The sequence below is a fragment of the Acinetobacter bereziniae genome, assembly GCF_016576965.1.
In the GTDB taxonomy this organism is placed as follows: domain Bacteria; phylum Pseudomonadota; class Gammaproteobacteria; order Pseudomonadales; family Moraxellaceae; genus Acinetobacter; species Acinetobacter bereziniae.
Map to the genome: position 1 here is coordinate 4,555,684 of NZ_CP066119.1, position 57,671 is coordinate 4,613,354.

Here is a 57,671-nt window from a genome sequence, read left to right on the forward strand (position 1 = left end):
TCGGCTACGCCAAACTCAACCTTAATCAATACCAGCCCAATTTAGCGCGTATGGGTGCTGAATTACAGAAAATTTATTTACTCAAAGATGTCATTGGAAAACATATAGCCGCACATTTAATGCAATATATGATTGAGATTGCAAATCAACATCATCAAGCCTATATCTTCTTAGAAGTGTTAAAAACCAATGCGCGTGCAAAAAAATTCTATCAAAAATTTGCCTTTACAGAACAATTAAGTCTCGACTTTAAAACTGATTTATATGATATTGGCATGGATTTAATGCAGCTCGAATTAAACTCAAGATGACCCCAAAATACCTGATCAGTGCATGTCTTGTCGGTGAAAATGTCCGTTATGATGCTCAAAACTGTTTACACGATAAACTTAAACAGTTGCTCGACAATCAACAAGCTGTTGTGATTTGCCCTGAAGTTTCAGGTGGTTTAAGTACACCTCGACCATCTGCTGAAATTGTGGGTGGTGATGGTTATGCTGTTTTATTGGGGCAAGCTAAAGTACAAGATGCCAATGGTGACGATGTTTCTTCAGCATTTATTCAGGGTGCAGAAAAAACACTTAAACTTGCACAACAACATCAAGTTACACACATTGTTTTAAAAGCCAATAGCCCTTCTTGCGGTTCAAATATGATTTATGATGGTTCATTCTCTGGGCAAAAAGTGCAAGGCAAAGGTGTCACGACTGCCCTCTTGGAACAACATGGATTTGTTGTACTGACTGAAGATGAGTTTTTAAAACAACTCGATAGTGAATAAATCACTGTAAATAAAAAAACTAAAATTCAGCGCTCTAAATGAGCGCTAAAGTTGTACGGTATTAGGGTTTATTTTCCGACATTTTATCCGCTTTCGCTGCCCAGTATGTGGCTAAGATTGGACCCGAAATATTATGCCATAAACTGAAAATTGCGCTGGGAACAGCAGTCACAGGAGACGCAGCAAAATGAAGCGCAGCCAAGGTTACCCCTAAGCCTGAGTTTTGCATACCCACCTCAATCGCTACAGCTTTGGAATCTGGGTAAGACAAATTGAATAAACGACTTGCCCAATAGCCCAGTAAAAAACCTAGTCCGTTATGTAGAATAACCACACCAAGAATCAGCAAACCTGATTGCAAAATAGATGCCTTACTGGCAGCAATAATTGCTGCGACGATGACGACAATCGCAATTACAGAGACCAATGGCATCACTTGGATATACTGTTCAGTCTTTTGTTTGAACACACTTCTTAAGATCACACCCAAGATGATGGGGAAAATCACCACTTTAAGAATATCTATAAACATTGAACCTGCATCAATCGGAATCCATTGGCTTGCCAAAACATAGAAAATAGCAGGTGTTAAAATAGGCGCTAAAAATGTTGAAACAGAAGTACATGTGACAGATAAAGCGGTATTGCCTTTTGCCATATAAGTAATCACATTGGAAGCAGTCCCTCCTGGGCAACATCCAACGAGGATTACCCCTACAGCGATTTCCGGCGGTAAATTAAAAATCTTACAGAGAAAGAATGCTACGCTTGGCATCACCACAAAATGAGCCACCACACCGATCACCACTGCTTTTGGATTGGACAATACATTTTTAAACTCATCGACTGTCATGGTCATTCCCATCCCTAGCATAATGATGCCAAGAACCCATGGAATATAAGCTTTCATCCATACAAATGCATCGGGAAAGCATAATGCGATGAATGCAAATACAACGACCCAAAGTGCAAAAGTTTTTTGCACAAACTGACTAAAGCGTAAAATTGCTGACATTGTCCCTACCCAAATAGGTTTAAAATCAAGGCTTATCTTAAAGCATGTCGTTTAAATCAGTATCACTTTTCTCAAATGCTCAAATTTATGCAGTCATTTATGATTGAGGGTAATCAAGAATATCTTTTGAAACCATACGCTTTACGCCAGCAGCCAGCATTTCTTGCCATGCATGTTGTAATGAGCCATGTAGATCAATTGCTTTGGTTGCATCAGAAATCACAAAGGTCTTAAACCCTAATCTAGCCGCATCCATTGCAGTCCACGCGACGCAAAAGTCTGTCGCAATGCCAACAATATATACAGTGTCGATCTGACGTTCTCGCAAATACCCTGTCAAACCTGTTGTGGTTTTATGATCTGCTTCCATAAAAGCTGAGTAACTGTCAATGTGCGAATGAAAACCTTTACGAATAATCAATTGCGCAGTAGGAATATTTAAATCAGGATGGAATTCAGCATCCTCTGTGTCTTGCACACAATGAGAGGGCCACAGCACTTGTGGACCATAGTCCAGTTGAATGACATCATAAGCTTTATGTTGAGGGTGTTGTTCAACAAAAGAAATATGGTTTGCAGGATGCCAGTCTTGTGTCAGTACAATATTGTCAAAATGATCTGCCAATTGATTGATGGTCGGTATGATTCTTTCTGCTTGGGCAACCGCTAGGTTTCCCCCTGAAGTAAAACCATTTTGCACATCGACAACAATTAAGACGCTACGCTCAGTTTGCAACATTTCCCTATCCTTATACTGGCTAAATCTCAGCTATTCTAATGATCAATATGACACGCGTTGATGACCTAACATACAATAAAAAAGCTCACTTTTGCGAGCTTCTTATCAAAATCAAGGATTCAGTTTTGCAGCTTGATCAAATGATCTCAAAGTGGTGAAGTATTTACACCATCATTGCATCTATCACCACAGCAAACTCAGCTTCAAAGTATGTCCAGTGTATTAATAATCTGATAAGACAATTTCAATACTCGATAATAAACTCTCAATAACCCAACAACCGAATACAAAACAGTCTATAGAATGTCTTAGGGTTTTATTTTTGAAACTTAGGCTGGTATAAATTTCATGCAAGTATATATGCAAAAAATCACCTGTATTTTCGGCATAAAAAATTTAAAAATAAAATTTATTCAACTTAAATGTGAGTGAATTGTTGCTTTTTTTAAAGAATTTCCAAGCTTTGACTAAAGCATATTGTTCTGTCTCGCTGAATCAGTCATAATTTGGGTAAGCATTATGCAATCTTTCGAATGATTGCTTTTCGCTCAAATCAAAATACTGCAACCATCCCAATCCTTGTTTACTCAAACGCATGCGGATGGAAAAATAGGATATTTTTTTAAAATGACTCAGCAAGCACAGACCATTCAAGGCTCAATTGTCGCAATCGTCACCCCTATGTTTGAAGATGGCAGCGTAGATTGGAAGGGTCTCGAGAAGCTCGTTGAGTGGCACATAGAACAAGGCACTAATAGTATTGTTGCTGTCGGTACAACTGGTGAAGCATCTACTCTTAGCATGGCAGAACACACAGAAGTAATTAAAGAAATTATCCGTGTAGCCAATAAACGTATTCCAATTATTGCCGGTACTGGTGCAAACTCGACACACGAAGCGATCGAACTCACCAAAGAAGCTAAACAGCTCGGCGCAGATGCCGCACTTTTAGTGACCCCTTATTATAACAAGCCAACACAAGAAGGCTTATTCCAACATTATAAAGCAGTTGCAGAAGCTGTTGATTTACCGATCATTCTTTACAATGTTCCAGGTCGTACAGGCGTTGATTTACATAATGATACTGCCATTCGTTTAGCAGATATTCCTCAAATCGTTGGAATTAAAGATGCAACAGGCGATGTACCACGTGGTAAACAATTGATTGATGGTTTACAAGGTAAAAACATGTTGGTGTATTCTGGTGATGATGCGACAGCAAATGAACTGATGCAGTTAGGCGCAAAAGGCAATATCTCTGTGACTGCCAATATTGCTCCTAAAATCATGAGTGAACTTTGTGCGGCTGCACTTGCTGGTGATGCAAGTACTGCAAAAGTTAAAGATGACCAAGTTGCAAAATTAAACAATATTCTATTTTGCGAATCGAACCCAATTCCAGTGAAATGGGCACTTCATGAAATGGAATTAATTGGTACAGGTATTCGCTTACCATTAACTCCACTTGCAGAAAAATACCGTGCGCCTCTGCGTGAAGAACTCAAAGCAGTAGGTCTCATTTAATAAGAGCTTAGTATTATGCAATTACGTTTAGGTTTAACTCTTGCCATTTCAGCTTTAAGTTTGGCGGGTTGTAGTTCCCTTGGAATCAATAATGGTTCTTTAGATTATAAAAATACGACCACAGTAGAGCCGCTTAAGTACCCTGAAGGTTCAACAGTTAGACCTGCAACGCCTATGTATCCAGCTCCTATTGTTGACCCGCTGGCGCTTCAGCATGCACCTAAATTTGAAAATAAAAAAGGCAATCGTTATGACGTGCCTCGCCCAGAAGTTGCTCAAGTCAACACATCAACAGATGGAAGTGCAACAAGCACCGAAACTGTGGGCAGACCTCAAATTTTAACTGACGGAAATGGCAATCCATTGATCAAAATTGATGGAAATTCTGCTACAATTTGGCAGTACACACTTGCAACCCTCAGTAGTCTAAATTATAAGCTAATCGGTCAAAGCAAAAATGCCAATGAGGCAACTGTGAAAATCGATAATTCAACTTATATACTCAGACTTAGCTCAGTAGGTTCAAGCAACACACTTGCTGTGTTTAACGCAGACAATAGTTTTGCAGATAAAGAAAAAGCTGCAGGATTATTGACCCAGATTTACCAAAACTGGCCAGCCTAGTCGTTCTAGGCAATTTTTTTTTGCAAAAGGTTCCCCCATGTTAAAACAAACCTTGCTCTATACTGGTAAAGCGAAATCTGTTTATGAAACAGATAGCGCGGATCATCTAATTCTAGTTTTCCGTGATGATGCATCTGCATTCAATGGCGAAAAAATAGAGCAACTAGATCGTAAAGGTAAGGTGAACAACCGTTTTAATGCCTTTATCATGGAAAAATTGGCAGCGGCGGGTATCGAAACTCATTTTGAAAAACTTCTTTCTCCAACTGAAGTTTTGGTTAAAAAATTGCAAATGATTCCTGTAGAGTGCGTCATGCGTAACTATGCAGCAGGTTCATTATGCCGTCGTCTAGGTGTTGAAGAAGGTTTAGAACTTGTTCCACCAACTTTTGAATTGTTCTTTAAAGATGACGCTTTAGGCGACCCTATGGTCAATGAGTCTCAAGCGATTGCTTTAGGTTGGGCAAATGCGGAACAGCTTGCTCAAATGAAAGAATTGACTCAAAAAGTGAATGTGGTACTTAAAGACTTATTTGCTCAAGGCAACATGCTTCTTGTTGATTTCAAACTTGAATTTGGTGTGTTCCATGACCGTATTGTTTTAGGTGATGAGTTCTCTCCAGACGGTTGCCGTCTATGGGATAAAGACACTAAGAAAAAACTCGATAAAGACCGTTTCCGCCAAGGCTTAGGTGGTGTGGTTGAAGCTTATGAAGAAGTTGCTGCACGTATTGGTGTTGATCTTTCAGATCTTTAAGATCAATAATGTCGCAATAAAAAAGCTGAGTTGTTGAACTCAGCTTTTTTATTGCGCTTTAAATGTGTTTAAACTGCTATTTTTTGCAACAGATAATCATATAAATTTTCACCTGATTTTTGTTTAAAGCGATTTTTAAAGAGTGGTACCAAAAACTCAGGATTGATCTGAGCGAAGCTACTCTCCTCAAAGTCCTCATCAAATGAATCAGCATACTGAATAATCACCATGATTTCTTCGCCCTGCTTATTTTTTAATTTTCCTGCATCTCTTAAATCTTGTAATGCTTGGATGATGGTATTTTGATAATGCTCTCTCAAAGCAATATATTGTTCATCAGTACATTGTTTACCCAATGCTTCATAGAGTGCCATGATCGCATCATGTGTATGATTATTGGCAGTACTTGAATATTGCCATTCTGAAATCCACCATGCTTCGTACACATCTTCAAAAGATTTAAGGTTTTCTATGGTGCATCCCACATAAAAGAAACCACATAAATCTTCAACCATTCCCAAACCAAGGGCGCATAGATGCTGATCTTGTGTTAATTGTTGAATTTCAGCCAAAGCCTCTTGAATATCTTGATAAATAACTGAATATAAATGATCTTCTCTCATGGTCCTGTTCTTATGCGCTAAAGTTTAAGACCAGAGTTTACTATCAATGCTCAAATTTTGTATATCTGCTTTGGTTGAATCAAGACTGACTTTAATAAAGTCGCTCCAAAAATTAAGTATTGATCAATTGTATGAGGTTTTATCTCTATACAATCAAACTAAGCTTAGACCAAGCTTGCAATATTCAAAATAAAGTGTGCTATTGCTATCTTTTAAAAACACATCAATTCATTGCTCAGGTATTGGATAAGTTTCATGACTTATTCGGTATAAAGTGCTTTGCCAATTACCTAAAAACATCACTTTATAAGAAACGCTGTTGCGACGTTTAAAGCAAATTATTTTGTGCTTGACCTTCACATGATTGTAAAGATTAGGATGACTAAACATTAAGCAACTCTAAATTATCTAGAGTCCTGAGACCGTTCATGGAGTAATCAACAACTTCCATCATTACGGTAAATATCAATCTCCATAAAATTTCTGTTCTAAAAATTGTGATAGATACAGTGATTTTTAATATGCAAAATTTTATCTAAAACTTAAAGGGAACTTCAATGAGTAATAATAACCCCAAAAACCATTCTCAACGCCATGATATGAATGGATCAAATCTGCCGAATCAAGCTTCTATCAATGCCTATATGATCGTGAACCACCGTATGCATACACAAATGCAAATTGATTTCACTGGAAATGCAGATATGGATTTCATGAAAGGGATGATTCCGCATCATCAGGGTGCCATTGATATGGCAAAAGTTGTTCTACAATATGGCGCTGATGCCAAATTACGGCGCTTAGCTGAAAATATTGTTATCGACCAAGAGCTAGAAATCGAAGTCATGCAAAGATGGTTAGAAAACAATGCTCAGCTTTCTGAACTTAACCATGTTCAAGCTGCTATAGATGCTTTTCGTCAAACAAATGACAAGATGCATGCGGATATGATGATTTCATTTTCGGGAGATGCAGATATTGATTTTATGCGCGGTATGATTCCTCACCACCAAGGTGCAATTGATATGGCGAAAATAGAATTGCAATACGGTCATTATCCTGAAGTGCGCAAACTTGCTGAGAATGTAGTTCTTGCACAAGAGGCTGAAATTAATATGATGCTCAACTGGCTCAGTCATCATCAGTAAAAATATCACGTTTCTGCTTATCATTTTTCTGCTCACTCTAGTGAAAATAAGATGGCTAAGCACCTTATTTGCAAGCTATAGGTTTATTTCAGGATGTTATGTATGCCAAAAATTAAAGTACTTCCCCATGAGAAAATTTGCCCAGATGGTGCAACCTTAGAAGTGGAAAGTGGAAGTAATTTATGCCAAAGCTTATTAGATCACGGCATACCCATCGAACATGCATGTGATTTATCTGGCGCATGTACAACCTGTCATGTAGTGATAAAGCAAGGCTTTAATCAATTAACTGAAATGGATGATATCGAAGCAGATTTATTAGATCGTGCATGGGGGCTTACCCCTGAATCCAGACTCTCTTGTCAGGTAAAAGTTCCAGAAGAACCATTAGAAATAGAAATACCCAAGTACACCATAAACTATGTTTCTGAAAAGCATTAAGAGAAAGTTCAAGTATTAAAGCTTGACCTTACAATTATGGTAAGGTTTATATTGGTTTTAAATCTTCTTCAAACAGGTGAGATATGGAATTTTATATTGAAAATATGACCTGTGGCGGTTGTGCACGTGGTGTCACCAAAGCAGTCCAATCTGTAGATGCAAATGCAAAAGTCATTGCTGATCCACCAAATCGCAGTGTTCAAGTTGAAACATCAGCAACACAGCAACAAGTTGCGGATGCCTTAACCGAAGCAGGGTTTCCACCACGTTAAAGGGTGCAAAATTCTTTTTACTGGAGGCTGTCATGATGACAGCCTTTTTTACACCTCTACAGTCCCACGCTAAAACAAGCTCCAGTGATCAATCTACACGACTGATAAAATTGGCTTTAGCCATGAATAGAAAGCTTTAAATAACAAGACTCTTTGCAGATTTTGTTCTATTGATATTTTTAAAAGTTGTTTTCTAAATCTTGCCAAGCTCACTATGATCACTACAAATAGTTACAAAAAGAGCTTCAAAATAGAGTTATGCGTAAATTATCAAAACAATATTCATTCAGTCTCACAGCAAGTTTGATCTTAGCCTTACTGTACCCACAAGCACATGCTGAAGAACAACTGAATACATCTCCCGAAGTTAAAACATTAGATACGATTGTGGTGACTGGGACACGCTCATTAAAGCGTTCTAAGACTGATTCTCTACAACCGATTGACGTGATTAGTGCACAGGAACTTACTGAACGAACAGGTTCCAGTGAGCTAGGCACAGCACTGAGTAAAATTATTCCTTCCATTAATTTTCCCCGCCCGACTGTCGTTGATGGGACGGAACTGGTTCGTCCTGTACAACTGAAAGGACTCTCCCCAGATCAAGTCTTGGTTTTGGTGAATGGTAAACGTCGCCATACTGGCGCTTTTATTAACTTGGGCGGAACAATTGGTCGTGGTTCAGCACCCACCGACTTAAATGCAATACCTGTTTCCGCAATTAGCCGTATTGAAGTCCTCAGAGAAGGTGCTTCTGCACGTTATGGTTCAGATGCAATTGCAGGTGTCGTCAATATCATCTTAAAGTCTGACCCTAGGACGGGTGAAGCGGGTATACGCTACGGTATTTATGATAAAGGTGATGGTGAGCAAAAGCAGTCCTATGTTTCAGGCGGAACTCGACTTGGCGATTATGGTTATGCCATTTTTTCAGGTGAATGGCAGGACAATCAAGCAACCAATCGTGCTGGCTTAGACTTACGTGACCCAAATGCAACCACATATGGGCAAAGGACATTTCGATTTGGTGACCCAAAATCAGACGAAGTAAAAGCTGCTTTCAATGCTGGCTTTGACCTTAGTGATACCGTCGAATTATATGGTTTCTCTACCTATAGCCATCGAAATGCTGAAACTGCTGGATTTTATCGTTTAAGCAATGCCTCAAACAATGTTCCAGCATTGTTCCCGAATGGCTACTTACCTCTGATCCGAGGTCAATTAGACGACTTTAGTGCTGTTGCAGGTCTACGAGGAGAAGCCGCGGATTGGCGTTATGATGTTTCTGCAAATTATGGTTTGAACCAATATGATGTAAATACCCGAACCATTAATGTTGATCTCTACAAAGACACAGGGGCAACACCCAATTCATTTCATAATGGCAAGCTGAAAAATAGCCAGTCTATTTTTAATATTGATCTTTCTAAAGAATATGACATATCTGCATTTGCAAGCCCTTTGAATATTGCATTTGGTGCCCAGTATTTAAACCAACAATATCAAATTAAAGCAGGAGATCCAGGTTCTTATTATAAAAGCGGATCTTCGGGTTTATCTGGTTTTCGTCAAGCTGATGCAGGCAAATGGACGCGAGACAGTTATGCAGGATATCTAGATTTAGAAACGGATATTACCCAAAAGCTTTCTGCTTCTAGCGCATATCGTTATGAGAAATATGATGATTTTGGGGATACCAATAATGCTTCACTGTCCTTACGTTATAAACTTTTACCGCAAGTTGCTGTACGTGGTTCAGTTTCTACAGGGTTTCGAGCGCCAAGTCTAGCACAACAGTATTTTACCCAAACTTCCTCTCAACTGGTCAATGGGCAATTCGTTGAAGCAGGTACATTCCCAAGCTCATCTCAAGTTGCGCAATTACTCGGTGCTGAGGATTTAAAAGCTGAAAAATCCAAAAACTACAGTCTTGGCTTTGTGTTTACCCCAACTTCAAATCTGTATGTGACTTTAGATGCCTATCAAATCGATATTGATGATCGTATTAGCTTGTCTTCGAATATCAATGCCAGCAGCCCTGCTGTACGTGATTATCTGATCTCAAAAGGCATCACCAATACCAACTTTAGCAGTGTACGTTTCTTCAATAATGCCAGTGATACACGTACACGTGGCGTGGATTTGGTTGCAAACTATCAATGGCAGAATCTACCTTATGGAGAGTTAACCACATCTTTAGCTTATAACTTTAATCGCAATGAAGTCACCAATGTAGATAAAAATCCTGACATTTTAAATGCATTGGGTGTCAATTTGACACGCTTAGACCGTCGTGAACAATATGGTTTACTGGCAGGCAGTACACCTGAACATAAATTCAGTTTAGCCAATGATTATAAAATTGGAAATTTTGGTATTAACACCAATATCACGCGTTATGGCAGCTTCAAAACTTTCAGTAACTCTGGTTCAGCCAGCGATCAGAAATTCTCTGCAAAATGGCTTTTAGACTTAGCCCTCAGCTATCAATTGAAAGCTTGGAAATTTACCCTTGGCGGTGACAACATTACCAATGTTTATCCAGATAAAGATGTTTATGACATCAACAAACCAACGGGTGGAAGCCTACAGTACAGTCAGTTCTCACCTTTTGGCTTTAATGGCGCATTCTATTACGGCAAAATTAATTATAAGTGGTAAGGTCTAAAGCTTGTTAAAGCGCATCAAACCGAGTTAAACAACTCGGTTTGATGCTTATTGTCTTAGTGATAACCATCGAAATCTAGATATGCTATAGGTAAGTATCATTAAGTCTGGATGATTGATGAACTTTTTTTGACAAACTTATATACTCAAAACAACACATATGCGGATTTAATCCAACATGATAAAAACAATTTATGCGTGCGTTCTATTCTTGACCATTTTAGCCCCTGCCCACGCACAACAATTAAGTTGCCAACAGGACTACCCTAAAATCATTGCACCTGACCTACAACGTTTAGGACAAGATTTAAAGAATAATGATTATAGTTTTATGCAACAAAAAACCCATCCTTCACTGATCAATTATGTCGGTGGTCCTGAAAACTACCAAAAGTTGCTCAAATATGCCCAAAATATGTTTGCAGAATCCAAACTAGAAATTCAAAAGGTTGAGTCCAATCCACCTCTCTACAGCTATATCGTCGACCAAGAAGAAATTTGTTTTGTGCCAAAAACCATCACGATGAAAGTGGCAGGCAAAACAGTCAAGGCATCGCCTTCTTTTATGGTCGCGATCCGCTCACAGCATTCACATCAATGGACTTACTTAGACGGTTCAGGACTACAGAAAAATCCTAAAATGCTTTTTATTCTTTTTCCCAATTTCCCTAAAAATGTCAAAGTACCTTTTTAAACTCATACAGCCCGATAAGTTATTTCACCACCACCTTGATAGGTACTGAAAAGATTTGATAGTCATTTTGTGGGTCAATCTGATATTTGTAGCCCGCCAAAACATAAGCTATTCCTTGTTCAACAAAACGCAACTGCCCATTTTTTAGCTCATGCTTTGGAGAACCAGCTAAAACCACAAAATTGTTGACTTGCAATTTGGCTTTTTCTCCGTCTTGTTGAGTCGTTTGAGCATCAATTAAAACAGCTTGTCCTACTCTGGCTTTAATATTTTTCGGTGCTTGTATATCCACGATATATTTAGAATAAAGCTGTGCTGAATTGGTGGTGATCCCATTGGTTCCTGCCACATACAACTTGTTAAATGTGTCATCACTCAAAGCCCAAGGCCAGAAACTGATGCCACGATGTTTTGAGGCTTCTAAAATATTGATCAAATCAGACCGATAAGCAGGGTTATAACTAGAGTTATACTTTTGGACATCGCTATTGATTTGTTTAGTATTGACCAAATTGTTACGACTGTTTGGCATATTCCCTACTAACAAACCTCGAGGAATCTCAGTCATTTGAGTTTGTGCACGTACAATTTGATCGGTATTAAATGATGTCGTGACCACTTGGCTTTCCATTTGATACTTTTTAATCTCATCCTGCATTTTTGCCACCAACGCTGGATTGGCACTTTTCATTTCAATCATCAGTACAACATTTGGATGCTGTTTTAAAAAGTTAAAATACTCTGCAAGGGTCGGTATTTTATAAGCTTTATGCTTAGATTGTAATTGTTGAACCTGCGCAAGATTCATCTCTTCAATTTTTCCAGTTGAACGCGTTGTACGATCAACGGTTGCATCATGCATCACCACAAGATGCTGATCTTTAGTCAAATAAATATCATTTTCAACAATGTCTGCACCCAAAGCGACTGCATGTTTGGCACTTTCTAAAGTATTTTCATCCTCTAAGCTGGGTACACCCCGATGCCCAATAATAAAAGGTTTACGCAATAAAGTATTTTTTGGAAATTGTTTTAATATACTGGAAAAAACCGTACTTTGCGTGGTGATCACCCCATTTACACCTGTGGTCAACACGCGCGCTACATCCTGAGCTTCAACAGCAGATGTATCCACCCAAACTGTCATCAGATGACGTTGAATAAAACTGATCGATGCTTTCTCTCTCAGGCTTTGAGGAACCACGACAATTCGTGCATAAGCTTGATTGCTGCGACGGATAATTTCAACCAGATCTTGATGACGATCTTGAAGATTTTCTCGACTTAAATCCAATGCTGTTCGAACCATCGGTATAATTTGATGTGCAGATTTAAGCAGGTCATCACTTTTTGATAACACCGTAATATCACTAATATCCTGAGATTTAGACAGTAATTTTAATGCTTCAATACTTTTAGGGTCTTTAATCTCTAGCACAGGAATAGTTTTACGCTGAGGATTGGATAAATAATGTTGTAAGGTTTCGACCACTTGCCCAGTTTGATCTAGTAAATTTAACTTTGTATCTAATTGATAATATTTTTGATTACTTGAATTTAATGCACTATTTGGGTGTTTTATTTTTTGAATAATGGTGGGTGCTAAAGCTACATGAGTTTGAATTTCTTGTACTTGCGTAACTTTATTATGGGTAAGCTCAGGTAAGGCAGTGAGCTGTTCAGACACTTGAATATTTTTAATTTTTAAAACAATACCTGAAGCGGAAAAACCAATGCCGCCTTTTGTAGATTCTTGGTCAAGTTCTACATCCTGCATTAACTGATGGTTTAAATAGTGTTGAACCCGTTGTCCTGAGACCACTACACTGGCGGTATACCATTGATTCGCTTTAATGTTTTCATAAAACCCTTTAGTTTGATTAACTTCCCATTGTGCATTGGCTTTATGACGACCAAATTCAGTGCCATTTTTCGCTGTAGTATCTGCCCTTAAGGTAAATTGATAGTAACTACTTGGCACCACACCCTGCGTTTCTGTGACATCATAAATCACGCTTCCCCAACGAGAAGCATTTAATGGTTGATCTAAAGTAAAATTAAAATTTATTTTATAATTTTTATATTTTTCAAATCCTTGAGGTAACAAAATTGTGGTTGGGCTCATTGCATTTGCCCGTCCATCAATATTTAATACGCCATTTTCGATATAAATATGACCTGGATTATTTCCTGGAATACGCCAACCTTGAGGAATTGTATCTTCCTGAGCGAAGTTCAATTGATACAACATTCTAGATTTTGGAGGAGTAATTTTAGGCTGAGTTTTTGCCGAAATTTTTGTTGTCAATTCAGCATAACTGAGCATAGGTAAAGTAATTAAAACAGCACAAGACAAAATAGAAAGTTTCATAAAATTTCTAGCGCATTTAAAACGTATTTTGAGCAAGTTACATTTTAAAGGCATCAGCCTAATTTAAATTTTGCCGATATTTTAAACCTTTATCTGTCATAGATCAGCTACTTTAAAGCCAACATGAAAATTATTGTTGCTGCTGTTCCTGCTGCCAACGGCGTTGTTGTAAGCGCTCCCCTTCAACCTCCCTTTTATTTCGTGCAGACTCGTATAATTTTGTCCCTTTTAACTCAGGTGGCAAATAGTCTTGTAGCACAAAATGTTCTGGATAATTGTGCGGATAGAGATAATCTACCCCATAGCCCTGTTGCTTCATCAATTTGGTTGGTGCATTACGTAAATGTAGAGGTACAGGTAGATTCGAGGTTTTCTCAGCCAACTCTAGTGCCTTATTGATGGCTAAGTAGGTACTGTTACTTTTGGCACTGGTTGCCAAATAAACGGCACATTGCCCTAAAATAATTCTGCATTCAGGCATCCCAATGGCTTGAACCGAGCGGAAACACTCTCCTGCCAACAACAATGCATTAGGATTTGAATTGCCAATATCTTCTGAGGCAGCAATCAGCATACGTCGAGCGATAAAAACTGGATCTTCTCCACCTTTTAGCATTCGTGCCATCCAATATAACGCTGCATCTGGATCACTCCCACGAATCGACTTAATAAACGCAGACACAAGATCATAATGTTGTTCACCTGACTTGTCATAGCGTGCGATATTTTGTTGGGCAACTTTAACGACGATCGCATTTGTCACAATATTTTCAATATCTGACTCAAAAGTGCTGGCAATGAGATCAATTAAATTCAATGCTTTACGTGCATCACCTGCGGCGAATTGAATTAAGGCATCAAACTCTTCAATCTGAATATGACGCTCTTGTAAAAACTTATCCTGTTGAATCGCCCGAAGAATCAGTTCTTGAATTGCTTCATTACTGAGCGCATTCAGCGTATATACCTGACAACGTGATAGTAATGCACTGTTGACTTCAAAAGAGGGATTCTCTGTTGTTGCCCCAATCAAGGTAATTTTACCTTTTTCAACAGCATTCAAAAGTGCGTCTTGTTGTGACTTATTGAAACGATGAATTTCATCAATAAATACCACTGGTGTTAGTAAATCACCACTTTCAGCAATCACTTCGCGCAGTTCTTTCACACCTGTGTTTAATGCAGATAAACTGACAAATGGACGATCCACAGCTTGTGCCAATAATAATGCAATTGTGGTTTTTCCAACACCAGGTGGTCCCCAGAAAATAATCGAAGGCAAATGCCCTTGATCAATCATTTGACGTAATGGGGCGTCAGCGCCAAGCAAATGATCTTGTCCAATAATTTCAGACAAATCACGTGGACGTAAACGTTCTGGAAGTGGAATTTGAGTGTCTGACATACTGCTTTTTTAATTGATGAATGCTGAGCTTAGTCTACTATGGAAAGCATTCAATATTGTACTTTCAATTTTAAAATAATCGATTCTGTAAAATATCCATCAGTGAAGCCTGAAACACTTCACCATGACTGAGATGTGGATACAATAAAAGCTTGGTATTTGCACCTTTGCTGGCTAAGTCTAGAACCAATTTTCGATTGTTTTGGTTCATGTCCCGATCAGCATTCGGGCTGATTTTCGCTGTGCTAGATGGAACAAGATCACCTTCCATCACCAATAGCTTTTGATCTTTAACTGATTCAGGTTTTACCTGCTCAACTGCTTTCAATAATCGGGAATCTGCCCAAGTTAAAGATGGGCTTGCTGCAAAATAATGCGAAAATTTCTGCTCATGTTGCTGGCGATTCAATAATGTATCTAATACAAATAAGCCCCCATAAGAATGTCCCCACAATGCAGTGCGCTGAGCATCCAATTTCACCTGCGAGTAAACCCAAGGCATGATTTTTTCAAAAATCATTTGTCTAAATTGCGGACTTCCTCCTGACATGCGCTCAGGATTTCGGGGATCAACTGATATTTTTCCAGACTCATCTGCTGGCGTATAGTCCACGGAACGTGAAGCAGATTCAAACGGCAACTGAGTTTGATAGCCAATCGCCACTAAAACGGGGCTATCTTGTTCTGATAATTGCTTTAATAATGCTTCATCTAAACGCGCCATGACTGAATTACCATCCAGCATAAAAATAGCGGGACGGGGCTGATTTTTATTGATCTGTTTAGGTATACCTAACCAAACTTTATAATGTCGTTGCTGATCGGCTGACTGAAAGCTGTGAACTTGAAACTGATAATAACTTGAACCATGATCTGCAATATTCGGTCCTAAGGGCTTTAGATCAGGCTTGGCATAAGCAAGGGAACACGCAACAAAGCTTAGACTGATCGCACATAGGCACATTGTAATTTTTTTCAATCGTGTAAATAAACCAGACATTTTAAATGAGATCACATCATGAAAGCTGGTTTATCATATTACTATTTGATAATGATTATCAATTCCAAATTATGGTCATTTTCTAACGTACCCAACGCACAATATATTCGTCAATTTCTTCCTCATCAACTTCTGTCTCTGAGATGCAGCGCCCTGCTGCAGATTTTCTGGCTTTAATCACATTTTGTCTGGAGCCTGTAATTAAATAGTGCCAAGACGGAAGGTTTTTACCTTCATTGACACGCCGATAGGCACAACTTGAAGGCAACCAATTTATTTGCGCTAATTTTTCAGGACTCAATTGAATACAATCTGGGACATAGTTCAAGCGATTAGCATAGTCTGAACATTGTGCTGTTTGACAGTCCAGTAGTTTACAAGACACCTTGGTATAAGCGATTTCATGTGTTTCATCATCTTCGAGTTTAACCAAGCAGCACAAACCACAACCATCACATAAGGCCTCCCATTCCGCCTGATTGAGTTCAGACAAATGATAGTTTTTCCAAAATTGGGGGCGTATTTCGAGGCTCATGATATAAAGTGAAGTCATATGAGATGTTGTTATTATATCAGCATAAGAACATGAACTAGAGAATAAAAAAACATCACAAATCAGTTACATAATGCTTTATTTATCACACTTTTCAAACATAACTTCACAAGACCGTGTCGTTTTTCTCCTTATACTGAAACTGCATAAAAACAATATGGAGGTGGATATCATGTTCCGTTGGGCAATAATTTTCGCTGTGATCGCGTTAGTTGCAAGTTTATTTGGTTTTGGCGGTGTCGCAGGAATGTCTAAAGACTTTGCAGTAATTCTTCTTGTTGTTGCCGTTATTCTTGCAATTGTCGGATTTATTTCCAGAGGGAAAGTTTAAGCTTTTCTCAACATTTTTATGACAGTCTCTGTTTATGATCAAGAAGGTCCTAGGTCCTTCTTTTTTCATTTCTGCACCCATTCCATCATTCATAATTTCTCACATTTCTATACTCAATATTCCTAAATTAGCCATTTGAATCCTTTATATTTATGCTTTAATCAATGTCGCTCTCAAAAATATAAAAGGATTGAACAGATGGCTGTTGCAATTAAAACTCGTGAAATTCAATACCAAGCAAAAGATGGAACAACTTTAATCGGTTATTTTGCTGCCCCTGAATCTACACAACCTGTTGCAGGTGTCATCGTGGGTCCTGAATGGTGGGGACGCAATGAATATACTGAGCAACGCGCTAGAGAGCTTGCAGAACATGGCTTTGCTGCTTTAGCAATCGACATGTATGGCGATAAAAAAGTGACAACCGTTGCGACACAAGCCAATGAATGGATGATGCAAACTTTCCAAGATGCCGATACCATTGTAGATCGTACCTCTGCTGCACTTGCTACACTTGCTGCTCAACCTGAGGTGGATGGAGATCGTTTAGCTGCTATTGGCTTTTGCTATGGCGGAAAAGTCATGCTCGATTTAGCTCGTTCTGGTGCTGACTTAAAAGCAGTCGTTACTTTCCACGCCAACCTTTCCGCACAAAACCCAGCACAATCAGGAAAATTTAAAGCTGAGGTTTTAGTTTTACATGGTGAAAAAGACTCAATGGTGTCTTTGGCAGATGTTGAATCCTTCAAACAAGAAATGAATCATGCCCAAGTAAAATCTGAAGTGATCATCCTTAAAGATGCCAAACATGGCTTTAGTAACCCACAAGCAGATGAACGTGCCAAAGCCAATGGTGTAGATCTAGGTTATAACGCAGAAGCTGAAAGCGCAGGATTAACTGCTATGTATCAGTTGTTAAATCGTACATTGGTTTGATTTTAAATCTGATGTATGAACTCAACCAGTAAACAAGGAGTTTAAAATGACTGAGATAAAATGCCCTTATTGTGAATTTGAAGAATTTGACATCATTGATAAAAATGAATTTGGTGCAATTTTGCCTGAACAAAATCCTTTGTCTAAAGGGCATTCAGTCATTATCCCATTGCGCCATATCGATTCTTTTTTTGAGGTTTCAGAAAAAGAGCGTAAAAGTCTTTCTTCGTTGTTAGAGTTGGCACGTAATGAACTCAAACTCCGTCATCAACCAGAAGGCTTTCACATTGCCTTTAATGATGGTGATGTTTTTGGTCAAGAACAGAATAAACACTTTCATATTCATATCATTCCACGCTATAAAAATGAACCGCTTAAACTGGATCAGCGTTGGGGTATCATCAACGAAAATTAATCCTTTGCCAGTCAACTAAAAAAGACGCTACTGCGTCTTTTTTAGTTCAATATATTGCTTCATTCAACTTGACTTTAAAATTAAATTCTGACTATTCGAAATGGCTTAACTCACACAAATCTCATGCACAGTATTCAGATAATTTTCTGTAATCGATTCGAATTTGGTTATACTGAGCCACCTATTTTTGCCCTAGATTGATATGTCGCAATTTTCATTTTCAGACGCATTACTGACTTGGTTTGATCAACACGGACGCCATGATCTGCCTTGGCAAGTGGCAGATGATCCTTATAAAGTTTGGGTCTCTGAAATTATGTTGCAACAAACTCAAGTCAAAACAGTGCTGCAATATTTTGACAAATTTATTCAACGCTTCCCTACCGTTGATGATTTGGGTCAGGCGTCATGGGATGATGTTGCACCTTATTGGGCAGGCTTGGGCTATTACGCACGCGCCAGAAACTTACATAAAGCTGCGACGGTTGTCAGTCAACAAGGACATTTTCCAAACACTCTGGAACAATGGATGGAGCTCTCAGGTATTGGACGTTCTACCGCAGGTGCACTTATGTCACTTGGGTTACGCCAATATGGTGTCATTATGGATGGCAATGTAAAACGTGTTTTATCGCGATTTTTTGCCATTGAAGATGATCTCAGTAAACCTGTACATGAACGGGAAATGTGGAAATTGGCCGAAAGTTTGTGCCCTACTGAACGTAATCATGACTATACTCAGGCTATTATGGATTTAGGTGCAACCATCTGCACCCCTAAAAAACCATTATGTCTGTATTGCCCAATGCAGCAACATTGCCAAGCCCATCAGCAAGGGTTAGAAACAGAACTCCCTTATAAAAAACCCAAAAAACCTGTTCCAGTGAAAACTGGCAAAGTCTTGCTCATTGAGTCTCAAGGGCAATGGTTGTGGGAGCAACGTCCTAATAGTGGTTTGTGGGGTGGATTATGGAGTTTACCAATTTTTGCAAGTGAGGCTGAACTGCAACAGATCTGTGAACGTTTAAAGCTGGTTTCAAACGTTGAATCTGTGCAAATTTCGCATAGTTTCACTCATTTTACTTGGATATTAACCGCACACATCATTCATGTTGAAAAAGACCAAGCTGAATATCTCCAAGCAGAACTGGGCGGTGAATGGCTCACGCCACAAAAAGCTACACAAATGGGCATACCAACAGCCATGAAAAAATTGATCTCAGCAATCAAAATATGACATAGTCAGGCACGGGTATTCTGATCATTTTTTCAATTTTAATTTACCCTTTTTAAACCTCAAAGCTGAAATTTGAAACTAGAAAAAAAGGATGTCTCGTGCCGCATCGTATCCAATATTGTGTGATTGCCCTGTTTACAATCATATTGAGCGCATGTACCACCGCACCAAAAAAGCCCAGTGGTACAAGACCGCATCTTCCGCAAGCTCAAATTAACCGATTAAAAGCAATGCCGCTTCCAACACGGTTGGCGATCCCTGTCGATGGTGTCAAACCACAAAATCTCACCGATACGTGGGGGGCGTCCCGAAGTGCTGGACGCGCACATGAGGGCATTGACATCATGGCTTCACGTGGAACCAAAGTGTACAGTAATACTGAAGGAGTGATTACCAGTTTAAAAAGTAACAACTTAGGCGGTAATGTGATTTGGTTAATGGGACCTGGTGGTGCTTATCATTATTATGCACATCTCAATGATCACCGACGTGGTTTAAAAGAAGGAGACTACGTTAAAAAAGGTGAATTAATTGGGTATGTCGGCAATACAGGAAATGCACGACATACTGCACCTCATTTACACTATGGACTATACTTAAGAGGTAAGGGACAAGGTGCAGTGAATCCTTATCCGTATTTACGTTAAATTTTAAATTAGATATTTAGGAATATTCCATGTCAGAAGCATTGCTTGAGCGTTTAGTTGAATTTGCAGAATCAGGCAATCAACAAAAAATTGTCCTCAAAGGGCAAAGCCATCAAGGCTGGATTATGGAAATCACCAATGAGTCCCTCATGATCAGTACTGGCTTTGCAGATAAAGCGGGTAAAGATATTTGGATAAATTTTACTGACCTAGAAACTGCCCAACTTTCATATTGGGATAACAAACAAGATCAATGGGTCGAATTTAAACTCTAATTACATCAAAAAAAATGGAGCATCTTTCATGATCAATAAACGCTGTGGCTGGTGTTCGGATGATCCAATTTATATCGAATACCATGATCATGAATGGGGTAAACCAAATCGCAATGAGCAACATTTATTTGAAATGTTGTGTCTCGAAGGGCAACAAGCAGGATTATCTTGGATTACTGTTTTAAAAAAGCGTGAATCTTATCGTACACATTTTTTTAATCATTCAATTCAAACCATTGCTGACTTGACTGAACAAGATTTGGCATTGAAATGCCAAGATACTGGGCTCATTCGTCATATTGGTAAACTTACCGCTATTCGTGACAATGCCATTGCATGGCAAAACATGAAAGCAAAAAATATTGATATGGTAGATTGGCTTTGGGATTTTGTTGATCAACAGGTACAGCTGAATGATGTTCCTGATTATCGACAAGCACCTGCGCAAACTGAAGCCAGCCTAAAGTTATCTAAAACTTTGAAGAAAAACGGCTTTAAGTTTGTCGGTCCAACAACATGCTACGCATTCATGCAGGCGGTTGGAATGGTCAATGACCATGAAAATGATTGTATGTCGCGCTAAATTTCGCTCAAAAAACAGGAAGGATTCATATGTCAGCCAATATCATTCAATCCTATGCAGCCCTAGAAGCAGGCGCTGAACTTGTACCCTATCAATTTGATGCTGGCGATTTAGCACCACATCAAGTTGAAGTTAAAGTTGAATATTGCGGTTTATGCCACTCTGATGTTTCCGTGATTAACAATGAATGGGGAAATGCAGTTTTCCCTGTAGTGGGTGGTCATGAAATTATTGGAACGATCACTCAGTTGGGTTCAGAAGCAAAAGGTTTAAAAGTCGGACAACGTGTTGGTATCGGTTGGACAGCAGAAAGCTGTCAGCACTGTGACCCATGTGTCAGTGGACAACAAGTGCTTTGCACTGGCGAAAAAAAAGCCACCATCGTTGGTCATGCTGGCGGTTTTGCAGATAAGGTTCGTGCTGGTTGGCAATGGATTATTCCACTTCCTGAAAACTTAGACCCTGAAAGTGCAGGTCCACTATTATGTGGAGGAATCACTGTTTTTGATCCGATTTTAAAACACCAAATTCAAGCTGTTCATCATGTAGGTGTCATTGGGATTGGTGGTTTAGGTCATATGGCAATTAAATTACTCAAAGCGTGGGGCTGTGAAATTACCGCATTCACCTCTAATTTAGATAAGTCAGATGAACTGCGAGCGATGGGCGCAGACCATATCGTCAATAGCCGTGATGCAAATGATTTAAAAGCACAACGTGGTAAATTTGATTTGTTACTCTGTACGGTGAATGTGAGCTTAGACTGGAAAGCTTATCTGAATACACTTGCACCCAATGGCACTATTCATATGTTAGGCATGGTGCTTGAACCTATGCCCATTCCTGCAGGTACATTGATCAGTGGTGCAAAATCAGTAACTGGCTCTCCAACAGGCTCCCCTTTTGCATTACGTCAATTATTGCAATTCGCAGCGCGTAAAAATATTGCTCCTCAAATCGAAGTGTATCCAATGTCAAAAATTAATGATGCTTTGGAACGCCTCCATTCAGGAAAAGCACGTTATCGTATTGTGTTAAAAGCTGATTTTTAATCTATGCAATATACCCCATTTACGTTGACATTCATCATCGTCAATGGGGCAATGGATCATGCCGTTTGTAAACCTTAGTCAAACTGTCGGATTCTTCGGACTAGTGCTTTGATTTCAATCACGCATATCTGATTAAATTTATGTTTTTATAGAATGTGTTAGAAGATCTTGGTCATTCATTTATTTTTAATTTTTTGGATCATCACTGTTTTTTTCTAACGTGAGGCGATATGAATGTCATCATGTTGAGTGCGCTTATGCCACACTCTTGGTTGACAATTCGCCTCTGACCCAATCTGCCAATAACATGATGGCATCCTGAACCTCCTGAGACAATTCATGTCCTGCATTTAAACGAATACAATTGTTATAACGATGATCTTCACCAAAAATAATACCCGGAACAATATTGATACTGTATTGCTGCGCATAGTAATACAACGCCAAACTATCTACTTGTTCAGGGAATTGCAGCCAAAGCGCATAACTCCCCTGCGGTTGATTCAAACGGATACTCACGCCATGAAAAGCCTGTTGAATAAATTGTCGATACTGCTCAACCTGTGCCATCAGTTTAGGACGTAATTCACTCAGATGTTGACGATAGGCTCTGCTATAAATCATATCAGCAAGCCCCAATTGCAAAGGCGTATTCACCGAAACATTCTGTAAAATGAGTCTTGCATGTAAATGTTGTAAGCGCTGCGGTAAGCAAAACCAGCCTACACGATAAGAGGTTGATAGAGATTTTGAGACTGAGCTGCAATACACCACATAACCCTGTTGATCCCAATATTTAATAGGTAAAGGACGTTTGGCATTAAAACTACATTCTGCATAAATATCATCTTCAATCACATAGCATTGATATTTCGCCGCAAGTTGTGCAATACGTTCTTTCTCAGCATTGCTGAGGCAAAAACCCAGAGGATTTTGAAAATTAGCCGTCAATAAGCAGATTTTTACCCCTGGACTTTGCATTTCTTGCTCTAAACGATCTAGATCAAAACCTTCTGTATTGGCTGGGATTTCGATAATTTTTCGCTTCAACAAAGCCAATAACTGCAACTGCCCATTATAGTTTGGTGTCGGCACAATCACGCTATCACCAACTTGTGTAAGGCTCTGAATCATGATCGACAGTGCAGGCATACAGCCATTACTGATATAAATATCTTCTTTTGCAATATAAAAACCATCTTCAGCCCAGTGTGCCGACAAAGCCTCCCTCAATTGCAGATGTCCTTGACGATCGTTATATAAAAAATCTTCCGGTTTACTGTGCTTTAAAGCACGTTGGATTGAACGACGTAAGGCTTCGATAGGAACCAGATTAGGTGACAATTGAATCGAACCGAGATGAATCAATTTATTATTGATCGCAGCCTCATGAATTTGAATTTGCAATTCCAGATTAGAAACTTCCCTTGGTCTAGACTGAAAATCTGGATGGTCAGGTACAGCAATCTGCGGGGAATTTGGCAAAGCCTGTACAAAATAACCTGACTTTTCTTTGACAAAAATCAAGCCTTGAGCTTCAAGCAATTCATAACAACTCTTTGCCGTATTCAAACTCACTTTTTGTAGTTCAGCAAATTGACGCAAAGAACTCAGTCGTTGCCCGACTGCGAGCTCCCCACAATAAATTTTTTGCGCGATCTGTTGTGCCAAGATCTGATATTGGAAAGCCATATCTGTACCCAAATTTTAATATTTGTTGTATCTGTATCTGTAAACCTAACAGATTTATGCTTCTTTTACAGCCAGTTTTTAAAACATAATTGATTTGAAAGGAGAAAATAATGAGAATCATCGCCCTAATCAGCCTTGCTTTGGTACTCAGCGCCTGCCAGCCTCAACAAGTCAATAAAGCAGCTCAGCAACAACATTTTGTATGCAAATCTTTGATTGAAGGTTTTTTGAAGACACAACGTTTGGGTAATTATCAGCTTGATCATCTACAGCCAACCTTGCATCAGGCTGTCGCGGTCAGACATTATCACTATCGTGCCAGTGGAGATCAGGCTGTTAAAATAAATATGCCTGTTCAAAAAAATTTGGAATTCCAATGCCAACAAACCTCCGCCCAGCATTTTGAAATTCATTTGGTGACACCGCAACAGCCCAACACTGCCCCATTATTGAGTCTAGATCTACCACCACAAAAGACTATCGAAACCTTGACAGCTTTTGCGCTAAAAACTCAATAAATAGACGTACACGTTTAGGTAAATGTTCTTGTTGATAATAAACTGCATGGATGTGTTGCTCGTAAATTTCTATTTGATCTTCAAATAGCGCGATCAACCTTCCCGCTCTGAGATCTTTAAGCACCTCAAATGCTGAAAGTCTGGCGATACCATGCCCACGTAGACAAAGTTGACGTACTGTTTCACCGCTAGATGCTTTGATTTTAGGTTGTACAGTCAATTTTTCACCATTCACACGGATGGGCCAAGTATTGAGATGACTGACCTTACTAAATCCGATTTGAACATGATTGAGGATATCGAGTGGGGTTGCAGGATAACCATTTCGTGCTAAATACTCAGGGCTGGCAACAATGTATAAACGACTTTTACACAGCAATCTCGCATGTAGGCTGGAGTCATTTAATTCTCCAAAACGTATTGCGACATCCGTTTTATGTTCCAATAAATCAATAATTTGATCATTACTGTTTAATTCAATTTCAATGTCTGGATAAAGCTGAGAAAACTCTTGCATTAAGGGTGCAATCACATGCAACACAAAAGGAGTCGCCGAATCGACACGGATCAAACCTGAAGTATCGCTGTCCGACTTCAATAAAGCATCTTCAGCTTCATTCAGATCATGCACAATTTTACGGGCTTTTTCTAAAAATAATTGCCCCTCTTGAGTTAACTTAAGCTTCCGCGTAGTTCGCTCAAGTAAAGTCACATTCAGTTTAGACTCAAGCCGTTGCAAAGCTCGGCTCACGCCCGAAGTCGTTTGTTCAAGATGTCTTGCAGCAGCAACAATCGAACCACTATCCACAATATTGATAAATGCCTGTAACTCTTCTAAGGTCGATTTCATCTCTGTAATATCACGATTTATTATTGATTAATAGTCAATAATATTTTGCATATTCCTGTATTTTTCCGCAACAATTAAAGTAGCAAAATAGCGCTAATCCCCGAAAATAAAGTGAAGCATATCATGACAAATATCGTTCCTCAATTTGGTGTAGGTACTTTTCGTTTAACCAGTCAAACGGTGATTGACTCAGTCAAAACTGCCTTAGATGTGGGTTACCGTGCTGTAGATACAGCACAAATCTATGGCAATGAAGCCGAAGTTGGTCAGGCGATTGCTGAAAGTCATATTCATCGTGATGATTTGTTTATCACAACAAAGATATGGACTGACAATTATCAAGCAGACAAACTTATTCCAAGCTTGAAAGAGAGCCTACAAAAACTGCGCACTGATGCTGTCAATCTGACTTTGATCCATTGGCCTGCACCAAGTTTAGGTATTTCTGTTGCTGAAATGATGCATAACCTTTTAGAAGCTAAAAAGCTTGGCTTAACTGAACATATTGGTATTTCAAACTTCAATATTGACTTGTCACAACAAGCGATTGATGCTGTTGGGCTTGAAAATATTGCAACAAACCAAATTGAGCTCAGCCCTTATTTACAAAACTCAAAGTTAGTGGATTTCTTACAATCACAACATATTGATGTGACGTCATACATGACTTTAGCTTATGGCAAAGTTTTAAATGATCCTGTATTGGCTGAAATCGCTCAACAACATCAAGCTTCAACAGCACAAATTGCGTTGGCATGGGCATTGCAAAAAGGTTTTGCGGTTATTCCATCATCAACCAAGCGTGAAAACTTAATGACGAACTTAAAAGCCCAAGAGATTCAACTCTCTACTGAAGAAATGCAGATGATTGCACAATTGGAGCGCAGTGGTCGTGAAGTTGATCCAGAAAATTTAGCACCGAAGTGGGATATTTAATTTAGCTGCTCAGTTTAATCACAGCTAAATCTATTCTCACATTTTCACTGTTCATTTCTGATCGATTGAAAGGCATCAATTGCTTCGCAATATCTTTTGTTGCGAAGCTTTGATGTGTGTTTGACTCAAACAAAATGTGATCTAAAAGTTTTTGTTGAAATCAACATCAAAAAATTGTGCTTGTGATATTGGTCTGATGATTGCACCACTGTACTCGGTCTTTTTTCAATCTTCTGTATATTTGAGATCTCTCATGAAATTAAATTTTCCCTTACTTGCACTAGCCATAGGCGCTTTTGCAATAGGAACAACTGAATTTTCTCCAATGGGTTTTCTACCTCAAATTGCAGAAAACCTCAACATTTCGATTCCCACTGCGGGGATGCTCATTACGGCTTATGCACTAGGTGTAATGATCGGTGCTCCGATTATGACATTGTGGTTTGGACATTTTTCACGGCGTAAAGCACTGATATTGGCCATGAGTATTTTCACTATGGGCAATATTCTTGCAGCCATTGCACCGAACTATTGGGGGCTGATGGGAGCTCGAATAATTACCAGTCTTAATCATGGTGTATTTTTCGGGATTGGCTCAATTGTTGCCACCAGTGTTGTGCCTAAAGACAAACAGGCCAGTGCTGTTGCCATGATGTTTATGGGACTCACAATTGCCAATATTGGGGGGGTACCTCTAGCAACATGGATTGGACAAAATATTGGTTGGCGTATGTCCTTTGCCGCAATTGCGATCTTGGGTGTCATCACCATGTTGGCATTATGGAAAGCCTTGCCTGTAGATGTGGCAGGTTTGCGTCCAAATGTAAAAGCTGAGCTGAAAGTTTTGACTCGCTTGCCTGTGCTTTTTGCCTTATTGACGACTGTGATGAGTGCAGGAGCGATGTTTACGCTCTACACCTATATTGCACCGAGCTTGCAAAATATCACCCATGCCAGTCCAATGTTTATCACACTGATGTTGGTCTTAATCGGAATCGGTTTTTCAATTGGGAATCATCTCGGTGGGAAGTTCGCAGATCGATCACTGAATAAGACATTGACAGGCTTTTTAGTGTTATTAATGCTGTCCATGTTACTGTTCCCGATCTTGGCACAAACACCGCTTGGTGCAGCTTTGGCGCTTGTTGTTTGGGGAGCAGCAGCCTTTGCCGTTGTGCCTCCACTCCAAATGCGGGTGATGTCTGTTGCGCATGAAGCACCAGGACTAGCCTCTTCAGTGAATATTGGTGCATTTAATTTAGGTAATGCTTTAGGCGCAACCGTAGGTGGTGCAGTTCTCAGTATGGGTATGAGTTATTCAGCCGTTTCAATTGCAGGCGCAGTACTTACTGCATTAGGATTGCTCTTGGTATTTATCCAAATGAAAATGAGCCAAGAACCCGTGCATCAATTCAGCTAATGTTAACTTACCAAATCATCTGCGACTGAATTGATTATATTGTTCATTTCCCTGCACCTTCATAGGGTGTAGGGTTCAAAATAGCTATAAATAACGCATCCTGAATCAATGATTATTTTAAAATTTCAGGTAAGGCAACAAGCTTGGTATTCTTTGCCAATTCAGATTTCATCTTTTGCAGCATTTGATAAGGTTGCTGTTCAACCAGCATATTGGTCACACTTGCCGGGATTGAACCTTCAGGATTGGCATGTCCAGAAGTGATCACTTTCACTTTATTGGGACCAAGTTTTTGAAATGTCCAGTCGCCCGCATAATCTTTTAAACGAATATAATCTGAGTTCAGTGCTTTGCCTTGTTGAACCGCAGAGTTTTTAATATAAATCGTGCCACTCGCGTCTTTAGACATCGTTCCTTTCACCACCATGTCACGATCTTTTAGAGGAAATGGAAAGTCTAAAACCATATAAATACTGAATTCGCCCTTTTTATCATCTCGAGACAGCACTTCTGCTTTAGCAACATTGGGTACCCATTTAGGTGAATTATTGACATCCAGAACTAAAGCAACAGCCCGTTCGATCGGTACATCTATTGTTGTTTCTGCTTTATAGGACAGAACAGGGTTATTGGTATCTTTATAAGTCCAAACCTTAATGTTGTTTTTGTTTAGACTCAATTTGGCATTGCTCGGTAAAGCTGCTTGTGTAGTCAGGCTAAAAGCACTGACTACACAAGTAAGTAACATCACTGTTTTTTTCATTTTTTATGTTCAAAATTTGACTCATTGTTATAATTTTAGCGCAACATGTTTTAAGCTTGAATATCATTTAAGCCTAAAACGTCCTTCATATCGTATTTTTTTGCATCTTTTCCGACAACCCAAGCTGCTGCACGTACAGCGCCTGCTGCAAAGTTCATACGATTGGTCGCTTTATGTGTCACTTCGACACGCTCACCCTCGCCTATGAACATCACAGTATGCTCACCGACGATATCACCACCACGAATCGTTTCAAAACCGATCGTTTCACGTTCACGTGGACCTGTATGACCTTCACGACCATAAACCGCCACTTTCTTCAAATCACGACCTAAAGTTTCCGCAACCGCTTCCCCCATCATCAAAGCAGTTCCAGATGGTGCATCTACTTTGTGACGATGGTGTGCTTCGATAATCTCAATATCCACTGTATCACCAAAAACTTTGGCAGCCAGCTCGAGCAATTTAATTGAAACATTGACACCCACTGAGTAGTTTGCAGCATACACAATGGGTGTTTGTGTCGCAGATTGATTTAACAAGGTTTTTTGCTCATCTGAAAAACCCGTTGTTCCAATCACCATTGCAACACCAGCATCACGGCATAATTTTAGATGGCTTTCTGTTGCAACTGGGGCAGTGAAATCAATCACCACATCAACATCTTTTAAAATGTCTTCCAAACTGCCCACGACTTTGATACCTACAGCACCAATTCCAGCAAGTTCCCCTGCATCTGCACCAATCAACGTACTTTCTGGACGCTCTACCGCTGCCGCAAGCTGATAACCTGCTTGTTGTACCGCTTGAATCAATGTACGGCCCATACGACCGCCTGCACCTAAAATACCAATACGTGGAGCTGCTGACATACGATCTTCCTAAATCTGAATTTGAAAATTTGGCTCTACTATAACAAAACTCAGTTCCAAGACCACGACTCCATTTAAAAAATACTGCGAACTTTCTGATTTCTTTTAAGTCTTCGGCAATTAAGGTCAAAAAAGTAGACTCAACGAAAAAATAGATCAAGACTAAAAAATATATCGATAAAACTTTGAAAAAATTTAAAATATTGCTCAATCTATTTCATCAAAGTGCAAGAATCACACAGCAGACTACTGCCACGAATGAAAACAATATGGATTATAAGGAGATCAATATGCATTCGAATAAAATGGTTTTTGCATTTGTATTAGCAACAATGATGACCAGTGCTTGGGCTGAATCTGCACCAACTCCAGCCGTTACACTTGCTGAAGAAAAAACGGTCTCTCAAGGCAACGCGACTACGCCTTCAGAAACACAAACTGAAGTTCGTGTCGAAGATATTGACGCTCCGATTCTTGAATAATTTTGGGTTGTTTTTAGCGTTAGAGGATATGGGGTTATATCCTCTATCTTGAAATCACTGCACAGATTCACAATATGATCTACGCTAATCTATTGAAACTTTAGATGTAAAACGTGGCAATGAAAGTTTTATCTCATTCAACAATATTTTCATAACATCAATTTTATTGATCAAAAAAAATTATATTTTGAAGCTACAATTAGGACTCATTTAGAATGACTAAATTTCGTATTTCGCGCCTAGAATCGCCTAAAAAACACACCTAGTCGCAAACATAGACGAATTGCCCACAAACCCTAAAATAACGAAACAATTTTAAATAAAATTTAAGCTTAATAAATGAATATTCTAAAGCGTGGAAGTCATACAAATAATAGAGAGATTTAAGGAAATATAATGCAAATTAAAACCATGATTTTAGGGCTAATGATGACCACAACTGTTTCGCTCAGTTGGGCACAAGACTCTACTGCCCCCGCTGAACCTCAGACAGCTGCCTCATCCACTCCGGCATTGATTCTTCCACAAGATGACAATTCAATCGATGCTGCGCCAGATGATCATGAATTTGACCAATCCTCATCGGATCAACCGACAAAATAAAAAAATGGAGCAACAGCTCACTGTTGCTCCATTTTTATTGATTTAATCGTTCAGATTAATTAGTCGAATAAACGATCAAAGAAAGATTTTTTCTTCGGCGAAGATTTATTGTCATCGCTTTCCATGGTCGCTTGAAGTTCTTTCAACAGCTCACGTTGGCGACTCGTCAAATTCACTGGTGTTTCTACTACGATACGGCAAAGTAAATCACCTTGCATGCTACTACGTACAGGTTTCACGCCTTTACCACGTAAACGGAACATTTTACCGGTTTGTGTACCTTCAGGCACTTTCAAACTAACACGACCGTCTAAAGTTGGAATCTCAAGTTCCTTACCTAAGGCAGCATCAGCAATGCTCACAGGCACATCCATATAGAGGTCTGCACCATCACGTTGGAAGATGTCATGTTCACGCACAACCACTTCAACGTATAAATCTCCAGACTGACCATCACGAATTGCTTCACCTTTACCAGTTAAGCGTACGCGATCACCATTGTCCACACCTGCTGGAATGGTCACTTCAAGGGTTTGTTGACGATCTGAAACCCCAGAACCATGACACTTATTACATGGGTTTTTAATGATTTTGCCCTGTCCGCGACAAGTGCTACAAGTCTGTTGGACTGAGAAAAACCCTTGTTGCATACGCACCTGACCTGCACCATGACAAGTCTTACACGTTTCAACATCATTCGGATTTTTTGAACCTTTTCCATCACAGGCATCGCAAGGTGCTGGTGCAGTGAAAGTAATGGTTTTTTTCACCCCTTTCACAGCTTCTTCAAGCGTTAATTCCATGACATAACGGAGATCTGAGCCACGACGTGCACGTTGTTGACCACGACCACCGCCGCCAAAAGCACCACCGAAAATATCACCAAACTGGCTGAAAATATCTTCGGCACTGAATCCACCGCCGAAGCCGCCACCGCCCATACCACCTTCAAAGGCATTGTGCCCCATACGGTCATACATGCTGCGTTTTTCACTGTCAGAAAGCACTTCGTAAGCTTCTGCACATTCTTTGAACTTTTCTTCAGCTTCTGCGTTGTCAGGGTTGCGATCTGGATGATACTTCATCGCCAACTTACGGTAGGCTTTTTTAATTTCATCATCACTAGCGGTTTTAGCAATACCTAAAACCTCATAATAATCACGTTTAGCCATGATTGGCGATGCTCCACAAAAATTTGATAATACTTCTATGCAGAGTAAATTGGGGGCGATGTTATTTTTTACAAGTTTGAAATCTAGTTTTTTTTAAAAAACTGCTTTTTTCTGTAAATATTTTGTAAAACCTTTAAGCCAAATATTGAGTAAATATAGCCATGCAATCGCACTAAATACGACACCTGCCACCGTACATGCTTTTACCCAGATGAAACTGTCCCAATAGAAAAACATTAAAGGGATAAACCACAATGCAGCAAAAGCCGCTAAAATCAAAAAAATGACAGCATTGCGCATAATCCACAATGCTTGTGCATGTATCCATACCTCTGCATCATTTGCTACTGCTACTTTGCGCGCTAACCAATATGCGAGCACTGCTGTAATTACCGTAAATAATGCAAGAAACATAAACAAATAAGAGCTCGTAATGAACTTACGATGCTGTTCCGGATTTGTTTGCCCCATGGGTGTTTTTGACCTCAAATTCATTGCATACCGATTGACTTATTATGCAATGAAATTTCCTATGTTATTTTCTGTTAAAGATTAAGTGCTACTATATTGAAGTTTTCAATTTTTCGCACCTAATATTCACAACAAATTATGTATTTTCTGTAGTTTTTTTAATCTTAAACCAAGTCGCATATAGCGCAGGTAAGAAAAATAGGGTCAAAAGTGTAGCGATAATTAATCCACCCATAATCGCAACAGCCATCGGACCAAAGAAAATACTACGTGACAGTGGTATCATCGCCAAAACAGCAGCCAATGCAGTAAGAATAATTGGACGGAAACGGCGTACTGTTGCGTCCAAAATTGCATCCCATTGATTATGCCCAGCTCGAATATCCTGCTCAATCTGATCGATCAGAATTAAAGAATTTCGCATAATCATGCCAGATAGTGCAATCGTACCGAGCATTGCCACAAAGCCGAACGGTTTGTTAAATAACAACAGGAATAAAACTACACCGATTAAACCCAATGGCGCAGTCAAAAACACAATGAAAGAACGTGAAATACTTTTCAGCTGAATCATCAGGAGCGTAAATACCACTGCTAGGAATAGAGGCATACCTGCATTCACAGAGCTTTGTCCTTTGGCAGACTCCTCTACTGTTCCGCCCACTTCAACCAAATAACCACTTGGTAATGTTGCGCGAAGCTGATCCATTTTCTCTGCCATTTGATTTACAACAGTTGCGGGTTGTAACTTGCTCCGAATATCTGCACGTACTGTAATGGTTGGTAAACGATTGCGGTGCCAGATTAGACCGTCTTCAAACTTATACTGTAGTTTCGCGATTTGTGCCAATGGTACTGTAGTGCCATTGCTGGTCGGTACAGCCAAACTTGATAATGCTTCCACATTAATTCGTTCAGCCTGATCCCCACGGATACGTACATCAATTAATTCACGTTTTTCACGATACTGATTGATGATTGCACCTGAAATCGAACTGTTTAAGAAATTCGCCAAATCTTCCGAACTCACGCCCATTTGACGCGCACGATCTTGGTCAATCAGCAAAGAAATGATTTTACTTTGCTCACCCCAATCCAAATGCACATTGCCAGTATTTGGATTTTCACTCAGCAGTTGAGCAACTTTCTGGGCTTCCTGACGGACTACAGCAACGTCTTCACCAGATACACGATACTGCAACGGATAGCCCACAGGAGGACCATTTTCCAACAATGAGACACGGGTTCGAACTTGTGGCAATAATTGGCGAATTTGAGTATCTAAGGATTTACGAATTTCATCGCGATCGTCAAGTGATGACGCCAACACCACAAACTGTGCAAAACTGGCTTGTGGCATTTGTTGATCAAGTGGCAAGTAAAAACGTGGCGAGCCTGTGCCAACATAAGCGACATAATTATCAATACCGTCTTGTTTGGATAAGAATGCTTCCACTTTTTTCACAGCATTTTCAGTTGCGGTGAGTGAAGCGCCTTCTTCCAATTTTAAATCGACCAGAATTTCGGCACGGTTTGACGGTGGAAAAAACTGTTGTGGTACAAACTTAAACATCACCACCGACAGTACAAATATCCCTACAGTGATTGAAATCACCGTTTTTCGATAGGTCACACACCAATTCACCAACTTTCTAAAGCTTTGATAAAATTTCGATTGGTAGGGATCAAAATGCTCACCAGCATGATGAATCACAGGTTGCGGTTCTGGTTGTTTACGCAATCTTGCATAAAGACGCTGATACCACGGCGCTTTTTGCGCTTCTTTACTAAAATCAGGCAGTAATTTATCACCCAAATAAGGTACAAAAATCACCGCGGCAAACCATGACACAACTAAAGCAATGGTAACCACTTGGAAAATTGAACGGGTATATTCACCTGTACTTGATGCAGCGGTCGCAATCGGTAAAAATCCCGCAGCGGTAATTAATGTACCTGTTAGCATTGGAAATGCGGTACTGGTCCATGCAAATCCTGCGGCTTTCATTCGACTATAGCCTTGCTCCATTTTGATCGCCATCATTTCGACCGCGATAATGGCATCATCGACCAAAAGTCCTAATGCGAGGATCAATGCGCCTAAAGAAATCTTATGCAAGCCAACATCAAACAGATTCATCCCTGCAAAGGTCATGGCGAGCACCAACGGAATCGAGAAGGCAACCACTAATCCTGTTCGGAAACCCAATGAGAAAAAACTGACCAGTAAAACAATGATCACAGCCTCAGCCAATACTTTGACGAATTCATGAATACTACGTTGTACTGCAACAGGCTGATCTGAAACTTTTTTCAGTTCCATGCCCAAAGGTAAAGTCTTTTGTAGGGTTTGAAATTCAGTCTCTAGATTTTTACCCAATGCAATGATGTCCCCACCTTTACGCATGGATACAGCAAGACCAATACCATTTTCTCCCATAAAGCGCATACGCGGTTGAGCAGGCTCACTAAAACCACGATAAACCTCAGCCACATCGCCCAGTTGAATAGTTTTATTTCCCACCAGCAACGGCATTTTTTTCAGATCGTCTACGCTTTTTAATGCGCCACTGACACGGACTTGAATACGGTCTGTACCTGTTTCAAAGAAACCTGCACTGGTCACACTATTTTGTTTTGCCAAAGCTTCTTGGATTGCTGTAACAGGCACACCCATCTGCACTGCTTTAGTATTGGAAATCTCAATCCAAATCTTTTGATCTTGTAATCCAACCAAATTGACTTTGCTGACATCTTTTACTCGCTGTAAGCGAAGTTGTAGTCGATCGGCATATTCTTTGAGTGTGGCATAATTGAAGTCTTTGCCTGTTAAAACATAAATATTCCCGAATGTATCGCCAAACTCATCATTAAAGAATGGACCCTGAACACCAGAAGGCAACTGTGTTTTGATGTCACCGACTTTTTTACGTACTTGGTACCAAACATTTGGAAGTTCACTGGATACTAACGAATCTTTTGCCATAAACATGACCATGGACTCTCCAGGACGAGAGTACGCCATAATCTTGTCATAGAGCCCTGTACTCATGAGCTCCTTTTCAACTTTATCGGTGATTTGCAAAGAGACTTCCTGTGCTGTTGCACCCGGCCAGTAGGTTTGCACCACCATCACTTTAAAGGAAAAAGGAGGATCTTCACTTTGAGACAGTTTGGAATAAGAAAATAACCCGACAATCCCCAGCAAAATCATAAAATAAAGCACTAAGCCTTTATTTTTGAGCGCCCATTCTGACAAATTAAAGGAGTTAAATAGACTCATGATCATGCCCCTTTTTGGATAGTTACAGCACGATTTTCACGATCTATTGGTTTAATTTTTTGCTTGTCACGGAGTAAGTGAACACCGCCGACCACCACCCATTGCCCCGCATTTAAACCACTCAATACCGTGACATTGTCACGCCCGTAAGGTCCTAAAGTCACAGAGACTTTACGAATAGTCTGATCAGGATTAACCACCCAAATATATGCTTGATTATTATTGGCTGAGACACTGCTCAGCGGTACACTCAAAATATTTTGAACATTTTGATTGAAAAACACACGTGCGCTTTGCCCCAGTTGAATGACCGACTGTGCTTCTTTTAAAGCCACTTTCACTGTAAATGTCCGCGATTGATCTGCAGCAGGAGAAATCTCACGGACATAGGCTGCAAATTTATCTTCAGGCTTTGACCACAAGGTAATCCATGCGCTTTGTCCAACTTTAATTTCAGAAATCGCCTGTTCAGGAACCCCGATAACCACCTCACGATCACCATCAATCGCCAATTGATAAATCGCTTGCCCTGCCGAAACCACTTGTCCAATTTCAATATTACGTTGGGTAATGACCCCATTTTTATTGGCAATCAGTTGGTTATAACCTGTCTGATTGGCACTGACATCATAGTTGGATTGTGCTTGTTTAAGGCTTGCCTGTGCTGCGTCATATTGATTTTTAACACTATCGTATTGGGAACGACTGACGGCATTGATGGGTAATAATTGTTGAAAACGTTTAAACTCATCTGCTGCAACTTTCGCAGCGGATTGAGCACTTTCAAGTTGTGCTTTTGCAGAGTTCAATTGTAATTCGGCATCTTTGACATCTAGCTTGGCCAAAACCTGCCCAACTTTAACGCGGTCGCCAACCTCGACATAACGTGCAGTGATCTGTCCAGCAACTCGAAAGGCTAACGCAGTTTGCTGCCGTGCCTGTACATCGCCTGCATAGCTTTTCTGATCTTCTTGGGAAGTCAGCGGTTGGGCAACCATCACCAAGGGAATCTGTTCCACTTCAGACGCTGGCTTACTACATCCCACCAGAATGACACTACACGATACCAATAGGCTCGTGATCACTAACTTTATACTACGCATAGGCAAGGCTCTTATTTAAATGCTCTTTTCAGGCAAATGAGAATGAGATATTGAGACCATGTGACGATTCATCTAGCACCTTGCAAAACAAACAAAACCATACTTTGTTCTTGCGCAGGTTGGCGTTAAAATAATCTTAGCCAGCATGCCGAAACTGAAAAAGTAATTTTCTAGGTTTCACGCTTTGCCCGCTTAGTTTTACTGAACGACACAAGTCATTGATGAAATGTCAAAAGCCCGTTTGTTGCTCATTTTTTAATTAATATACTGCATGGTACAATAATTGTGAATCATGTTTTGAGTAATTGACCTAATTTTGTTTTTTTGGGAATTATTGTGCAAACAACAGTTGGCCGTCCAAAGGACTTAGAAAAACGTAAACACATTGTAGAAGCAGCAAAAAAACTGTTTCTAAAGCTTGGCTATCACGGTTCCAGTATGAATCAGATTGCCAAAGAAGCAGGTGTAACAAAACTGACCGTATATAACCATTTTCAAGATAAAGAAACTTTATTTAGCTGTGCCATTGAAGAAACTTGCGAACAGTCAATTAATGCCCGACCATTGCGTCTCAATGCTGAAAGTGATTTTTATGCACATTTTTTTCAAGCCTGTGAATTGGCAATGAATGTGATTAATTTGCCTGAAGCTATTAAATTAGATCATTTACTATTGGAACTTGCCGCAGAAAAGAACCCTTTAGCGCTACAATTCTATAATTCGTCTCATCAGAGAATGTGTTCGGTATGGCAAGACTTTTTTCAACAAGCCACGAGCCTGAAATTTATTCAAGCAGACCAGATCGAAAAACAGACCAATTTAATTTTGTCATTATTGCTCGGTGTTCGTCATCATGAGGTCTTGTTGGGAATTCGCCCAACGCCAACAGATCAAGAAAAGCAGCAAATCATCAAAGAAAGCATTGATTTATTTATGCTGAAATATAAACCGTGATGGTGCTATTAAAAAACTAAATAATGTGCAATTGCTGTTTCAGGCATACTCGAAGGTGTCATAGGCAAATTGACCCAAAAAGTTGGGGTCTGTTGACAATTCGTCTATGTTTGCGACTACGTGTGTTTTTTAGGCGATTCTAGGCGCGAAATACGAAATTTAGTCATTCTAAATAAGTAGTTCGGAACGAAGAAGCGGCAAAAAACACGCTAGTCCCGAAGGGTTGTGGCTAAAATTATCTCAGGCTACGTTATGAAACTTGAAAATAGTCTCGCTATTCTCTTTGTTTCCTTGCAGAGTATACTCCTCATGCCTGTTCAATTTTAACCTACAACACAAGCCATTTATGAAATGTCTACAGACCCTAATAAAACCGAACGAAAAACAAATCAAAGTCGACTTCTTGCACAGTCACTTACATACTTTTGTAGGGAGTCCCTTGGATTGTGATGGAATCACGTTATATTCAAGATAACAAGAACTGGAGAGTGACAAATGGTTCAACAAATTGATGCTCCACTGCGTGAAGATGTACGCTTACTCGGAAATCTTTTAGGTGAAACCTTAAAAGAACATGCAGGACAAGATTTGTTTAATCAAATTGAACAGATTCGCGCTTTAGGCAAAGGCGCCCGTGATGGTCAAATTGAAGCAGAAAAACAACTTGAACAATTATTTTTAAATTTAAAAGATGATGAAATTCTGCCTCTGACCCGTGCATTCTCACACTTTCTAAATTTTGCCAATATCGCAGAACAATATCATGTGGTGCGTAGTCGTCGCCAAAGTGAATGTGATGAACATGCCCCATCACCCAATGTTCTCGACCATTTATTTAGCAAGTTTAAAGATCAGCAAATTTCGGCTGAAACGCTTTATCAGCAAATCTGTGAATTAAAAATTGAGTTGGTACTCACCGCGCATCCAACTGAGGTCAGTCGTCGTACTTTAATTCAAAAATATGATGGGATTAATCACTGTCTTTCAACATTTGATCAGCAAAAACTCACGCCTAAACAACGTGCTGAGGTACTGACTGATTTAAAACAACTGATTTGTTCAGCATGGCAAACGGATGAGATTCGTCAACACCGTCCTACGCCGATTGATGAAGCAAAATGGGGCTTCACCACCATTGAACAAACGTTGTGGAATGCAGTACCCAAATTTATCCGTGAGTTGGATGACCTTGTTCAAGACAACTGTGCTCAAGCCTTACCTTTGGACATTTCACCAATTCGCTTTGCATCGTGGATGGGAGGCGACCGTGATGGAAACCCGAATGTCACGCATAACATTACACAAGAGGTTTTGTGGCTATCTCGCTGGAAAGCCGCCGATTTATATCTTCGTGATATAGAAGATTTGCGTTGGGAGCTTTCAATTGAGGCGTATTCCAATGAATTACATCAAGCTTTAGGCTATAGCCATCCAGAGCCATATCGTGAATATTTACGTGCAACTCGTGAACGCTTAAAAGCTACCCGTCAATGGTTGGCAGATAAATTACGTGGTCAGCACTCAGACGTTGACCGTAGTTTAATCATTCGTCATAAAGATGAATTATTACAGCCACTATTGCTTTGCTATCGTTCGCTCATGGCATGTAATTTGCCAGAAATTGCCAATGGGAAATTGCTCGACTTTATCTATCGTGTCAATTGTTTTGGAATTGAATTATTAAAGCTGGACATTCGTCAAGAATCAGGTCGTCACCGTCAAGCCATCTCCGCAATTACCGAATATCTTGGTTTGGGTAATTTTGAGACATGGACTGAACAAGCCCGCCAAAACTTCTTATTGCAAGAATTACAAAGCAAGCGCCCATTATTACCAAAACACTTAAACGAGCCAGCCAATAGCCTGATTGAACATCCTGATGTTCAAGAAGTCTTTGCAACGATGCGTACATTGGCAGAGCAACCCAAAGAAAGTTTAGGTGCTTATATCATTTCAATGGCGGAATATCCGAGTGATGTATTGGCGGTACTGCTACTTCAAAAAGAAGCGGGAATTGAACATCCCTTACGTGTAGTGCCATTATTTGAAACCTTGAAGGATTTAGATGGTGCTGCAAGTACCATGACGACCTTATTTAATATGCATTGGTATAAACAGCATATTCAAGGCAAACATGAGGTGATGATTGGTTACTCTGACTCTGCCAAAGATGCAGGCTTTATGTCGGCAAACTGGGCTCAGTATCGTGCCCAAGAAGAGTTAACTGCGATTGCAAAACAACACGGCGTACAATTGACCTTGTTCCATGGTCGTGGCGGCTCCATCAGTCGTGGTGGTGCGCCTACTCAACAGGCACTATTTTCTCAACCACCTGGCTCAATTTCTGGTGCAATCCGAGTAACTGAACAAGGTGAAATGATTCGCTTTAAATTTGGTTTGGAAGAAATCGCCTTACAAAATTTAGAAATTTATGCTGCTGCGACATTAGAGGCAACCTTATTACCGCCACCTGTACCCAAACAAGCATGGCGAGATTTGATGCACAACATGACCGACTTGTCTGTTCAAGTGTATCGTCAGACCGTGCGTGAAAATCCTCATTTTGTAAAATATTTACGCACCGTTACCCCAGAACTTGAGTTACAAATGTTGCCGCTTGGCTCACGCCCTGCGAAGCGTAAAGTCAGTGGAGGAATTGAATCCTTACGTGCTATTCCTTGGGTTTTCGCTTGGACACAAATTCGTTTGATGCTTCCTGCTTGGTTGGGTACAGGGGCAGCCATCAATCAAGTGATTGATCAAGGTCAGAAAGCTGTTTTGGATGAAATGCTGTCTGAATGGCCTTATTTCCAAACCTTAATTGATATGCTAGAAATGGTGCTGTCTAAAGCGGACTCAAATATTGCCCTGTATTACGAATCTCATTTAACAGATGATGAAGATTTAAAAGTGCTCGGTGCTGAATTACGTCAACGTCTCCATGATGCTGTTCAAACACTTTTAGCCATGAAAGGCGAGTCAGCACTTCTCAGTTCCAATGAAGTGCTTGATCAAGCAATGAAAGTACGTAAACCATATCTGTTGCCGTTACACTTATTGCAAGCTGAGCTCATGAAACGTCGTCGTGCTTATTTGGCTGAATTTCAGGCTGAACATACCCCTGTAGATCATGCACTGATGGTGAGTATTGCTGGTATTGCGGCGGGTTTACGAAACACAGGTTAATTTACTGAAGATCTCATCACTTGTTATATCCCGTTTAGGAGAATGGCATTTGTCATTCTCCTAAGTTTTTATAAAAATGCCAACTGATTCAAATATTTTAAGTGACCAATCACTTTTTTTAATCAATCAAAAAGCATCTAATTTTTTATTTTTTTTAATATTAAATTTTTTTAATACTTTGATTTTACGCAGTAACATCGCTTAATTATTTGACCAAATGGTACAAAACAATCTTTTTCCCTAATAAATGCAAGCGTTTAGTTTGACTAAAATGATTAAAACTCTCGAAAAGAAAGCGTATGATGTGTCCAATTTGTCTTTCGAGTGCTCAATTTATGTCCAACTGGTTTCCCAAATGGCGTCCGTATTCTGGCAGCATTGATGCAAGACCTGTCGGTACCAGTGAGTATTTACCTCCTGCACAAAGCATTGTTTTAGGGATTCAACATGCTTTTGCAATGTTTGGCGCAACTGTACTTGCACCTTTCTTAATGGGCTTTGACCCGAACTTGGCTATTTTGATGTCAGGGATCTGTACGATCCTATTTTTTATTGTAACGGGTGGTCGTGTCCCAAGTTATTTGGGTTCAAGCTTCGCCTTTATTGGTGTCGTCATCGCTGCAACGGGTTATGCTGCTTCTGGCACGGGTACACCAAATTTAAATATTGCCCATGCAGCAGGCGGTATTATGGCGTGTGGCGTGTTGTATGCAATCTTTGGTTTGATTGTGATGGCAACAGGGACCAAATGGATAGAAAAGCTGATGCCTCCTGTGGTTACAGGGGCTGTGGTCATGATTATCGGTTTAAACCTTGCGCCAGTCACAGTAAAAGGGGTTGCAGGCAATAACTTTAATATGTGGATGGCGTTGGTGACTGTACTTTGTATGGGCTCAATTGCTGTATTCACAAAAGGTTTATTACAACGTTTACTGCTATTGGTTGGTTTATTGTTGGCTTATTTGATCTATTTCATTGTTGCCAATGTGATGGGGAATGGTACACCAATCAATTTTACCCCAATTCAACAAGCAGCTTGGTTTGGTACTCCCACATTCCACTCGCCTGTTTTTGATATCAATGCCATGTTGATCATTGCACCGATCGCTTTAATTCTTGTTGCAGAGAACTTAGGTCATATCAAAGCTGTTAGTGCCATGACTGGAGAAAATTTAGACCCTCAAATTGGTAAAGCGTTTGTTGCTGATGGTATTGCAACAACACTTTCAGGTGGTGTGGGTGCTCCGGGCATGACCACTTACGGCGAAAATATTGGTGTGATGGCGGTCACCCGTGTTTATTCGACGATTATTTTTGTCATTGCGGGTGTTTTTGCCATTTTCTTAGGCTTTTCACCAAAGTTTGGTGCAATTATCCATACTATCCCAACTGCGATTTTAACCGGTGCTTCGATTGTGGTGTTTGGTTTAATTACCATTGCGGGCGCAAAAATCTGGATTGAAAACAAAGTCGATTTTTCCAAAAATAAAAATCTGATGGTGGCTGCTGTGACCATTATTTTGGGTACAGGTGACTTTGCCCTTCAATTTGGTGATTTCAATCTCGGTGGTATTGGTACTGCAACCTTTGCGGCACTGATTCTCAACTGGTTCTTTAGTTTAAACGATAAATCAGAATAATTAATTGAAGATATTTAAAGCAGCCGAAAGGCTGCTTTTTTTATTTCTATTTTATATGACGACAGACCCACAAATAAATTTCTTGCACTTGATCCAAACAATCACAACTGAGTACATCAGGATTTTCCAGTTCTTTTAACAGATATTCAAACATTGGCTTTTGTTCTGGATATTTCTGGAGAGCTTGCAGTACAGTATTGTCTAAATTTACAGGCCATTGTTCGATCTCAAGCCATGTCAGTGGCAATAAGCGAATGATTCTTTTCAATAAAGATTTTTTTAAATTGACGCTGTCTTGTAAGTCGAACCGCGTAGTCGCCAACATCTCGAAATAATGTTGTATCTCTTGATCATATCCCTGATTTATCGCGAGAATCACACTTCGATCAATTTCAACATTTTCAAACTGTCTGGATAAATTATCGCCATAAAGAGCATGGCAAAAGAATTTGATCCATGCTCCCCAACTTTTTCGATTGTTCTCGTTTAAAACATCTTGTAATACACCAATATCAACATCAACTTTAGAAAAAAAGCTGGTTAAAGCCATAATATCCGACTTAATCTGCGAAATTTTTCGTTCTACATCATCGACTGGCTGAACAAAGACCACACATAAATCGAGATCAGACTGTCCAATAACAGCTGTGCCCTTTGCCACACTTCCATAGACATACACACTATGCAGTTCAGTCGGAAATTCGGTGCAAAAGACGTTTATCACTTGCATTAAAACAGGTTCAAATTCAGATTGAATCATGAGAGATGTCGATATAACGGAGTGATTGAATAGAAAATCATAAGATCTGATTTATATCAAACGGCTTAGCATTAAAAAAGCCGTACTGTTTTTTTATATCCTGTACGGCTTGATTTTGCTAAAAAAGCTAATTTTTTTATCTATTGCTATGTCTATGTCAGCTTTGCATTTTTAAGCTTGTTCTCGCTCCAACCATGCTTTTAAACAAGGTGAAAAAAACAAATTGCCTTGATAAATACCTTGTACGGTTTTGCCCATAACCATTAGCCAAAGCATCATGAGAATTGCAGCAAATGCTAAACCTGTATCGACAATAAAATTAACCTGTAACTGATGCCCTACATTCAATATCGCTAAAGTAAAGACGCCCAATGGAAAGGTTAATCCCCACCAACCTAAGTTAAAAGGTAATTCTGTCGCAGCGTGCTTCAATGTGGTTAAAACAGCTATTGCAAACCACCACACACCAAAACCCAGTAACATAAAACTTGCGACAATACCTGCGTTTTGAAAGAACACACCGAGGCTTTCTAAGTGGATCAAAGTCAAAACTTGAGGTGCTTGAGCACCTAAAACCAAGAGTGTCAATGCGCCAGTACCAATTGGTCCCAAAGCCAACCAACCTGTGATTGCCAATTCTTTGCTTGGTAATTTATGTAATGCCAGACGCAACATCAAAATCGTCAGGATCCCAAACGCTGGCAATACAGACATTCCCCACAGCATATAACTGGCGAATAAAATACCGATAGCTTGCTGACTCGCTTCCATATGCGCTAACAACAAACCACCTGAGGTTGCTGCAACCTCACAGGCGACAATCGGCAACAACCACATTGCAGTCATTGTGTGCAATTGATGCTCTTGTTTATGGAACATACAAAATGGTACAAGAATCCCAATCCCTACCGCCAAAATGACATCAACAAACCACAACAGTTGTGCGATTTGGATTGCAGCATCACCGTATATTGCAACGCCATATTTTAAAAAGCCATTTAAAATCGTTGCCAAACCCATTGGAATTGCACCTAAAAAAAGTGCCATCGCAGGATGGGAAAAGATCTGCTTCGCTTCTTGAGGATAAATCAGCCAGCGCAGAACATAGAGCGTCATAAATGTGATAAATACCAGTATGTTAAATTGCCACAGCAGGGTTGCCAATTGCCACAAAAAACCTTGAGCAAATGGAAATTCAGGTAAAATGAGTGCCACAACGCCTGTCCCCATGGTCATGGTGAACCAATTTGGCGTAAACTGTCGGATCACATCTCGTGTTTGTTCGAGTTGGTAAAATGGCTTTTTCATCGCTTCATCCTCATTTCAGCAGATAAATTGATTATAAAATCACTTATTAATAAATAAAATTGATTTATTTTCATAAAATGAATCAATTTAACTGATATAAAAAATTATTCTCAATATTTTTTTTCTGGATAAAAACACAACAACAAGACGAAACTGTGAGATTATGGCAATATATAGTCCTTTCAAATTTTAAGCTTATTTTGAAACCATGCAGCTGTTACGTCTAAATGCCTTAGCACCAAATTTCCAATTGCCCCAAACCGCAGTGACGATTGGCAATTTTGATGGTGTCCATTTGGGACATCAAGCCATGGTTTCGCAACTGAAAGACGTTGCAAAAACACATAACTTAAAAACCTTGGTGATGATCTTTGAGCCTCAACCTTTAGAGTTTTTCAAAGGTTATGAAGCGCCCTCTCGCATCTCCTCACTGAGAGAAAAAGTCGAATATCTCACTGAGTTGGGTGTCGACTATATTGCTATTGCCAAATTTGATAATCAATTTCGCAGTTTAAGTGCCGAAAACTTCGCTGATTTATTAAAAAACAAACTCAATGCTCAAAGCTTGATCTTGGGTGACGACTTTCATTTTGGTAAAGACCGTCAAGGAAATAGCGAATTTTTAAAACAATACGGTTTTGATGTCACGAATTTAAAAACGATTGAGTTTAATGGTGAACGCGTGAGTTCAACTCGTATTCGCCAAGTGCTTCATGCAGGTGATCTCTCACTTGCTGCAAAATTATTGGGTCGTCCCTATAGCATGATTGGTCGTGTGCAATACGGTGATCAAATTGGTCGCACCTTAAACTTCCCCACCATTAATGTCCGTGTTGGGCGTCATAGACCTTGTTTAAGTGGTATCTATGGCGTAGAAGTGATTTGTGAAACGACCTCTTTAACAGAAAAGGTTAAAGCGGAATCCCCAGATAAAAAAGGCATCCTTGGCTATCACACCGATGCTTTATATGGTGCAGGTCATGTAGGCACACGCCCTGCAATTAAGCAAGAGCACCCAGAATGGCGATTAGAAGTACATTTTCCTGATGTTTCTGCTAATCTGTATGGTCTGTTGATGCGAGTCACTTTCCTCGACTATTTACATGGTGAATTAAATTACCCATCTCTTGAAGCGCTTCAGGCGGGGATTGATGATGATGTCGAACGATTGCTTGAGTTTCGTAAAAACACCCCCAAATTTCCTTTTTAAACTTAATTTTTTATTGTAAAACGCGTCAGCAATGGTGCTGATAATATTGGATGACAACTTGCATGAGCGATAAGCAAACTTCTGAAAATGCAGTGGATTATAAAGCCACGCTAAACCTACCAGGTACTGAATTTGCAATGAAAGCAAATCTCGCAGTACGTGAAGCAAAATGGTTAGAAGAGTGGTATGCCGACAACATTTATCAGCAGATTCGTGCTTCGCGTATTGGTAAGAAAAAATATATTTTGCATGATGGTCCTCCGTATGCAAATGGTTCATTGCATTTAGGTCATGTGGTCAATAAAGTCTTAAAAGATATTATTGTAAAAAGCCGTACTTTAGATGGTATGGATGCACCCTATGTTCCGGGCTGGGACTGTCATGGTTTGCCGATCGAATTAAAAGTTGAAGAAAAAGTCGGCAAAGTGGGCGTAAAAGTTGATGCTTCAACCTTCCGTAAAGCTTGTCGTGAATACGCTTATACCCAAGTCGAATTACAGAAAAAAGACTTCATCCGTATGGGTGTGTTTGGTGACTGGGATAACCCATACCTCACCATGAATTTTAAGCAAGAAGCCGACATTGTCCGTGCCTTGGGTGAAATCGCCAAAGCAGGTCATATTGAACCGGGTTTAAAACCAGTGAACTGGTGTATGGACTGTGGTTCTTCACTGGCTGAAGCAGAAGTTGAATACGAAGATAAAAAATCGGATGCAATTGATGTCGGCTTTGGTGTGGTCAGCCTGACTGACTTATCTGAAAAAATTGGACTGACTGTTACTCATCCAACCGATATCGTGATCTGGACCACAACACCTTGGACATTGCCTGCCAACCAGGCGGTGGCACTGCATGCTGAAATAGACTATCAATTGGTTGAAGTACAATCTGAACGTGGTACTCAAAACCTCATCTTAGCCAAAGATTTGGTTGAGTCTGCATGTGAACGTTACAAGCTTGAAAATCCAAAAGTATTGGCTGATTTTGTTGGTGCAAAACTTGAGAATTTACAACTACAACATCCATTGATTACTGATCGCCAAGTGCCTGTCATCTTAGGCGAGCATGTTATTGCGACCAGTGGTACTGGTGCTGTACATACAGCGCCTGGACATGGTGTAGACGACTATAAAGTAGGTCTAAGCTATAACTTAAAAGTAGAAAACCCTGTAGGTGGAAATGGTGTCTACTTACCAACTTCACCGCTTTTTGCTGGTGAACACATCTATAAGGCAAATCCAAAAATCATCGAGACTTTATCAAGTATCGGTAAATTATGGGCGCATCTGCCAATTAAGCACAGCTACCCACATTGCTGGCGTCATAAAACACCGATTATCTTCCGTGCAACGCCACAATGGTTTATCAGCATGGATGCAAATGGTCTACGTCAAGATGCTTTAAATGCCATCGAAAATGACATCGGTTTTGTCCCTGATTGGGGTAAAAACCGGATCAAATCTATGATCGAAGGTCGCCCAGACTGGTGTATCTCTCGTCAGCGTACTTGGGGTGTGCCAATCCCATTCTTTGTACACAAAGATACCAATGAATTACACCCTCGTACTCCTGAATTAATTGAAGAAGTTGCAAAACTGATTGAAAAAGAAGGGATTGATGGTTGGTATAACCGTGAAGCCAAAGAATTTATCGGTGATGATGCTGAACAGTACAATGCAGTCCGTGATACTTTGGATGTCTGGTTCGACTCAGGCACAACCCATTATGCTGTGTTACGTGAACGTGCAGAACTTGAAGACCCAGCAGATCTATATCTTGAAGGCTCAGATCAACATCGTGGTTGGTTCCAGTCTTCATTGTTAACGTCGATTGCGATTCATAAACGTGCGCCATATAAAGCGTTGTTGACCCATGGTTTCACAGTAGATGAAAAAGGTCGTAAATTATCAAAATCATTGGGTAACTTTATCCCGCTTGAAGACATCATCAAACAGTTAGGTGCAGATGGCTTACGTCTATATGTTGCTTCAAGTGACTATCGTTATGAAATTGCGGCAAGTAATGAAATCTTTAGCCGTGTAAGTGATAGCTATCGTCGTATTCGTAATACTTTGCGTTTCTTGTTGGCAAACTTAAATGGGTTTAAACCATCAACAGATGCCTTGCCAGTTGATCAATTGATTGCCCTTGATCAATACATCTTACAACGTGCAGCTGATGTACAGAAAACCATTCAACAAGCTTATGAAGATATGAATTTCCATGTCGTGACCAATGCTTTGACGAATTTCTGTATCAATGACTTAGGTGGATTCTATTTAGACATCATCAAAGACCGTCAATACACCACCAAGGCTGATTCAGCAGCTCGCCATTCAGCACAAACTGCGTTGTATCATTTGGTTCAAGCCTTTGTTCGTTGGATGAGCCCTATCTTGAGCTTTACTGCACAAGAAGCTTGGCCGTTGATTCCAGAACAAACTGAAAAATATGTATTTACTGCAAATTGGTATGATATTCCAGTTGCATCCAATAGCAACTTGATCTCTGAAGCGGATTGGCAGACTTTGATTGAAGTTAAATCTGCGGTCAATAAACAGATTGAAGTTGCGCGTAATGTGAAACTGATTGGTAGTAACCTGTCAGCTAAGGTTGAACTTTGGGCAAATGCGGATCTACAAAAAGTATTGAACCAATTGGGTGATGAACTTCGTTTTGTCTTAATTACCTCACAAGCCATTGTTTATGACTATGCTGAACAAGGTGAAGTAACGGATATTGAAGGCTTACGAGTTAAGGTTTCGGTGGCTGAAGGTGAGAAATGTGCACGTTGCTGGCATGTACTTCCAGATGTAAATACACATCTTGAACATCCAGGTCTATGTTCTCGTTGTATTATCAACCTTCCTACAGGTCAAGGCGAAGAGAGAAAATATGCCTAATCCGCAAAATAAAAAGGGCTTATTCCAGTTTTATCCTCATAATTTGATGTGGCTTGGACTGTCTGTCCTTGCCATTATCATTGACCAATGGACAAAAAACATTGCAAGTACACATCTGACTTATGCTCAGCCTGTACCTGTACTGCCTTTTTTGAACTGGACATTACTGCATAATTACGGCGCAGCATTTAGCTTCTTGTCCGATGCAGGTGGATGGCAACATTATTTATTTACGGGACTGGCGGGTATCGTCTCTATCGTCTTTATTTTTTGGCTGATGCGTATGCCAAAAACAACACTGATTTTACCTGCTGCAATCGCATTGATTCTTGGTGGTGCATTAGGCAATTTGATTGATCGTATGACACTGGGTTATGTGGTTGATTTTATTCATTTGCATTATCAAGGAAGTAGTTTTCCTGCATTCAATATTGCAGACAGTGCGATTACCCTCGGTACCATTTTATTGTTAATTGATACCTTCTTTTTAGAAAAGCATCGTATTCAACGTGCGGAAGCGCAAAATGACTGAACAAATTATTAATCCCAATGACGAAACACGCATTGCGGATGGATCAAAAGTAGAACTGCACTTTTCTGTTGCGATTGAAAGTGGTGTTGAAATTGATAATACCCGTAGCCGTGAAGAACCTGTCAGTTTAGTTATGGGTGATGGCAGCTTATTACCGGGGTTTGAAAAAGCCTTATTTGGTCTGCGTGCTGGTGACCGTCGTACTGTCAGCTTACCTCCTGAAGATGCTTTCGGTCCGTGGAATCCTGAAAACGTACAAAAGTTTGATACGGTAAAATTCGAACAGCGTCCTGTAGAAGGGCATATGATTGAGTTTGAAGATAAAGCCAAACAAAGCCTATTTGGTGTGGTTAAAACTGTAGGTGAAGACATCACCGAAGTCGATTTTAACCATCCACTTGCAGGTAAAAACATTACCTTTGAAGTTGAAATCTTCAAAGTTACCCCTGCGGGTCAGCAAGGTGTGAAAATCATGTAAGCCTTTGCTAATAGCAATATTAAAGCTCCATCTGGAGCTTTTTTATTGATACCCATACTGCGTTTTAAAAGCTCACGACAAAGCAAAATCCACAGCAGCTTGTGTATGGATCGATGTTGTATCAAATAGTGGAACAGAAAACGGAGTGTCTCCAATTAGCATACAAATTTCTGTACACCCCAAAATAATTCCTTCTGCACCCTCTAATATGAGTTGCTCAACAATTTGGATATATTTCTGACGAGATAGTTCATTAATCACGCCTAAACACAATTCATCATAAATAATATCGTGAACAATCTTTCGATGCGCTTGGTGAGGTATGAGTACATTGATGCCTTGCTGTTCCAACCGCTGCTTATAGAAATCTTGTTCCATGGTAAATCGAGTACCTAACAAACCGACTTTGCGAATGTTCTGATTTAAAATTTCTTTCGCTGTCGCATCCGCAATGTGAATGAAAGGAATAGAAATCGAGTGCTCAATATAGGACGCAACTTTATGCATGGTATTGGTACACAGTAAAATGCCCTCTGCCCCTGCTTGCTCCAACTGAACGGCCTTCTCTTTTAAATATATTCCTGCATCCTCCCATAAGCCTTGACGCTGTAATATTTCGATTTCAGCAAAATCAACACTGATTAAAACGACTTTCGCAGAGTGTAATTTTCCTAATTTTTGTTGCACGCTTTTATTCAACTGTTGGTAGTATAAATCTGTAGACTCCCAACTCATTCCACCCAATAAACCAATCGTTTTCACTGTTTTTGCTCTCAAAGATTTTTTATCTATTCTAAGATCTGTTGATATTTCATCAATGGATTGCGTTTTGGGCGAGGACAGAGCAAATAAAATAATGATCAATATGATTCATTGGAAGTCTTAAAGCACCTGTATTCACCATGACAATCATTTAAAATATCTCGTCACTCTCATCCAATACGATCGTGATCACGCTATCATTGTTTCAATTGAAATCTCGCCTGATTGATTCCAGAAACAATCGCTACGATAGCGTATATTTGTATGATGATTCAGCTATACTTTCATCTTATTTCAGCCTTTCATGATTCGCATGCGCCTAGACTTCTTCGATTTGCAACTTTTTATCAATATCGTGGACACAGGAAGCCTAACCAAAGGTGCTGAACGCTCGTCTATTTCATTGCAAGCAGCAAGTGAACGCATTAAAAAACTTGAACAACACTATACAACTCGCCTTTTTACTCGCCATGCCTCAGGTGTCAAACTGACTATTGCAGGACAAACTTTTGCAGAGCAAGCTTTAAGGTTGATCCAACAAGCTAAACAGCTTGAACAAGCCATGTCACCCTATACACAGGGGCTCAGTAACCATATGACCTTATGGTGTAATTCGTCTGCGCAAAGTGAATATTTACCGCTACTGTTACCTCAATATTTAGTTGAAAATCCACAGATCCAGATTGATCTAAGAGAAGCAGAAAGCAATGAAATTATCCAGACGATTGAAAAAGGTAATGCGAAATTGGGCTTAATTTCCAGCTTTTTTAATCACCATCAGTTGCAAACACTTGAATTTTCAGATGATCCATTGGTGCTGATTTGTCCAGCCAATCATGAGCTTGGGCAACAGCAGCAATTAAAATTAATCGATGCGATGCATTATCCATTCGTAGGTCTAATGCAATATCATTCACTACAACAATCTATTGAAAATCAAGCAAAATTACTCAATTGTGCCATTCAGTATCGATTAAGATTACCAAATTTTGCCGCAATTGCTCAGGTAGTTGCCAACGGCGTTGGAATTGCAATTATGCCAAAGCGTGCTGCAATCCGGTTAAACCAGCATTATCCATTTCATCAAATCGAATTGGTGGGCGAATGGGCAAAGCGCCAATTGCAATTGGCTGCACAAAATTTTGATGAGCTTCCTACAGCTTACCAACATTTTGTGCAATTTTTAATTTCACAAAAAACTAAACTGATTTTGGATGAGATGCCTCAGCCTTAAATTGAACGAGTGCATGTTGAGCTCGGCAGCTCAAAAAGTCATTGGAAAAGACACTTACAGCACGCCAAATTGATGTAATACAGAATACAACCCAAAAATCACCAAACCACAAAAGAAAACTTTACGGAATTTTTGCTCTGGAATTCGATGACGAATTTTTGTCCCCACCCACATGCCAAGCAATGATGGAATCAACGCAATCAGTGATAATTTATAGTCAATCGGGGTATCTTCAACAGGATTCTGATGTAAAAAAACGGCAAGGCATATTGTTGAAACAGTAAAAGCTAAACCTAAAGACTGTACCAAATCATCACGCTTTAAATGCAAAGATTGCAAATAAGGTACAACTGGAATCACTACAACACCTGTTGCAACAGTCAAAGCACCGCCTAAATATCCAATGATTGGAGAAAGCCATTTTTCATGTGGAGCAAGATTTGGCATTCGCTTGGCAAATAAGCCGTAAAGCCCATACAAAGCCAACATTGCGCCTAACAGTGCCTCACTATGAAAGCTGCCATGAGAATGCCCTAAGGTCGGGAAAATGCTCCAGATTGAACCAACAATGATTCCCAATAGCAATGGATAAAAACGACACACCAACCGCCACACATTGCCCTCAGCAAATAATTGCCAAAAATTGGTGACCATTGAAGGAATAATCAGCAGTGTCGCAGCTTGGAATGGGCTGATGACTAAACTCAATAAACCCATCGATACCGCAGGTAAACCTAGCCCAATCGTTCCCTTAATCATCCCTGCAATTGCAAACACACCTATGACAAATCCCATCATGTCGCTTTACCTCTCTATGCTGAGGTCATGCTACGCCAATCTGTGGATTTGAAATATCACTGTTTTTAGGATAGAGCCTCAATTAAATATTGAGGCTCTATCCTCATGGACAGACTTTTTCTCAGACAAAGAATTTACGATCATTTTACGTTACTGCTCAACCCAAGCTTTCTATACTTTTTCCATCCCATTTTGGATGTATTGACCATGAATATGCCGATTGCCAGTTCTACAAAAATTTTCCCCACAGCATTATTATGTGAGCATCAGGACAACAATGATTTTTATCTCGAAACGCAACGATACTTAGAAAATTATCCAGAAACACGTTTTATTGATATTTGCTTACATGACTTGAATGGGCATATTCGTGGGAAACGTATTGAGGTGAATGCACTTCACTCACTGTACAAAGGTTGTTATTTCCCATTGTCGATTTATGCAATGAATTTAAATGGTCAGGTGGTGGAAGAAAGCGGTTTAGGCAAATATATCGGAGAGCCTGACCGCTTATGTATGCCCGTTTTAGGCAGTTTAAAACCTTGTGCAGATCAGCCCACCCAACATGCTCAACTGTTATTAAGTATGCAGTCGGATGATGGCTCAGACTGTATGTTAGAACCGCGTAATCTACTCAAAAAAATCTTAACTACACTGCACCAAATGCATTACTTTCCTGTCATGGCAGGTGAAATCGAGTTTTATTTATCAAATCAACAACAAGATAATCAAGCCCATCAGACCCAATGTTTCGATGTAGATACACCACATGATTTTCATCGTATTCTTCAACACATTGAGCTTGAAGCAAAGCGCCAAAATATCGAGCTCACTGCAATTGTGGCTGAAAGTGCTTCTGGACAATTTGAACTGAATATTCAGCATAGCCACAATATTTTAAAACTCTGTGATGACATCATGGCAATTAAACGCATGATTCGACAAATTGCTGTAGAGCACCATTTGCAAGCCAGTTTTATGGCAAAACCGAATATGTCCAAAGCAGGCAGTGGTATGCACTTTCATATGAGTCTACTCAACCAATGGCAAGAAAATATTTTTCAATTAGATGCAGCTAAAAAACCGAACCTGATCATGCAAAAAGTCATTGCAGGTTTAATTGGTTTGATGCCTGCATCCATGGCGATTTTGGCACCCAATGTCAATTCCTTTCGAAGATTCCAATTTGGGCATCATGTACCGCTACAAGCCAATTGGGGATTGAATAATCGTAATGTTGCCATTCGCATCCCCTGTGCAGATCAAGACAATCAACGGCTTGAATATCGTGTTGCAGGGGCAGATGTCAATCCATATCTTTGTGTCGCAACCCTATTGGTCGGTATACTCCATGGGCTACATACCCCACTCGACTTACCCAAACCTAGCCCACAATTGCAGGGCATCGATACACCACATTTCTTACCAACCCATCAGCTTGAAGCATTGCAGTTGTTCGAAAAAAATGCTGTTTTTAAACAATATTTTGGTACAGAGTTCATGCAGTTGTGGTGTGCATGTAAAAGATTTGAATATCAAACCGTGATCAATAAAATTACCCAAACAGAGCTAGATTGGGGAATTTAATTACACACTCTAAAGAATATTGCCTTGCTTAGATCCATTAATTTTTTGGATATTGATTCATAAAAAAATCCCTTTTTAAAAAAGGGATTTTTTTCAAATATACTGAAAAGTTAAAATGAATCTAGATTTTCTATGATTATTTACAGACTGATTGAAAGAAAGCCAAATTGATTTCATCATCATCCACCGTGCTAGGATCAGAAGCTTGATCATCTCGGTTAATCAATTCACCATTTTTTAAGTAATCTTCGACTAAACTAATGCTGGTCGTGCGCTCTACACAATGGTCTAAATTATGCGATAAAGTATAGTCACCTTTTTTCATTTCGAGTTCTTCATTATCGGCATCAGCAACAAACTTTGCCCAATAATCGACTGTTTTGCCTTTTTTCACCAGGCGATCCGTATCTAAATAAAAGCTTCCATCTGGATCTTTAATAATTAATTTCCAATTTTCCGCAAGTGCATACTGACTCAACATTGTTGTTATGCAGATTAAAATAATTTTTTTCATACCGTTCTCTAAAGTAAAATAAATGATGAAATATAAAACTTAAAATTCTTGCACAATTATGGGCGAATTTCTTTTAATTCTCGCTGAATAAAATGCTGAATCATTTCCCGATAAAGCATTTCGATCAAATCAGGATTCGTTCCAACATCAATGGCTTTTTGACGTACTTTATTAATCACCTGCTGTACACGTTCTGGTGACTGTACATCTTCCGCTGTACGTTTAAATCGAACCGCTTGATCCACATAATATTGGCGTGCTGCAATTAATTCAATCAATTCTTGATCCAAGTGATCAATTCGATCACGGACTTGTTCTAAAGATTCACACTTCTCTTTTTTGATCATTGGTTTTTTCTACATCCTGTGCTTCGCTCATGTGTTGAGCTCGTTCTAACGCATTTTCAGTTTTATATTTATGTTCTAACACATTACTAAAAATACTTTCAATCATCCAAACGCGATATAGACTATTAAATACGTAACGCTTTCCTTCAATACGCAATTCTAAAACTGGAAAATCGGGCTGATGCTTTTCAGCGCATTGCTGATCATTCACTTTTAATAAAGCTTCAACGTCAATCTCTGTTAAGTTTTCGATTGCTAAGTCTTGCTGGATTTGCTGCAAGTGAGGTTTAAAGGACAAATCACGCCCTTTGGTCCACACAGCTTGCAATATGTCATACATGACATCTATGCGCTGTTCTTCGGGCACACTGTAATATAGCCGTGCCATATTTAAAGTGCTTTCAGCCGTTGGACGACAAAATGGTGTAAATTTCACTTCAGAACGCTTGGAAAGACGTGTTGCCAAACTCCAGTCAAAAGCATCTCGACCGTGATAGCTCAACGGATACAAATTCAATTGAATATTATAATAATTAGCAAGTTCTTCTTTAATATAAGCCAGCAATAACCAGCTGATTGGGTCTTCTAAAGCAATATATAAATCGAGTTCTGGATGCATGGACTGGATTTCAGCAAGCTCTTCTGCATCACTCATCAAATGCTCACGCCATTCGATGTGATTGATTAAGAAAATCGGATTACCCGTCAATAATTTTTGTTGTTTTAGACGGCGAGTCAAACGCAATAAATCATCCACCGCATGATACTTTCGCCCACCAAATTCAAAATAGCTTTCTAAAATAGGAGTATGACTAAAAATGCGTTCAGGAAAATTTTGTGGTTTTTGGTGCTGACTCGCCATAACAAACAACGTTCGTAATTTTCCATACTGTTGTTGCCACAGCATATGAAAGACGTCTTCGAGTAAATAAAGAAAGTTCTGACCTGTAAGCGGTGTATTTCTCAGAATGATTTCTGCTTGTTTTAATGCTTCTGGAGAGGGTTGTTCTGGTTTTTCATCATCATAACTAAAACGGTGTTGGTTGGCTAAGATTTTGGCATCTTCTAAACAATAATTGCGCCATTCTTCTACCGTCATCCCATTGGGGGGTTCTGCCGATGTATTGGAAATAATCACCTTCAAGGGTTTTAAATCATCAGCTAAAATATCATCCAATTGCGTTAATTGTTGTACCGCAAGATAACTATACACATCATCTAAACGCAGATAGATACTCAGCCCTTGTTCCGTAGATAACACCTCTTGGCGAACCGGTTTTTGGTAAAACCAACTCGATCGGATTGGATCAAACCAACGGCGTAGCAGTGACATGGGAAGGGCCTCAAAATAAGCACTAAATAAATGAGAGAAAACTGACTGAAACTCGCTCAAGCATACCATTCATTCAATGAAGATGCTGAAAAAATTGATGCTGATCAGTCATAAGCAAATTTATAACAATTCGGTTCTGAATGATCAATATCCCAAAACCTGATAAAATTTAAACCATTAAGTCAATTCAATAAAAAAGCACCCATTTATGGATGCTTCTTACCTTAAACTAATGATCTATTTTATTTTAGCGCCTAGATTTCACGTACTGCGCCTTTTGAAGCGCTGGTGGTATGCATAGCATAAGCTTTCAAGGCTTTTGAAATCTTGCGTGGACGTTGTTCAGCAGGCTGCCAACCTTTCTCGTCCTGAACCTTACGTCTTGCAGCTAAGGTCGCCTCATCAACAGCAAGATTGATGGTACGATTTGGAATATCAATTTCAATCAAATCACCATCTTCAACCAATCCAATCACACCACCTTCAGCAGCTTCAGGTGATACATGACCAATTGAAAGGCCAGAAGAACCTCCAGAGAAGCGTCCATCTGTCAGTAAAGCACATTCTTTACCTAAGCCTTTTGATTTTAAATAACTAGTCGGATAAAGCATTTCCTGCATACCCGGTCCACCACGTGGTCCTTCATAACGGATCACAACCACATCACCAGCTTTAATTTCATGTCCTAAAATTGAATCTACTGCAGCATCTTGGCTTTCAAATACTCGTGCAGTTCCATTAAATTTTAAAATTGAATCATCAACACCTGCTGTTTTAACAATACAGCCATCTACAGCAATGTTGCCATACAATACTGCCAAGCCACCATCTTTAGAGAAAGCATGTTCAGCATTACGAATCACACCTGTTTCACGATTGCCATCCAAAGTCTGGTAATAACGATTTTGTGAGAATGCAGTTTGAGTTGGAACACCACCTGGCGCTGAGCGGAAGAACTCATATACCACTGGGTCTTCTGTACGAATAATATCCCATTTATCCAATGCATCTTTTAAGGTGTGCTCATGCACAGTGTGTACCGATGTATCTAATAAACCTGCACGATCCAATTCACCGAGAATGGACATGATGCCACCGGCACGATGCACATCTTCCATATGCACATCCTGCTTTGCAGGAGCAACTTTACATAAAACAGGCACTTTACGCGATAAACGATCAATGTCATCCATGGTAAAGTCAACACCTGCTTCACTGGCAGCAGCCAATAAATGCAATACGGTATTGGTTGAACCACCCATCGCAATATCGAGCGTCATGGCATTTTCATAAGATGCTTTGGTTGCGATCGAACGTGGTAATACCGTGTAATCATCTTGTTCATAATGGCGTTTTGCCAATTCAACAACCAATTGACCTGCTTTTTCGAATAGTTTCTTACGGTTAGCATGCGTTGCTAATGTTGAACCATTTCCTGGTAACGACAACCCCAATGCTTCTGTCAAACAGTTCATCGAATTTGCTGTGAACATCCCAGAACATGAACCACATGTTGGACATGCTGAACGCTCGTATTCTTTTACTTCTTCATCTGTAAAATTATCATCGGCTGCAACCACCATCGCATCAACTAAGTCAATTGCACGTTCTGTACCACGGATTTTAACTTTACCCGCTTCCATTGGCCCACCCGACACAAACACCACTGGAATGTTTAAGCGCATCGCTGCCATTAACATTCCTGGGGTAATTTTGTCACAGTTTGAAATACACACCATGGCATCTGCGCAGTGTGCATTGACCATATATTCGACAGAGTCTGCAATCAAATCACGTGAAGGCAATGAATACAGCATGCCATCATGCCCCATTGCAATACCATCATCCACGGCAATGGTATTAAATTCTT

General features: G+C 39.7%; 55 protein-coding genes (2 of these 55 only partly in view). 32 read left to right on the forward strand and 23 right to left on the reverse strand.

Features of this window, described 5'->3' with window-relative positions; genetic code table 11:
- Positions 1-311 carry the 3' portion of a GNAT family N-acetyltransferase gene (locus tag I9192_RS21395; RefSeq protein ID WP_005035033.1) on the forward strand. 208 nt of this gene lie to the left of the window's left edge, so only the last 311 of its 519 coding nucleotides appear in the window; its start codon lies off the left edge, out of view; its stop codon occupies positions 309-311.
- Entirely contained in the window at positions 308-781 is a 474-nt protein-coding gene (locus I9192_RS21400) for a DUF523 domain-containing protein (RefSeq protein ID WP_005035030.1), read from the forward strand. The genes I9192_RS21395 and I9192_RS21400 overlap by 4 nt, the downstream gene beginning before the upstream one ends.
- Before the next feature lie 61 nt (positions 782-842).
- On the opposite strand, the gene I9192_RS21405 is transcribed toward I9192_RS21400, so the two are convergent.
- Together I9192_RS21405 and pncA are read right to left on the reverse strand one after the other, a co-directional pair.
- The gene (locus tag I9192_RS21405; protein ID WP_005035029.1) at positions 843-1,796 is read right to left on the reverse strand and encodes a bile acid:sodium symporter family protein; all 954 of its coding nucleotides are present in this window, start codon (positions 1,794-1,796) and stop codon (positions 843-845) included.
- A 97-nt stretch (positions 1,797-1,893) separates the two neighbouring features.
- Positions 1,894-2,535 carry a bifunctional nicotinamidase/pyrazinamidase gene (gene pncA, locus I9192_RS21410; RefSeq protein ID WP_005035028.1) on the reverse strand — a complete coding sequence of 214 codons (642 nt, stop codon included), beginning with the start codon at positions 2,533-2,535 and terminating at the stop codon, positions 1,894-1,896.
- Positions 2,536-3,162: 627 nt separating this feature from the next.
- Here pncA and dapA point away from each other — a divergent pair.
- Genes dapA through purC form a run of 3 tightly spaced genes read left to right on the forward strand, consistent with a single transcriptional unit; the run spans position 3,163 to position 5,440 of the window.
- Positions 3,163-4,059, forward strand: coding sequence for a 4-hydroxy-tetrahydrodipicolinate synthase (gene dapA / locus I9192_RS21415; protein ID WP_004825854.1), 897 nt, complete (start codon positions 3,163-3,165; stop codon positions 4,057-4,059).
- A 15-nt stretch (positions 4,060-4,074) separates the two neighbouring features.
- On the forward strand, positions 4,075-4,683 hold the full coding sequence (locus tag I9192_RS21420; RefSeq protein WP_005035025.1) for a hypothetical protein: 609 nt from the start codon (positions 4,075-4,077) through the stop codon (positions 4,681-4,683).
- Between the two features lie 37 nt (positions 4,684-4,720).
- Positions 4,721-5,440, forward strand: coding sequence for a phosphoribosylaminoimidazolesuccinocarboxamide synthase (gene purC / locus I9192_RS21425; RefSeq protein ID WP_004825848.1), 720 nt, complete (start codon positions 4,721-4,723; stop codon positions 5,438-5,440).
- A gap of 68 nt (positions 5,441-5,508) precedes the next feature.
- Here the strand turns inward: purC and I9192_RS21430 are convergent, their stop codons facing one another.
- Positions 5,509-6,063, reverse strand: coding sequence for a DUF4303 domain-containing protein (locus I9192_RS21430; RefSeq protein ID WP_005035021.1), 555 nt, complete (start codon positions 6,061-6,063; stop codon positions 5,509-5,511).
- A 557-nt stretch (positions 6,064-6,620) separates the two neighbouring features.
- Here I9192_RS21430 and copM point away from each other — a divergent pair.
- The 5 genes from copM to I9192_RS21455 all read left to right on the forward strand — a co-directional run bounded on the left by copM (position 6,621) and on the right by I9192_RS21455 (position 11,285).
- Positions 6,621-7,211 (forward strand): CopM family metallochaperone, encoded by a 591-nt coding sequence (copM, locus tag I9192_RS21435; RefSeq protein ID WP_005035018.1) that lies wholly within the window; start codon positions 6,621-6,623, stop codon positions 7,209-7,211.
- A gap of 102 nt (positions 7,212-7,313) precedes the next feature.
- Positions 7,314-7,652 (forward strand): ISC system 2Fe-2S type ferredoxin, encoded by a 339-nt coding sequence (fdx, locus tag I9192_RS21440; protein WP_005035016.1) that lies wholly within the window; start codon positions 7,314-7,316, stop codon positions 7,650-7,652.
- Between the two features lie 83 nt (positions 7,653-7,735).
- Positions 7,736-7,924 (forward strand): heavy-metal-associated domain-containing protein, encoded by a 189-nt coding sequence (locus I9192_RS21445; protein ID WP_004825842.1) that lies wholly within the window; start codon positions 7,736-7,738, stop codon positions 7,922-7,924.
- A 258-nt stretch (positions 7,925-8,182) separates the two neighbouring features.
- The gene (locus I9192_RS21450; protein WP_005035012.1) at positions 8,183-10,585 is read left to right on the forward strand and encodes a TonB-dependent receptor plug domain-containing protein; all 2,403 of its coding nucleotides are present in this window, start codon (positions 8,183-8,185) and stop codon (positions 10,583-10,585) included.
- 184 nt (positions 10,586-10,769) lie between these two features.
- Positions 10,770-11,285, forward strand: a complete 516-nt coding sequence (locus tag I9192_RS21455) for a hypothetical protein (RefSeq protein ID WP_200150027.1) — start codon at positions 10,770-10,772, stop codon at positions 11,283-11,285.
- 19 nt (positions 11,286-11,304) lie between these two features.
- Here the strand turns inward: I9192_RS21455 and I9192_RS21460 are convergent, their stop codons facing one another.
- The 4 genes from I9192_RS21460 to I9192_RS21475 all read right to left on the reverse strand — a co-directional run bounded on the left by I9192_RS21460 (position 11,305) and on the right by I9192_RS21475 (position 16,596).
- On the reverse strand, positions 11,305-13,656 hold the full coding sequence (locus I9192_RS21460) for a glycerophosphodiester phosphodiesterase family protein (protein ID WP_005035004.1): 2,352 nt from the start codon (positions 13,654-13,656) through the stop codon (positions 11,305-11,307).
- A gap of 130 nt (positions 13,657-13,786) precedes the next feature.
- A complete protein-coding gene (locus I9192_RS21465) occupies positions 13,787-15,061 on the reverse strand; it encodes a replication-associated recombination protein A (protein ID WP_005035003.1) in 1,275 nt (424 codons plus the stop codon).
- 70 nt (positions 15,062-15,131) lie between these two features.
- Entirely contained in the window at positions 15,132-16,061 is a 930-nt protein-coding gene (locus I9192_RS21470) for an alpha/beta hydrolase (RefSeq protein ID WP_005035002.1), read from the reverse strand.
- A gap of 82 nt (positions 16,062-16,143) precedes the next feature.
- Positions 16,144-16,596, reverse strand: coding sequence for a YcgN family cysteine cluster protein (locus I9192_RS21475; RefSeq protein ID WP_026040264.1), 453 nt, complete (start codon positions 16,594-16,596; stop codon positions 16,144-16,146).
- A gap of 190 nt (positions 16,597-16,786) precedes the next feature.
- Here I9192_RS21475 and I9192_RS21480 point away from each other — a divergent pair, with 190 nt between their 5' ends.
- The 8 genes from I9192_RS21480 (at position 16,787) to ahr (ending at position 22,090) form a co-directional block, all read left to right on the forward strand.
- Positions 16,787-16,945: a DUF1328 domain-containing protein gene (locus tag I9192_RS21480; protein ID WP_004825834.1), complete on the forward strand. Its 159-nt coding sequence runs from the start codon at positions 16,787-16,789 to the stop codon at positions 16,943-16,945.
- 198 nt (positions 16,946-17,143) lie between these two features.
- On the forward strand, positions 17,144-17,881 hold the full coding sequence (locus tag I9192_RS21485; protein ID WP_005035000.1) for a dienelactone hydrolase family protein: 738 nt from the start codon (positions 17,144-17,146) through the stop codon (positions 17,879-17,881).
- A 46-nt stretch (positions 17,882-17,927) separates the two neighbouring features.
- Positions 17,928-18,296 carry an HIT family protein gene (locus I9192_RS21490; RefSeq protein WP_004825828.1) on the forward strand — a complete coding sequence of 123 codons (369 nt, stop codon included), beginning with the start codon at positions 17,928-17,930 and terminating at the stop codon, positions 18,294-18,296.
- A 202-nt stretch (positions 18,297-18,498) separates the two neighbouring features.
- Positions 18,499-19,533 carry an A/G-specific adenine glycosylase gene (gene mutY / locus I9192_RS21495; RefSeq protein WP_005034998.1) on the forward strand — a complete coding sequence of 345 codons (1,035 nt, stop codon included), beginning with the start codon at positions 18,499-18,501 and terminating at the stop codon, positions 19,531-19,533.
- Positions 19,534-19,631: 98 nt separating this feature from the next.
- Positions 19,632-20,180, forward strand: coding sequence for a M23 family metallopeptidase (locus tag I9192_RS21500; protein WP_005034996.1), 549 nt, complete (start codon positions 19,632-19,634; stop codon positions 20,178-20,180).
- Between the two features lie 29 nt (positions 20,181-20,209).
- Entirely contained in the window at positions 20,210-20,455 is a 246-nt protein-coding gene (locus I9192_RS21505; RefSeq protein ID WP_004825820.1) for a hypothetical protein, read from the forward strand.
- A 28-nt stretch (positions 20,456-20,483) separates the two neighbouring features.
- Positions 20,484-21,038 carry a DNA-3-methyladenine glycosylase I gene (locus I9192_RS21510; RefSeq protein WP_005034994.1) on the forward strand — a complete coding sequence of 185 codons (555 nt, stop codon included), beginning with the start codon at positions 20,484-20,486 and terminating at the stop codon, positions 21,036-21,038.
- A 29-nt stretch (positions 21,039-21,067) separates the two neighbouring features.
- Positions 21,068-22,090: an NADPH-dependent aldehyde reductase Ahr gene (ahr, locus tag I9192_RS21515; protein ID WP_005034992.1), complete on the forward strand. Its 1,023-nt coding sequence runs from the start codon at positions 21,068-21,070 to the stop codon at positions 22,088-22,090.
- 255 nt (positions 22,091-22,345) lie between these two features.
- On the opposite strand, the gene I9192_RS21520 is transcribed toward ahr, so the two are convergent.
- Positions 22,346-23,782: an aminotransferase-like domain-containing protein gene (locus I9192_RS21520; protein WP_005034989.1), complete on the reverse strand. Its 1,437-nt coding sequence runs from the start codon at positions 23,780-23,782 to the stop codon at positions 22,346-22,348.
- 110 nt (positions 23,783-23,892) lie between these two features.
- Here I9192_RS21520 and I9192_RS21525 point away from each other — a divergent pair, with 110 nt between their 5' ends.
- Positions 23,893-24,300, forward strand: a complete 408-nt coding sequence (locus tag I9192_RS21525; protein WP_004825812.1) for a hypothetical protein — start codon at positions 23,893-23,895, stop codon at positions 24,298-24,300.
- Here the strand turns inward: I9192_RS21525 and I9192_RS21530 are convergent.
- Entirely contained in the window at positions 24,260-25,150 is an 891-nt protein-coding gene (locus tag I9192_RS21530; RefSeq protein WP_005034987.1) for a LysR family transcriptional regulator, read from the reverse strand. The two genes, I9192_RS21525 and I9192_RS21530, sit on opposite strands and share 41 nt — an antisense overlap.
- 123 nt (positions 25,151-25,273) lie before the next feature.
- Here I9192_RS21530 and dkgB point away from each other — a divergent pair, with 123 nt between their 5' ends.
- Both dkgB and I9192_RS21540 read left to right on the forward strand, forming a co-directional pair.
- The gene (gene dkgB / locus I9192_RS21535) at positions 25,274-26,086 is read left to right on the forward strand and encodes a 2,5-didehydrogluconate reductase DkgB (RefSeq protein ID WP_005034984.1); all 813 of its coding nucleotides are present in this window, start codon (positions 25,274-25,276) and stop codon (positions 26,084-26,086) included.
- 253 nt (positions 26,087-26,339) lie between these two features.
- Positions 26,340-27,506 (forward strand): MFS transporter, encoded by a 1,167-nt coding sequence (locus tag I9192_RS21540; RefSeq protein WP_005034981.1) that lies wholly within the window; start codon positions 26,340-26,342, stop codon positions 27,504-27,506.
- A gap of 112 nt (positions 27,507-27,618) precedes the next feature.
- Here I9192_RS21540 and I9192_RS21545 read toward each other — a convergent pair whose 3' ends face one another.
- Positions 27,619-28,269: an START domain-containing protein gene (locus I9192_RS21545; protein WP_005034978.1), complete on the reverse strand. Its 651-nt coding sequence runs from the start codon at positions 28,267-28,269 to the stop codon at positions 27,619-27,621.
- Positions 28,270-28,319: 50 nt separating this feature from the next.
- The gene (gene dapB / locus I9192_RS21550) at positions 28,320-29,141 is read right to left on the reverse strand and encodes a 4-hydroxy-tetrahydrodipicolinate reductase (RefSeq protein WP_004825798.1); all 822 of its coding nucleotides are present in this window, start codon (positions 29,139-29,141) and stop codon (positions 28,320-28,322) included.
- Between the two features lie 290 nt (positions 29,142-29,431).
- Between dapB and I9192_RS21555 the strand changes: the two genes are divergently transcribed.
- The gene (locus tag I9192_RS21555; RefSeq protein WP_005034973.1) at positions 29,432-29,623 is read left to right on the forward strand and encodes a hypothetical protein; all 192 of its coding nucleotides are present in this window, start codon (positions 29,432-29,434) and stop codon (positions 29,621-29,623) included.
- A gap of 396 nt (positions 29,624-30,019) precedes the next feature.
- Positions 30,020-30,226: a hypothetical protein gene (locus I9192_RS21560; protein WP_005034970.1), complete on the forward strand. Its 207-nt coding sequence runs from the start codon at positions 30,020-30,022 to the stop codon at positions 30,224-30,226.
- Between the two features lie 59 nt (positions 30,227-30,285).
- Here the strand turns inward: I9192_RS21560 and dnaJ are convergent, their stop codons facing one another.
- The 4 genes from dnaJ to I9192_RS21580 all read right to left on the reverse strand — a co-directional run bounded on the left by dnaJ (position 30,286) and on the right by I9192_RS21580 (position 36,255).
- Positions 30,286-31,398, reverse strand: coding sequence for a molecular chaperone DnaJ (gene dnaJ, locus I9192_RS21565; protein ID WP_004825793.1), 1,113 nt, complete (start codon positions 31,396-31,398; stop codon positions 30,286-30,288).
- A 93-nt stretch (positions 31,399-31,491) separates the two neighbouring features.
- Positions 31,492-31,869 carry a hypothetical protein gene (locus I9192_RS21570; RefSeq protein WP_004825792.1) on the reverse strand — a complete coding sequence of 126 codons (378 nt, stop codon included), beginning with the start codon at positions 31,867-31,869 and terminating at the stop codon, positions 31,492-31,494.
- 136 nt (positions 31,870-32,005) lie between these two features.
- Positions 32,006-35,152 carry an efflux RND transporter permease subunit gene (locus I9192_RS21575; RefSeq protein ID WP_100886202.1) on the reverse strand — a complete coding sequence of 1,049 codons (3,147 nt, stop codon included), beginning with the start codon at positions 35,150-35,152 and terminating at the stop codon, positions 32,006-32,008.
- A gap of 2 nt (positions 35,153-35,154) precedes the next feature.
- On the reverse strand, positions 35,155-36,255 hold the full coding sequence (locus I9192_RS21580; RefSeq protein WP_151961727.1) for an efflux RND transporter periplasmic adaptor subunit: 1,101 nt from the start codon (positions 36,253-36,255) through the stop codon (positions 35,155-35,157).
- A 336-nt stretch (positions 36,256-36,591) separates the two neighbouring features.
- Between I9192_RS21580 and I9192_RS21585 the strand changes: the two genes are divergently transcribed.
- The 3 genes from I9192_RS21585 (at position 36,592) to I9192_RS21595 (ending at position 42,035) form a co-directional block, all read left to right on the forward strand.
- Positions 36,592-37,209 carry a TetR/AcrR family transcriptional regulator gene (locus tag I9192_RS21585; protein WP_004825785.1) on the forward strand — a complete coding sequence of 206 codons (618 nt, stop codon included), beginning with the start codon at positions 36,592-36,594 and terminating at the stop codon, positions 37,207-37,209.
- 495 nt (positions 37,210-37,704) lie between these two features.
- On the forward strand, positions 37,705-40,395 hold the full coding sequence (gene ppc / locus I9192_RS21590) for a phosphoenolpyruvate carboxylase (RefSeq protein WP_005034962.1): 2,691 nt from the start codon (positions 37,705-37,707) through the stop codon (positions 40,393-40,395).
- A gap of 335 nt (positions 40,396-40,730) precedes the next feature.
- Entirely contained in the window at positions 40,731-42,035 is a 1,305-nt protein-coding gene (locus I9192_RS21595; protein WP_005034960.1) for a solute carrier family 23 protein, read from the forward strand.
- A gap of 46 nt (positions 42,036-42,081) precedes the next feature.
- On the opposite strand, the gene I9192_RS21600 is transcribed toward I9192_RS21595, so the two are convergent.
- Both I9192_RS21600 and I9192_RS21605 read right to left on the reverse strand, forming a co-directional pair.
- Positions 42,082-42,795 (reverse strand): nucleotidyltransferase family protein, encoded by a 714-nt coding sequence (locus I9192_RS21600; RefSeq protein ID WP_200150028.1) that lies wholly within the window; start codon positions 42,793-42,795, stop codon positions 42,082-42,084.
- Between the two features lie 171 nt (positions 42,796-42,966).
- Positions 42,967-44,103 (reverse strand): TDT family transporter, encoded by a 1,137-nt coding sequence (locus I9192_RS21605; RefSeq protein ID WP_005034955.1) that lies wholly within the window; start codon positions 44,101-44,103, stop codon positions 42,967-42,969.
- A 208-nt stretch (positions 44,104-44,311) separates the two neighbouring features.
- Here I9192_RS21605 and ribF point away from each other — a divergent pair, with 208 nt between their 5' ends.
- The 4 genes from ribF (at position 44,312) to I9192_RS21625 (ending at position 49,226) form a co-directional block, all read left to right on the forward strand.
- Complete coding sequence (gene ribF, locus I9192_RS21610) at positions 44,312-45,313, forward strand: riboflavin biosynthesis protein RibF (protein ID WP_004825776.1); 1,002 nt, start codon at positions 44,312-44,314, stop codon at positions 45,311-45,313.
- Between the two features lie 62 nt (positions 45,314-45,375).
- Positions 45,376-48,216, forward strand: a complete 2,841-nt coding sequence (gene ileS, locus I9192_RS21615; RefSeq protein WP_005034952.1) for an isoleucine--tRNA ligase — start codon at positions 45,376-45,378, stop codon at positions 48,214-48,216.
- Entirely contained in the window at positions 48,209-48,748 is a 540-nt protein-coding gene (lspA, locus tag I9192_RS21620) for a signal peptidase II (RefSeq protein WP_004825774.1), read from the forward strand. The genes ileS and lspA overlap by 8 nt, the downstream gene beginning before the upstream one ends.
- Positions 48,741-49,226, forward strand: a complete 486-nt coding sequence (locus I9192_RS21625; RefSeq protein ID WP_005034950.1) for an FKBP-type peptidyl-prolyl cis-trans isomerase — start codon at positions 48,741-48,743, stop codon at positions 49,224-49,226. The genes lspA and I9192_RS21625 overlap by 8 nt, the downstream gene beginning before the upstream one ends.
- A gap of 72 nt (positions 49,227-49,298) precedes the next feature.
- Here the strand turns inward: I9192_RS21625 and I9192_RS21630 are convergent, their stop codons facing one another.
- On the reverse strand, positions 49,299-49,988 hold the full coding sequence (locus I9192_RS21630; RefSeq protein ID WP_005034947.1) for an aspartate/glutamate racemase family protein: 690 nt from the start codon (positions 49,986-49,988) through the stop codon (positions 49,299-49,301).
- Positions 49,989-50,301: 313 nt separating this feature from the next.
- Here I9192_RS21630 and I9192_RS21635 point away from each other — a divergent pair, with 313 nt between their 5' ends.
- Complete coding sequence (locus I9192_RS21635; RefSeq protein WP_009585431.1) at positions 50,302-51,222, forward strand: LysR family transcriptional regulator; 921 nt, start codon at positions 50,302-50,304, stop codon at positions 51,220-51,222.
- A gap of 54 nt (positions 51,223-51,276) precedes the next feature.
- On the opposite strand, the gene I9192_RS21640 is transcribed toward I9192_RS21635, so the two are convergent.
- Positions 51,277-52,020, reverse strand: coding sequence for a sulfite exporter TauE/SafE family protein (locus tag I9192_RS21640; RefSeq protein WP_004825767.1), 744 nt, complete (start codon positions 52,018-52,020; stop codon positions 51,277-51,279).
- A gap of 207 nt (positions 52,021-52,227) precedes the next feature.
- On the opposite strand from I9192_RS21640, the gene I9192_RS21645 reads away from it, so the two are divergent.
- Complete coding sequence (locus tag I9192_RS21645; protein WP_010590824.1) at positions 52,228-53,607, forward strand: glutamine synthetase family protein; 1,380 nt, start codon at positions 52,228-52,230, stop codon at positions 53,605-53,607.
- A 136-nt stretch (positions 53,608-53,743) separates the two neighbouring features.
- Here the strand turns inward: I9192_RS21645 and I9192_RS21650 are convergent, their stop codons facing one another.
- The 4 genes from I9192_RS21650 to ilvD all read right to left on the reverse strand — a co-directional run.
- Positions 53,744-54,121, reverse strand: a complete 378-nt coding sequence (locus I9192_RS21650; protein ID WP_005034942.1) for a surface-adhesin E family protein — start codon at positions 54,119-54,121, stop codon at positions 53,744-53,746.
- A 56-nt stretch (positions 54,122-54,177) separates the two neighbouring features.
- Positions 54,178-54,468: a chorismate mutase gene (locus I9192_RS21655; protein WP_004825764.1), complete on the reverse strand. Its 291-nt coding sequence runs from the start codon at positions 54,466-54,468 to the stop codon at positions 54,178-54,180.
- Positions 54,446-55,801 carry a hypothetical protein gene (locus I9192_RS21660; protein WP_005034940.1) on the reverse strand — a complete coding sequence of 452 codons (1,356 nt, stop codon included), beginning with the start codon at positions 55,799-55,801 and terminating at the stop codon, positions 54,446-54,448. Before I9192_RS21660 ends, I9192_RS21655 begins: the two co-directional genes overlap by 23 nt.
- 254 nt (positions 55,802-56,055) lie before the next feature.
- A protein-coding gene (gene ilvD, locus I9192_RS21665) for a dihydroxy-acid dehydratase (protein WP_005034938.1) crosses the window boundary here: on the reverse strand, positions 56,056-57,671 show its 3' portion. The gene runs 214 nt beyond the window's last position; 1,616 of the gene's 1,830 nt are visible here — the last part of the coding sequence; the start codon falls outside the window, past its right edge — the gene reads right to left on this strand; it ends in the stop codon at positions 56,056-56,058.

What these genes read in the sequence shown, in the direction of transcription:
- I9192_RS21400 (WP_005035030.1), top strand. Translation starts at nt 308, where the DNA reads ATGACCCCAAAATACCTGATCAGTGCATGTCTTGTCGGTGAAAATGTC.
- I9192_RS21405 (WP_005035029.1), bottom strand. Translation starts at nt 1,796, where the DNA reads ATGTCAGCAATTTTACGCTTTAGTCAGTTTGTGCAAAAAACTTTTGCA.
- pncA (WP_005035028.1), bottom strand. Translation starts at nt 2,535, where the DNA reads ATGTTGCAAACTGAGCGTAGCGTCTTAATTGTTGTCGATGTGCAAAAT.
- dapA (WP_004825854.1), top strand. Translation starts at nt 3,163, where the DNA reads ATGACTCAGCAAGCACAGACCATTCAAGGCTCAATTGTCGCAATCGTC.
- I9192_RS21420 (WP_005035025.1), top strand. Translation starts at nt 4,075, where the DNA reads ATGCAATTACGTTTAGGTTTAACTCTTGCCATTTCAGCTTTAAGTTTG.
- purC (WP_004825848.1), top strand. Translation starts at nt 4,721, where the DNA reads ATGTTAAAACAAACCTTGCTCTATACTGGTAAAGCGAAATCTGTTTAT.
- I9192_RS21430 (WP_005035021.1), bottom strand. Translation starts at nt 6,063, where the DNA reads ATGAGAGAAGATCATTTATATTCAGTTATTTATCAAGATATTCAAGAG.
- copM (WP_005035018.1), top strand. Translation starts at nt 6,621, where the DNA reads ATGAGTAATAATAACCCCAAAAACCATTCTCAACGCCATGATATGAAT.
- fdx (WP_005035016.1), top strand. Translation starts at nt 7,314, where the DNA reads ATGCCAAAAATTAAAGTACTTCCCCATGAGAAAATTTGCCCAGATGGT.
- I9192_RS21445 (WP_004825842.1), top strand. Translation starts at nt 7,736, where the DNA reads ATGGAATTTTATATTGAAAATATGACCTGTGGCGGTTGTGCACGTGGT.
- I9192_RS21450 (WP_005035012.1), top strand. Translation starts at nt 8,183, where the DNA reads ATGCGTAAATTATCAAAACAATATTCATTCAGTCTCACAGCAAGTTTG.
- I9192_RS21455 (WP_200150027.1), top strand. Translation starts at nt 10,770, where the DNA reads ATGATAAAAACAATTTATGCGTGCGTTCTATTCTTGACCATTTTAGCC.
- I9192_RS21460 (WP_005035004.1), bottom strand. Translation starts at nt 13,656, where the DNA reads ATGAAACTTTCTATTTTGTCTTGTGCTGTTTTAATTACTTTACCTATG.
- I9192_RS21465 (WP_005035003.1), bottom strand. Translation starts at nt 15,061, where the DNA reads ATGTCAGACACTCAAATTCCACTTCCAGAACGTTTACGTCCACGTGAT.
- I9192_RS21470 (WP_005035002.1), bottom strand. Translation starts at nt 16,061, where the DNA reads ATGTCTGGTTTATTTACACGATTGAAAAAAATTACAATGTGCCTATGT.
- I9192_RS21475 (WP_026040264.1), bottom strand. Translation starts at nt 16,596, where the DNA reads ATGAGCCTCGAAATACGCCCCCAATTTTGGAAAAACTATCATTTGTCT.
- I9192_RS21480 (WP_004825834.1), top strand. Translation starts at nt 16,787, where the DNA reads ATGTTCCGTTGGGCAATAATTTTCGCTGTGATCGCGTTAGTTGCAAGT.
- I9192_RS21485 (WP_005035000.1), top strand. Translation starts at nt 17,144, where the DNA reads ATGGCTGTTGCAATTAAAACTCGTGAAATTCAATACCAAGCAAAAGAT.
- I9192_RS21490 (WP_004825828.1), top strand. Translation starts at nt 17,928, where the DNA reads ATGACTGAGATAAAATGCCCTTATTGTGAATTTGAAGAATTTGACATC.
- mutY (WP_005034998.1), top strand. Translation starts at nt 18,499, where the DNA reads ATGTCGCAATTTTCATTTTCAGACGCATTACTGACTTGGTTTGATCAA.
- I9192_RS21505 (WP_004825820.1), top strand. Translation starts at nt 20,210, where the DNA reads ATGTCAGAAGCATTGCTTGAGCGTTTAGTTGAATTTGCAGAATCAGGC.
- I9192_RS21510 (WP_005034994.1), top strand. Translation starts at nt 20,484, where the DNA reads ATGATCAATAAACGCTGTGGCTGGTGTTCGGATGATCCAATTTATATC.
- ahr (WP_005034992.1), top strand. Translation starts at nt 21,068, where the DNA reads ATGTCAGCCAATATCATTCAATCCTATGCAGCCCTAGAAGCAGGCGCT.
- I9192_RS21520 (WP_005034989.1), bottom strand. Translation starts at nt 23,782, where the DNA reads ATGGCTTTCCAATATCAGATCTTGGCACAACAGATCGCGCAAAAAATT.
- I9192_RS21525 (WP_004825812.1), top strand. Translation starts at nt 23,893, where the DNA reads ATGAGAATCATCGCCCTAATCAGCCTTGCTTTGGTACTCAGCGCCTGC.
- I9192_RS21530 (WP_005034987.1), bottom strand. Translation starts at nt 25,150, where the DNA reads ATGAAATCGACCTTAGAAGAGTTACAGGCATTTATCAATATTGTGGAT.
- dkgB (WP_005034984.1), top strand. Translation starts at nt 25,274, where the DNA reads ATGACAAATATCGTTCCTCAATTTGGTGTAGGTACTTTTCGTTTAACC.
- I9192_RS21540 (WP_005034981.1), top strand. Translation starts at nt 26,340, where the DNA reads ATGAAATTAAATTTTCCCTTACTTGCACTAGCCATAGGCGCTTTTGCA.
- I9192_RS21545 (WP_005034978.1), bottom strand. Translation starts at nt 28,269, where the DNA reads ATGAAAAAAACAGTGATGTTACTTACTTGTGTAGTCAGTGCTTTTAGC.
- dapB (WP_004825798.1), bottom strand. Translation starts at nt 29,141, where the DNA reads ATGTCAGCAGCTCCACGTATTGGTATTTTAGGTGCAGGCGGTCGTATG.
- I9192_RS21555 (WP_005034973.1), top strand. Translation starts at nt 29,432, where the DNA reads ATGCATTCGAATAAAATGGTTTTTGCATTTGTATTAGCAACAATGATG.
- I9192_RS21560 (WP_005034970.1), top strand. Translation starts at nt 30,020, where the DNA reads ATGCAAATTAAAACCATGATTTTAGGGCTAATGATGACCACAACTGTT.
- dnaJ (WP_004825793.1), bottom strand. Translation starts at nt 31,398, where the DNA reads ATGGCTAAACGTGATTATTATGAGGTTTTAGGTATTGCTAAAACCGCT.
- I9192_RS21570 (WP_004825792.1), bottom strand. Translation starts at nt 31,869, where the DNA reads ATGGGGCAAACAAATCCGGAACAGCATCGTAAGTTCATTACGAGCTCT.
- I9192_RS21575 (WP_100886202.1), bottom strand. Translation starts at nt 35,152, where the DNA reads ATGAGTCTATTTAACTCCTTTAATTTGTCAGAATGGGCGCTCAAAAAT.
- I9192_RS21580 (WP_151961727.1), bottom strand. Translation starts at nt 36,255, where the DNA reads ATGCGTAGTATAAAGTTAGTGATCACGAGCCTATTGGTATCGTGTAGT.
- ppc (WP_005034962.1), top strand. Translation starts at nt 37,705, where the DNA reads ATGGTTCAACAAATTGATGCTCCACTGCGTGAAGATGTACGCTTACTC.
- I9192_RS21595 (WP_005034960.1), top strand. Translation starts at nt 40,731, where the DNA reads ATGTCCAACTGGTTTCCCAAATGGCGTCCGTATTCTGGCAGCATTGAT.
- I9192_RS21600 (WP_200150028.1), bottom strand. Translation starts at nt 42,795, where the DNA reads ATGATTCAATCTGAATTTGAACCTGTTTTAATGCAAGTGATAAACGTC.
- I9192_RS21605 (WP_005034955.1), bottom strand. Translation starts at nt 44,103, where the DNA reads ATGAAAAAGCCATTTTACCAACTCGAACAAACACGAGATGTGATCCGA.
- ribF (WP_004825776.1), top strand. Translation starts at nt 44,312, where the DNA reads ATGCAGCTGTTACGTCTAAATGCCTTAGCACCAAATTTCCAATTGCCC.
- ileS (WP_005034952.1), top strand. Translation starts at nt 45,376, where the DNA reads ATGAGCGATAAGCAAACTTCTGAAAATGCAGTGGATTATAAAGCCACG.
- lspA (WP_004825774.1), top strand. Translation starts at nt 48,209, where the DNA reads ATGCCTAATCCGCAAAATAAAAAGGGCTTATTCCAGTTTTATCCTCAT.
- I9192_RS21625 (WP_005034950.1), top strand. Translation starts at nt 48,741, where the DNA reads ATGACTGAACAAATTATTAATCCCAATGACGAAACACGCATTGCGGAT.
- I9192_RS21635 (WP_009585431.1), top strand. Translation starts at nt 50,302, where the DNA reads ATGCGCCTAGACTTCTTCGATTTGCAACTTTTTATCAATATCGTGGAC.
- I9192_RS21640 (WP_004825767.1), bottom strand. Translation starts at nt 52,020, where the DNA reads ATGATGGGATTTGTCATAGGTGTGTTTGCAATTGCAGGGATGATTAAG.
- I9192_RS21645 (WP_010590824.1), top strand. Translation starts at nt 52,228, where the DNA reads ATGAATATGCCGATTGCCAGTTCTACAAAAATTTTCCCCACAGCATTA.
- I9192_RS21650 (WP_005034942.1), bottom strand. Translation starts at nt 54,121, where the DNA reads ATGAAAAAAATTATTTTAATCTGCATAACAACAATGTTGAGTCAGTAT.
- I9192_RS21655 (WP_004825764.1), bottom strand. Translation starts at nt 54,468, where the DNA reads ATGATCAAAAAAGAGAAGTGTGAATCTTTAGAACAAGTCCGTGATCGA.
- I9192_RS21660 (WP_005034940.1), bottom strand. Translation starts at nt 55,801, where the DNA reads ATGTCACTGCTACGCCGTTGGTTTGATCCAATCCGATCGAGTTGGTTT.